The following is a 56882-nucleotide window of genomic DNA, read 5'->3' on the forward strand; positions in this document are numbered from 1 at the left end:
GCGACAGGCGGGTAGATGCCCGGGCGGGCCAGCACTCCGTCGATCATCGACACCGTTGCCCGCAGGTCGCCTTGCCCGATCGAGAGCATGGCCCGCAGCAACTCGGCCTCGGAGCCGCTTCCGACCCGGTCGAGCTCCGCGAGCTGCACCATGGCGCCGTGCTCGTCCCCGATCAGCACCGCCAGCCGGAACCGCAACAGCGCCCAGTCGCGCGCCAGGAACGACGGCAGCGGACCGACCACGGCGGGATCGGCGGTCATCTCGGACAACGCCTCGTCGAGCCGGCCGTCCTCGATCAGCAGCACGCCCCGGAGCATCGCGCACAGCGCGGCGACGACCGTGTCGGACTCGGCTGCTTCCGTCACGGCGACGAGCTCGTGCCAACGCCACGCCTCGTCGCGCCGCAGCTCGCTCAGGGCCGCGAACCCCAGCACCACGTAGGCGCGCACGGCGTACTCCCGAGGGAGTTCGTCGCCGCCGGTATCGAGCGCTTCCCGGGCCGACCTGGCGGCATTCCGCACCTGCCCGCGGACGTACTGCACGACGGCGCGGTGCACGAGTCCGCCGGCGATCAGCCTGGCATGCGCCGCCATCCGTGCCGAGACAAGCGCTTCGTCCAGGTGCGCCGACGCGCTGTCGAGGTCGTCGGCCCAGGTCTCCGTCGCGGCCAGCTCGATCAGCAGCCAGGCCAGCCGCTCCGGCCCGAGTACGGCGTCGCTGCGTCGGCCACTCGCTGTCCGGTCCAACGCCAGCAAGGACCGGGTCCGATCGATCGCCGCGTGGACGTCGTGCCATCCGTACCGGGATTTCCACAACCGCAGCAGCACCGCGTCCGCGTCGAGGGCGTCGTCGTCGGGTGTCGGTGCCGCCGGATCCCGCTCGTCGGTCAACCGGTCCGCCGCGGCCGCGTCCATCATCGCGCCGGCCACGTCTCCGGACACGCGACGCAGCAGGCCGCGGACACCGGTCAGATGCGGGTGGGTCTCGAGGTAGTCGGCGGGAAGTGCCGCGAAGGCGGCGGCGACCAGATCCAGTTCGCCGGCCGCGAGCAGCTCCGGGCCGCGGCCCAGCACGATCCGCGCCACGAGTGCTGGATCCTCCGCGCCCAGAGCGCCGCGGAGCGCGGCGGCGCTGTCGCCACGGCTCTCGTAGTGCAGCGCGGACCGGCGTTGAGCGGCCGCGACGATCCTCGCGCATTCGGCGCTCCCGACGACCCTGCGCCGCAAGAGCTCGACGAGCAGCGGGTGGTAGCGGTACACCGGCTCGCTGCCCGCGCCGTCGACGTACGCGGTGACCAGCAGCCCGTTTCGGGCCAGGTCCCCGAGCACCGCGGGCGCATCCGAGTCGTCGCTCAGAATCGCGGCCAGCTCGCCGGTGACCGATGGGACTCCGAACGTGCTCAGCAGCATGGTCTGGACGCGCTCGTCCAGGGTGCTGAACGTTTCGCCGAGGAACAGGTCGAGAACAGGACCTTGGTTGACCAAGGACCACGCGACTTCGCCGGACGCCGCGAAGGCCCGGGCCGCGAGGACCAACGCGGCCGCCCAGCCCGCCGTGTTGGCCTGGAACAAGCGAATGTCCTCGGCGGTCGCCTCGCCCGCGTGAGCCTTCACCAGTTCGGTCGCCTCGGCGTCGGTGAAGCGCAGGTCCCGCGAGCGCAGCGTCAGCGCCAGGCCCCGCGACTCGAGCTCCGGCACCGGTAGCGGCAGGTCGTACCGGCTGGCGAGCACGATGCGCAGCGAGTGCGGCGACTTCCGCAGTACCAGCGCCAGATCCGCGAGAATGGTTGCCGACAGCAAATGACCGTCGTCGACGACGACCAGGCCCGGAGCCGCTACGTCACCGGCCATCGCGTCCTCGAGAATGGGTCCCAACGAGCTCGCCGCGTGCCCACCGATCCACGTCACCGGCGTACCGGGCGCTCTCCAGCGAGTCACCCAGTCCGACAACAGGACCGTCTTGCCGGTGCCGGCCGGTGCGACCAGCATCGTGAGCGGCGACCGTACGCCGAGGTCGAGCGCGGCATGCAGGCGCTCCCGAACGACCAACGTCGACGGCGGACGCGGGACGGCCCCCACCCCCTGCGGGTCACCTGCCTGGTGCTGCCGGTCGATCGAGGTCACCCTCGTCGCCCTCCCCTGGCCGACGTACTGTCCTTCTTGACCGATGTGACCTGGTCTTGAACTCTGTCGTTGCCCCAGCGCTCCGAAATATCGAGACTAGCTGGACTCGACCGATTCCGGCAGTGGCCTTCGACGATCGCGAAGAAGCTGGCGGATCGGCGTACGGCTCGATGACGGGCGGGCGCATCGCTCAGAGCTACGACCCGGACCGGCCCAAACGGCTCCTGCACGCCGCCGCGGCGCCCGGATCCTAGATTTCTGCCGAACTCGCGTCATGGATCGGTGGGCCGAGCGTCTCAGGGCGTACGAGTCGCCCGCCGGCCAGGTGGGCGACCACGAGCGGTAGTCAAACGGGGACCTGCCATGTTGATCGACAAGCTGCGCAAACAGCTGCCCACCACGACCGTGCCCGAGGCTTTCCTCGAGGCGGAACTGGATCCACCGGCACGAGGACGGCACCGGCTGCGCGGGCCGAGTCACGAAACCGTGTTCCGGCCGTTGCTCCAGGCGCTGGCCGGCGGTTCGGATCCGATTCCGCACGCGGCCGCGGCGGGACGTCGGCTGGCAGAGCGGGAGGTCCCGCTGACGGCGGCCCTCGACGTACTGCGGAAAACGTATTCGGCCGTTGCCGAGGAGCCGTCGTTCGAGGCGATCCGGGCGTTGTGCCAGAGCTGGACCGAGTGCACGCTCACGTACCTGCACGCCTCCTCGTGCGAGGACGCCGGCACCGGACTCGCCACCACCCCGCACCTGCGGACCCGACTGACCGAGCTCTACCGGATCGCCGAGCGTCAGGGTCGGTACCTCCCCGACACCCACACCCTGGTGATCACCGAACCGGTGGACGCGCAGCCCTGCGACTCCCAGCTGGCGAACCTCGGCGACGCGATCGAAACCGTGTTTCGCGAGCCGGAGGTCATCGCCCGCCTGGGCGCCGCCCGGGTCGCCACGATCGTCCGCCTGGACGCCCACTTCACCGAGCACGTCGGCACGCTGCGCTCGATGGTCGGCTACTGGCCGGACAACGGCGAGGCCGGTACTGCGGGAACGCCGCGGACCAAGATCTGGTCCGAACGACTGCCGACCTTGTCGGACTGGTCGGACAGCTTCGTCAACGACCTCGCCCTCAGCTGAGCTACCGTTGGCAACTCACCGTGACGAAGGAGTGACTGATGGCTGACGGAGAGGCGTGGACCGGGGTTGTCGTCAAGAAGTCCCGGGCCATGTACGACGGCGCGAACCTGTACCGCAAGCTCGAAGTGGAGCTCGACGGCGGCGAGGTCCGCGACGTCAAGGTGAAGCGCGACCTCTGGAAGCAACTCGAGGTCGGCGACCGTCTGACGAAGGAAGCCGGGGCAGATCCCACCCGAGCCTGACGCGGTTCGGTTCAGCTAGCGAAGCGCCGGTAGTAGCTCGCGACCCCCAGGAACACGCAGAAAGACCTGCTCCGCGGGAGAGTGCATGTCAGGACCCTACGGATCAGTTGGCGGCAGCCTCGCGGATCAGGCGTACGGCGTCCGGTGCGCCGCCGTCCCACGCCGGTCCGTGGCCGGGCAGCACCCAGGTGGCGTTCACGTCTCCCAGCCTGTCGAGCGACGCGACCGCCTGGTCCGGCTCGAGCGTGAACGGCGCCGGCTTCGGGCCGGTCGCGCCGGTCAGCACGTTCCTCGTCGTGAACGTGTCGCCGAGGAACACCGCGTCGACAGCCGGTACATGTACGGCGACACTGCCCGGTGTGTGCCCAGGCGTGTGGATGATCCGTGGCGCGCCGGGAACGTCGAGCACCTCGTCGTCGGCGACCGTCTGGAGACCGGTCGCGGGCGGGATCCGGAGTCCGCCGTGCCGCGCGGAGTACCACAGGAAACTCGCGAGCGGCCCCACCTTGACCGGACCCCATCCGGAGTTCGGCTTCTTCACCTCCAGCCGCGCGCGCGGCGCGTCGGCCTCATGGAGGTACGCCGCGATGCCCTTCTCGGCGTACAACTTGGCGGCGAAGCCGATGTGGTCGGTGTCGCCGTGCGTCAGGATCAGCGCCCGCACGTCGTCGAGCGACAGTCCCAGCTCCGCCAACTCGGCCTGCAGCAACTTCCAGTAGCCCGGCAGACCCGCGTCGATCACGGTGACCCCGTCGCCGGTGACGACAAGATAGCTGTTGACGACATCCGAACCGATCCGGTGCAACCCCTCGGCGATCCTCACGACCTGCGGCTCCTTCGTGCTCATCCCACGCCGACGCGCGGTGATGGCTACACTATGTAGCCTTGGTGCGGATGACAAGAGAAATCCCCACGGAATGCCGGAGGTGGTCGCGACGCCCGCCCCGGCAGTGACGTCCGAAGCCGCGATCGTGGCGGCCGCTCGCCGGCTGCTCGAGGAGCGCGGCGCGGCCGCCCTGACCATGCGCGCCATCGCGGCCGAGGTCGGCGTCAAGAGTCCCTCGCTCTACAAGCGGGTCCGAGACCGCTACCACGTCATCGGGCTCGTGCTCGACCAGGTGGCCGACGAGCTGACCGACCTCCTCGACGCCGCGGCCTCGACCGGCAGCCCGATGACCGACCTGCGGGCGATGACGTCTGCCTACCGCCGGTTCGCGCTCGCGAACCCGGCGACGTACGGCCTGATGTTCACCTCCGACCCGCTCATCGGCGGCGCGGAGGCACGGTCACGACGCTCGAGCACGACCCTGCTGGACCGGATGGAGGCGCTGGCGGGAGCGGCGGACACGCTGCCGTCAGCACGCATGCTCGTCGCCTGGGCACACGGCTTCATCACCATGGAACTCGCCGGCGCCTTCCGCCTCGGCGGCAACGTCAACACCGCTTGGGACTTCGGACTCTCGCGCGTACTGTCCGCCCTCGCCACCGACGGCCATGAACCGCTGCGGTGACAGTCACGGACCCCCCACGGAGGACGGTACGTCGTTCCTCGTGGCGCGGGAGCCTTCTGGGCACTCGACCAGGTCCAGCTGCACGGGAGCTGATACAACGAGCTGTCATGGAGACTGTTGAGTTGGCCAGAGCAGGGATGGTCGTGTCGCGGGTCGTGCTGGGGCTGATGCGGATCAGCAAGCTCAGTGACAGCGAGATCCGGGAGTTGGTCGGCACGGCGCGCGATGCCGGCGTGACGATGTTCGACCATGCCGACATCTACGGCGGCTCACACGGCTGCGAGCAGCGGTACGGCGACGCGCAGGCGGTTCCGGCGTCCGAGCGGGACCAGATCAGGATCCAGTCCAAGGTCGGCATCCGGTCCGGCTTCTTCGACTCCTCCCGCGAACACATTCTGGAGAGCGTGGACCAGTCGCTGGCCGCGCTGCGGACGGAGTACCTGGACCTGTTGCTGATCCACCGGCCCGACACGCTGGTCGAGCCCGACGAGGTCGCGGCCGCGTTCGACCAGCTCCACACCAGCGGCAAGGTCCTGGCCTTCGGCGTCTCCAACCACACGCCCGGCCAGATCGAACTGCTGGCCAAGTCCGTCCGGCAGCCGCTCGTCGTCAACCAGATGCAGTTCAGCCTCGCCAACGCCGCCCTCGTCGCCCAGGGCCTGGCCGCCAACATCACCGGCCTCGACCAGTCCGCCGACCGCGACCTCGGCGTACTCGACTACTCCCGCCTGAACGACATCACCATCCAGACCTGGGGCTCCGTCCAGAAACCACCCCCAGGCGGAGTCTTCCTCGGCGACCAAGACAACTACGGCCCACTGAACGACGCCCTGGACGACCTGGGCACCAAGTACGAAACCACCCCCGACGCAATAGCCATCGCCTGGATCGCCCGCCACCCCGCCAACATGCAGGTGGTCATAGGCACCACCAACCCAACCCGAGTCCAGGACGCCGCCACGGGTGCGACTATCCGCCTAACCCGCGAAGAGTGGTACCACCTCTACACCACAGCAGGCCACGTCCTCCCGTAACGCTCGGTTGATGGCGGCCTCGGTGAACCTGGGCTGACTGTTCAACGCGTAGCCCCCACCGTGGCGTTGCAGGCCAGGTTGCAGGTGCACGTCGGTGGAGGTTTCGTAGATACCGCCGTAGCCAACGTCGTCTCGCGCACAGGCCAAGAGCGGATATCCGGCGCCCCGGTCAGGTGTGTGGGCGTCGGTGGCGGCATCCGGAGACTCGCGACAGGCCGTGGAGACCTGGAACCCGACATTCCCTGTCTCCGCCCACCAGCTCCTGTCTCCAGTCCCCACCGCACCACACCACCGCTTGCCCGCACCGCACGCACCGCACCGCATGCACCGCGCCACCGCGCGCACCTCACCGCATGCACCGCACCACTGCATGCGCCGCCCGGTCCATCCCGCCGGCCGGCCCCGAGATCGGGCGCGACAAGAGCCCTCGCAGACGAGGGGATATCCGATGGTGTTGTGGCTTCTCTGTTGGTGTTAGAGGGGAGAACCCACAACGCCAGGGGATATCCGTTCTTGTGCTGGATGGGTGGCTGGGTGATCGGGTTGGTGGCGGGACGGCTGCTCGCGGCCGGGGTGATGTGCACGCTCGACAGGTAGTGCACCGGCGAGACGGTGTACGCACAGGCGCGTTCACGCTCAGGTGCACTACCCGGCCACTGGACATGTCCTGTCGAGCGTGCACATCACACCAAGCCCGGCACCACCCTGGAACCCGTCGACCACCCACACATGCGTCACAAGAGCCGGATATTCCAGGCGTACCAGCTCACACGCGCTTGAGCGCTGCGACAGCATGGCCGCCATCGTCCACGCGGCCGAACTGACGGACACCAACCGTTCGTACGTAGACGACCACCAAGCACTCACCCGCGGCGCCAGCCGCACACCGCGAGCGGCAGCTCGCAGCACCAGCGGCAGTCGAAAGGATGCTCGGGCGCCGGCCGGGGGTGGGAGCGGCGCGGGGCTGTTACCCCAAGCCCTTCAGGAGTTGGCGGGCCATGACTATGCGTTGGACCTGGTTGGTGCCTTCGTAGATTTGGGTAATTTTGGCGTCGCGCATCATGCGTTCGACTGGGTAGTCGTGGGTGTAGCCGTAGCCGCCGAGGAGTTGGACGGCGTCGGTGGTGACGGCCATCGCTACGTCGGAGGCGAAGCATTTCGCGGCGGCGCCGAAGTAGGTCAGGTCGGAGTCACCGCGTTCCGAGCGGGCGGCCGCGGCGTACGTGAGCTGACGGGCCGCCTCGATCTTCATGCCCATGTCGGCGAGCATGAACTGCAGGCCCTGGAACTCGGCGATCGCCTTGCCGAACTGCTTGCGCTCCTTGACGTACCCGAGCGCATAGTCGAGCGCCCCCTGCGCGATCCCGAGCGCCTGCGCCGCGATCGTCACCCGGGTGTGGTCCAGCGTCGCCATCGCGGTCGCGAACCCGGTCCCCTCAGAACCGATCAGTCGCGAGGCCGGGATCCGGACGTTGTCGAAGTACACCTCGCGGGTCGGCGAACCCTTGATGCCGAGCTTCTTCTCCGGCGCACCGAAGGACACGCCGTCGTCGGCCTTCTCCACCACGAAGGCCGAAATCCCCTTCGACCGGGCCGAAGGGTCCGTCACCGCGAAGACCGTGTAGAAATCGCTGACACCGGCGTTGGTGATCCACCGCTTGACGCCGTTCAGCACGTAATCCGAGCCGTCGGCCACTGCCCGCGTCTTCATCGAGACGGCGTCCGAACCCGCTTCCGGCTCGGACAGGCAGTACGAGAACATCGAGTCACCCGCGGCGACCGGCGGCAGGTAGCGCTGCTTGACCTCGTCCGAGGCGGACAGCAGCAGCGGCAGTGAGCCGAGCTTGTTGACGGCCGGGATCAGCGAGGTCGAGGCGCACGCGCGGGCGACCTCCTCGATCACGATCACCGTGGCCAGGGCGTCCGCGCCGGCACCGCCGTACTGCTCCGGGATGTGCGGCGCGTGGAAGTCCGAGGCCTTCAGCGCGTCGTACGACGCCTTCGGGAACTCGGCCAGCTCGTCCACGTCCCCGGCGTGCGGGGCGACCTTGGCGTCGCAGACGTCGCGAACGGCCTCGCGGATCGCCTGGTGCTCCTCGGACAGCGCGTACAGCTCGAATGAGTTACTCACGAGTCACACAGTACGACGAACATCTCGCCGACGGAGGACGTCGTACGCCGAAAGTGAGCAAGAGCGCACCCAGAGGGCGCAGAGTTCCAAGACACCCTCTTTCCAGACATGAGCCGATAACCGGCTGATAACCACGATGGGTAGAGTCCCGGACATGAGTGAAGCGACCTCCCGCCCCCTGCGGATCGCCGTGATCGGCACCAACTACCTCGGCGCGAACACCGCCGCCGGGATGGCCGAGTTCGGCTTCGACGTGATCGGGGTCGAGATCGACGAGCACCGGCTGAAGCTGCTGAACGACGGCAAGGCCCCGCTGTACGAACCCGGGCTGGACCCGCTGCTGAAGAAGCATGTGGACTCCGGCCGGTTGCGGTTCACGAAGGACTACCGCGAGATCGCGGACTGGGCCGACGTGCACTTCGTCTGCGTCGGTACACCGCAACTCGAGGGCAGCGAGGCCGCCGACCTGGCCCAGGTGCACTCGGTCGTCACCATGCTCGCGCCGCTGCTCACCAAGCCGGTGCTGGTGGTCGGCCGCTCCACGGTCCCGGTCGGTACGTCGACGATCGTCGAGCAGCGTTTCCACGCCGAGGCCCCGGCCGGGTCGGCGGTCGAGATCGCCTGGCAGCCGGAGTTCCTCCGCGAGGCGCACGGCGTGGAGGACACGCTGCACCCGGACCGCCTGGTGTTCGGCGTCCAGTCCGCCGCCGCGGAGGCTCGGCTGCGCGAGGTGTTCGCCACGCCGATCGGTGAGGGTACGCCGGTCGTCGTCTGCAACCTGCCGACCGCGGAGCTGGTGAAGGGCGGCGCGAACGCGTTCCTGGCCACGAAGATCTCGTTCATCAACGCGCTCGCGGAGATGGCCGACGCGACCGGCGCGGACGTCACGCAGCTGGCCGAGGCGCTCGGGTACGACAAGCGGATCGGCCGCGGCGCGCTGAACGCCGGGCCCGGGTACGGCGGCGGCTGCCTGCCGAAGGACCTGCGCGCGTTCATGCACCGGGCCGGCGAGCTCGGCGTCGAAGAGGTCATCACGCTGCTGCGTGAGGTCGACGACATCAACCAGCACCGCCGCGCCCGGATCGTTGACCTGACCCACGAGCTCCTCGGAGGCGAGTGGATCGGCAAGAACGTCACGGTGCTCGGCGCCGCGTTCAAGGCCGGTACGGACGACGTTCGCGACTCGCCCGCGCTGGACGTGGCCGGGCGGATCCAGCTGCACGGCGCCAACGTCACGGTGTACGACCCGGAGGCGATGGAGAATGCCCGCAAGGTCCGTCCGACCCTGCGCTACGCCCCCACCGCGGTCGAGGCGTGCCGCGAGGCGCACGCCGTACTGCACCTGACCGAATGGCCGGAGTTCCGCGAGATCGACCCGGCCGCGCTCAAAGAGGTCGTCACCACCCCGGTCGTCATCGACGCCCGGCTCAACCTCGACGCCGCCACGTGGCGGGCCGCGGACTGGACCTACCGGGCGCCGGGCCGGCCTTAAGAAACTGTTGCGGACCGCAGGACCGGGCGAGTCAGTACGACGAGCCCGGTGATGGCGGCTGCGCCCGAGATACCCAGGCAGACACCGGTGATGCCGATGCCGGTCACATCGGCCAGGCCGCCCAGCAGCGGGTTCGCCACCATGATCGCGAGGCTCTGGCAGAGCACGACGATGGACTGCAGGCGCGACTGGAACTCACGGTCCACCGAGTTCATCAGCAGCGGCAGCACGTGGCCGGTGAATGTGCCGACGCCGATCCCGCTCAGCACACCGGCGGCGAACGTCAGCGGCAGTGGCTCGAGCACCGAGAGGCCGAGCAGTCCGGCGGCCGCCACCAGGAGTCCGAGCGCGGCGAAGATGCCCGGCCGCGGAAACGCGCCCCGCATCAGGATGCGCAGGGCGATCACCCCCACGCCCAGGCTCCGGCTGGCGACCAGCAGGCCGGCGGTCGCGGCGTTCCACCCGTGGTCGCGGGCGAGCAGCGGGAACAGCAGTGCGTCGAGCGGCATCAGCAAACCTGCCGCAACCGTCATCGTGATCAGCAGCGCCCGGGTGAGTGGCCGGCCGAAGGCGACCCGGATCCCGGCGCCGATCGAGCGGAGCATGCCGGCGGGCGTTCGGCCGGGAGGCGCGATGGTCTTCCGCAGCAGGATCAGGACGACGATCATCACGCCGAACGTCAGGGCGTCGAAACCGCCGGCCGCGGTGAGTCCGGACCAGCTCACCAGCACGCCGCCGACCGCGGTACCGGTGACGGCGAAGATCACCCCGGTCACCTGGAAGCTCGCGAGCGCCTGGGGGACCTGCTCCGGCGGCACCAGCAGGCGCGGCATCGAGCGTGACGACGGCAGGAAGAACGCGTCGATCGTTCCGACCACGAGGGCCAGGATCACCAGCAACCACACGGGTTCGCCGGCCGCCAGCGTGGCCGGGACGAGGGCCGCGGTGACCAGGAACATCGCCGTACAGCTGGCCAGCAGCACCCGCGGGGCGCCGTACTTGTCGCCGATCGCGCCACCGACCAGCAGCAGAACGGCCCGCGGGGCGGCGGCGAGCAACAGGATCAGGCCGGCGACGCTGCCGCCGTGACGCGTGGCGGACCAGCCGATGGCGAACCGCATCGTCAGATCACCGAGGAGGGACACGGCGGCGCCGAACAGCCAGATCCAATAGCGGACCGGAATGCGCTGCGTGTCCGAGTCAGTGGGCGGAGTCACGATCGACGACCTTAGACGACTTCCAATGGGAACTCATGACTACCCGCCCCGTCCTGTGGAAAACCAGTGACTGCCTCAGCCTTTACGCAGCTCTGCCGCCCCGTCACGCACCGTAGCGCCCTTGGCCCGCGCCGCCCCCGCGAGGTTTTCCTGGAACGCCAGCATCCGGTCCCGCAACTTCTCGTCGGACGCGGCCAGGATCCGGACCGCGAGCAGCCCCGCATTACGAGCGTTCCCGATCGAGACGGTCGCAACCGGCACGCCGGCCGGCATCTGCACGATCGACAGCAGCGAGTCCATCCCGTCGAGGTATTTCAGCGGCACCGGTACGCCGATCACCGGCAGCGGGGTCACCGACGCGAGCATCCCGGGCAGGTGTGCGGCCCCGCCGGCGCCGGCGATCAGCACCTTCAGGCCCCGTTCGTGCGCTGACCGTCCGTAGTCGATCATCTCGGTCGGCATCCGGTGCGCCGACACCACATCTGCCTCAAAGGGCACGTCGAACTCGGCACACACCTCGGCCGCGGCCTTCATCGTCGGCCAGTCGCTGTCCGACCCCATCACGATGCCAATCATTCTTTGTCCCTACTCGTCGATGGTGCCGGTCAGGTACGCGGCGGCGTGGCGCGCGCGTTCGCGGGTCTCCTCGAGGTCGTCGCCGTACGCCGTGACATGGCCGACCTTGCGCCCGGGCTTCACCGACTTCCCGTAGAAGTGGACCTTCAGGCCCGGGTCGCGCGCCATGCAGTGCAGCAGGCCGCGGTGCATGTCCTCGACGTCCCCGCCGAGCACGTTGACCATGACGGTGTACGGCGCTCGCGCGGCCGGCGATCCGAGCGGCAGATCCAGCACGGCCCGCAAGTGGTTCTCGAACTGGGACGTGACCGCCCCGTCGATCGTCCAGTGCCCGGTGTTGTGCGGGCGCATCGCCAGCTCGTTGACCAGCAGCCGCCCGCCCCGCGCCTCGAACATCTCGACCGCGAGGACGCCGACCACGCCGAGCTCACCGGCGATCCGCAGCGCGGTCTGCTGCGCCTGGGCGGCCCGTTCCGGCGCCAGACCGGGCGCGGGCGCGGTGACCTCGACGCAGATGCCGTCCTTCTGCACCGACTCCACGATCGGGTACGCGACCGCCTGCCCGTGCGGTGAACGCGCCACGATCGCGGACAGCTCGCGCACGAAGTCGACCTTCTCCTCGGCCAGGATCGGTACGCCGCTGCCGAACGCGGTCGCGATCTGCGGGTCCTCGGGCCCGTCGACGAACCACACGCCCTTGCCGTCGTACCCGCCGCGGGTGGTCTTCAGGATGATCGGGAAACCGCCGACCCGCTTGGCGAAGTCGGCGACGTCGGCGGGGGTCTCGACCACCTGATGCGCCGGCGCTGGGGCGTCGAACGTGTCCAGGCGCGCACGCATCACGGCCTTGTCCTGCGCGTGCACCAGCGCGTCCGGGCCGGGATAGACCTTCAGACCGTCCGCTTCGAGTGAGTGCAGCAGGTCCGTCGGGACGTGCTCGTGGTCGAACGTCACCACGTCGCACTCCGCGGCGAACCGCCGTACCGTCTCCGGGTCCTTGTAGTCGCCGACGGGCGCGTCCGCGACCGCCTGCGCGGCCGACACCGTCTCGCCTTCGGCGAGCACGCGGAGCTGGATGCCGAGCGCGACGGCCGTTTCCTGGGTCATCCGGGCCAGCTGCCCGCCGCCGACCATGCCGACCACCGGGGTACCGACAGGGAGATCCTTGCGATCGAACTTCACAGTCCGGAGCCTAATGTCCATACATCATCGGCCGTACGGCGGCCGTCGCGGCACGCTGGCGATTTCGGGGTCGGACCGGTCGCCGGGTACCGTGGGAAGCTGCCCTCCCCGTCGCGGTGTGATCACAGAAGGTTCCGAAGCCCGTTGAAGCTCGTCACCACGCTGTACCGCCAGTTCCAGCACCTGGTGCACGAAGTGGCCAAGTTCGGACTGGTCGGTCTGCTCGGTCTGGTCGTCGACCTGCCGATCTACAACTGGCTGGTCTTCAACAACCCGCTGGTGCTCGCCGACTCCGGCGAGGGAATGCTGCACCACAAGCCGCTGACCGCGAAGCTGATCTCGACCACGGTCGCCACGATCGTGACGTACTTCGGCAACCGCTACTGGACGTGGCGGCACCGGGAGCGTTCCGGCCTGCACCGTGAGTACGTGCTGTTCTTCGTGCTGAACGGCATCGGCCTGCTCATCGCGGCCGGCTGCCTCGCGTTCTCGCGGTACGTCCTGGACCTGCACAGCTGGCTGTCCGACAACATCGCCGCGAACTTCATCGGCCTCGGCCTCGGCACCCTGTTCCGCTTCTGGTCCTACCGCAAGTTCGTCTTCAAGGAAGAACTCGCCCTGGACGACGCCGAACACACCCCGGCCCCGGACTCCCCGGCGGAGCTCGACGGGGAGTCCACGGGCGACCTGCCCGTCGTACGCTGAGTCACTCGCCGTTCAAGGGCGCGCCCGGGTCCTTCAGCCGGGCGTAGACGTTGTCGGCAAAGGTTGCGGGGACCTTGCCCAGCGACTGGATCACCGTGCTGGTCCCGGTGAAGCGCCCGACGGCATACAGGTAGGCCGAGTCGGTGTCCTTGTCGATGCCGAGCAGGATGGTGCCGTAGACACCGCATTTCTGTGCGACCAAGGTTTCGAAGCCCTGCCAGGTGCGGCTGCGGACCTGCTTCACCACCGGCTTCATCGGTGAGCCGGTCGGAATGTGGATCGTGTAGAGCGCACCGCCACGGGTGTTCGCGACAAAGGTGTCGTAGGTCGCCGACTTGCTGACCAGGGCCATCGACTTCACCGAGCTGAAGCCAGGCGTGGACCCGGTACTGCGCCAGACGCCCTTGCTGCTGACGCTCCACCGGAAGAGCACGCCGTCACTGCGCAGGCCGTAGACGTTCCAGCGCGAGACACCCCCCTCGGTCGGACCTTGGTACTCGGCCTCCTCCACCGTCGTGAAGTTCCCCCAGCCGCCACCGATCCGCCGTAAGATCGCCGGAGGGTTGTCGACGATCCCGTCGCCGTGCGCGTCGTACACCGCCTGGTAGAGCGCGTCGCCGATGACGACGTAGCCGTACACGGAGTATTGAGAGCCGTCAGGGCCCTGGTCGATGAGGACCGACATCGAGGCCATCACCTTCACCCGGCCCGCCGCGAACGCTCCACGCCCGAGGGCTTGGCCGGTCGCCGTGGGCGGCCTGGTGGACAGGATGCCGATGTTGTTGTGGTCACCTGCCGCGGTGACCGACGAAGCCGACGTGCCGCAGTTGTCCGCTGATGTGGCGGACGCTGTACCAGCGGGAACCAGGACTGCGGCGGCGAGTAGGGCCGCCGCCGTTGTTGCGAGTGGTTTGATCATTGGTCCACCCCCTTCTATCTACCTTGATGGTCCTAAACGGGCGGCGGTTGTCGGTGGGGCGTGTGAAGATGCGGGGATGAGCGAGATCCAGGTGCGGGCGGCGCAGGCGGGCGAGTACGGCGCGGTGCAGGCGGTGTTCGGTGGGGCGATGATGTTCGACCCGAAGCCGGACGAGCTCTGGGAGCAGCTGTTCGAGCCGGAGCGGGCGTTGGTGGCGACCGACGGTGGACAGGTCATCGGAACGACCAGGGCGTTGACGAGGGAGTTGTCGGTGCCTGGTGCCGTGGTGGACGCTGCGCATGTGACCGGCGTCGGCGTGCAGCCTACGCATCGCCGGCGCGGGGTGATGTCCCAGCTGATCGGGCGGCAGTTGCGCGAGGTGCCGGAGGCGATCGCCGTCCTGTGGGCGAGCGAGCCGGCGATCTACGGGCGGTTCGGGTACGCCCCGGCCGCGTGGGGCCTGGAGTACACCGTCGACCTGCACCGTGTTGGTCCACCAAACGACCGGATCCGTCCGGGTGAGCTCGGTCTACTGACCGCGGACGAGGCACTCAAGGAGCTGCCGGCGATCCTGCACAGGCTGCAGACGCAACGACCCGGGGTGTCCGGGCGGTCCGACCTGCGGTGGCAGGCCCGCCTGCAGGACAAGCCGGACAATCGGGGCGGGCGGACCGAGCGCCGGATTCTGGTTCACCGCGACGAGACCGGAAGCATCGACGGGTACGCGCTCTGGTGGGGCAAGCTGAGCTGGGGCCCGACCGGCCCGGCGAACGAGGTGTCCGTCGAAGAGCTGGTCGCACTGGAACTCCCGGCGTACAAGGCACTCTGGCAGCACCTGCTGACAATGGACCTGAGCGCGAAGCTCACCTACGAGTACGCCGCCTTGGACGAGCCGCTCCAGCAACTCGTCACGTACCCGACCGCCCTGGAGCGCCGCCTCGGCGAATCGCTGTGGCTGCGCGTGACCGACGTACCGCGAGCACTCCAGCAGCGGCAGTACGCCGTACCGGTCGACGTCGTCCTCGACGTGACCGACGACCTGATCGAGGCGAACACCGGCCGCTTCCACCTGACCGCCGACGAGTCGTCGGTCAACTGCGAACGCACCGACGCCCCCGCCGACCTCACCCTCTCGATCGCCGCGCTAGGCGCGACCTACCTCGGCGGCCGCCCCCTCACCGAGTTCGCACCGACAGGCCGAGTCACCGAGCACACGCCCGGCGCACTCAACCGCGCGACAGCCGCCTTCAACTGGCCGATCGCACCGGTCAGCCTGGAGGTCTTCTAGCGGTCGTCTGAGCTGAAGATCGTGCCGCCGTCGTCGCTCGGAGGCTGCTGCTGGGGGCGGCGGCGCATGTGTTCGGGGGGTTGTTCGTTTTCGAGGATTCCGTCGCCGGGTTTGCCTTCGGGGCCGCCGAAGAGGAGGTCGGACATCTGCAGGTGGACGTGTTCGACGTGCGGTACGTCGGGGAGTACGACCTGACCGCGTTCGCCGGCGGACTCGATGTGCAGGGTGCCGCAGCCGAGGATGCGGTCCACCAGGCCGTGCTCGTAGGACACGTCGTTGATCCGCATCAGCGGGATGTCCCGGCCGGTCCGGGTGAGGATGCCGTGCCGGGTGATCAGCCGCCGGTTGGTGATCGTGTACGTCGAGAAGAACCAGTTCAGGAACGGTTTCAGCGCGAAGGTCGCGACGACCACCACGCCGACCGCGAGGATCGCGATCCGAGCGGGGGTCTGCAGCGACCCGGACGGCACGATCGCGGCCAGGAAGCCGCCCAGGGCCGCCACCACCAGCAGGAGGAAGACCGGCCCGATCAGCGCCTTCCAGTGCGTCCGGGTGCTGACGACGACGTACTCGTCCTCACCCAACAACTTCGCCGAGATCGCCATGGCCCCAGTCTCACAGGTACCGGGTTCCCTTGTCCCCTCCCGACACGACCGAGCCCCTCGTCGGTTCGTACCCGATCGGGCGACCGCCACTCCCGATGGGGAAGGGAAGAGGTTTAACACTCACAAAATGCATACAGTGAGCCAGGATGCGCGAGGGGTTATCAGCTGGGGGATGAGAGGGAGCCGTGATGGCAGTCTTGTCGATTCTCGACCGGGAGCACACCGTCGCACCGCCGGGCTACAGCCGCTGGCTGATCCCGCCGGCTGCACTCGCCGTTCACCTGTGCATCGGCCAGGCGTACGCGACCAGCGTCTACAAGACGTCGATGGTGAAGCACTTCGGCAGTAGCCTGACCGCGGTCGGTGTGGTGTTCAGCATCGCGATCGTGATGCTCGGCCTGTCGGCCGCCGTCGGCGGCACCTGGGTCGAACGCAACGGCCCGCGGAAGGCGATGTTCGTCGCCGCCTGTTTCTGGGCGACCGGGTTCCTGGTCGGCGCCCTCGGCATCGGCACCGGGCAGCTCTGGCTGCTCTATCTCGGGTACGGCGTGATCGGCGGTATCGGTCTCGGGATCGGCTACATCTCGCCGGTGTCCACGCTGATCAAGTGGTTCCCGGACCGCCCGGGGCTCGCGACCGGCCTGGCGATCATGGGATTCGGCGGCGGCGCACTGGTCGCCAGCCCGCTGTCCCGCCAACTGCTCGGGCTGTACGACTCCAAGTACGACCCGAACGTCAGTACGTCGGTAGCGGGCGGCGGCGCCCTCGTCGGGCTGTTCGTCACCCTGGGCGTCGGCTACTTCATCATCATGATGTTCGGCGTGTTCAACATCCGCGTCCCCGCCGACGGCTGGACGCCGGAGGGTTTCGACCCCAAGACCGTGCAGCAGAAGGCGCTCGTCACCACCGCGAACGTCTCCGCGGCGAACGCGATCAAGACGCCGCAGTTCTGGTTCCTGTGGGTCGTGCTGTTCTGCAACGTGACCGCGGGCATCGGCATCCTCGAGCAGGCCAGTCCGATGATCCAGGACTTCTTCCGCGGCGACGGCGGTAAATCGAGCGTCGCGGTCGCCGCGGCGGCCGGGTTCGTCGGTCTGCTGTCGATCTTCAACATGGCCGGCCGGTTCGGCTGGTCCTCGACGTCCGACGTGATCGGGCGGAAGCCGATCTACGCGATGTACCTCGGCGTCGGGATCGTCGCGTACGCGCTGCTGGCGACCGTCGGGCACACCAGCACAGTGGTCTTCGTGCTGCTGGCCGCGGTCATCATCTCGTTCTACGGCGGCGGGTTCGCGACCGTTCCGGCGTACCTGCGGGATCTGTTCGGCACCTATCAGGTCGGCGCGATCCACGGCCGGCTGCTGACCGCGTGGTCGGCGGCCGGGATCGCCGGGCCGCTGATCATCAACGGGTTCCTGGACCGCGAGGGCAAACCGGGCACGCTGACCGCGTCGGCGTACCGGCCGGCGCTGTTCACGATGGTCGGCGTGCTGGCCGTCGGGTTCGTCGCGAACCTGCTGATCCGCTCGGTCTCCGAGCGATTCCACGAGAAGTCCGAGTCCACGGTGGAGGCCGCACAATGAACCAGACCCCGCGCCTGGTGATCTCCTGGCTACTGGTCGCCGTACTCCTCGGATACGGGATCGTCCAGACCCTGATCACCGCAGCCAAGCTCTTTACGCACTAGTTCGCAGGTGGGTGACGTCCCCGGCGGCGAGCGGTCGTACGCCGTCGGGGGTGTCTACGATCAGGCGACCGTCGTCGGCGAGGTCACGCGCTGTGCCTTCGAGGAAGGTGCCGTCGGGGAGCTCCACACGCACTGCCTGACCCAGGGTCGCCGACAGTTCGCGGTACTCCGGGAGAACCACCTCCGCGTCGCCGTTGGCGTTCACCCAGGACTGGTAGCGAGAGGCGAGCTCACGCAGTACTGCCGCCATGACGGTGGCTCGGTCAGTCGTGGCCGCCTTCTCCAGCGCTAGCGACGTTGCGGCCTCGTGCGGCTTCTCATCCGAGCGCAGCGTCACGTTCAGGCCGATGCCGATGACGGCGGCGGGGCCCTCGACGCGCTCCAGCAGGATGCCGGCGAGCTTGCGGTTCTCGACCAGTACGTCGTTCGGCCACTTCACCTGCGCCGGAATCTCACCGACCTGCCGCACGGCCGCGGCCACTGCCAGCGGGACCAGCAACCCCAGCCAGGGCCACCGCGACGCCTCTACCGTGGTCGGCCGTAGCAGGGCCGACATCAGCAGGGCAGAGCGCGGCGGTGTGGTCCACGTACGTCCCAGGCGCCCGCGACCGGACGACTGGTACTCCGCAGCAACAACAAGCCCCTCTGGCTGACCAGCTGCAGCCGCAGCTGCCACAACAGCGTTCGTCGACGGTGTCTCCGTGAGTACGTCGATCTGCGTCCACAGCGCACCGGGACGCACCAGCCGCCCCCGCAGGAACTGCTCATCCAGCGGGGGCCGCTCCAGGTCGTTGAAGCTCATCCGGTGTTCTGCAGACCGGCAGCGACGCCCGAAACGGTCAGCAACAGCAGCCGTCGAGTGCGGACGATCTGAGCCTCGTCAAGTGAGTCATCGGTGCGCAGCGTCCGCAGTGCCCGCAGCTGCAGGTAGCTGAGCGCGTCGACGTACGGGTTGCGTAGCTCGACCGCACGGCCCAGCACTCGGCGTCCTTGCAGCAGGCGCTCCTGGTCGAGCACCTTGAGCACCCACTCGGTGGTGAGCGCATGCTCGTCCAGCATCTGCTGCGTCAGCTCCGGCCGGTCGCCCAGCTCCAGGTAGCGGCCGAGGATGCGCCGGTCCGTCTTGGCCAGCGACATCTCCGCGTTCTCCAGCATCACCTGGAACAGCGGCCAGTTATGGTTCGCGTCCCGCAGCAGGTCGACGTCCCCGACCGCAGCGAGCGCCGTACCGAGGCCGTACCAACCAGGGGCGTTCACACGGGCCTGCGACCACGCGAACACCCACGGGATCGCCCGCAGGTCCTCCAGCGACGACACCGCGACACCACGCCGAGCAGGTCGCGAGCCGAGGGGCAACTGGCCCAGCTCCTCCAGCGGCGTCACGGTGCTGAACCACTCCGCGAAGCCGTCCGCCTTCACCAGCCGGTGGTACGCCGTACGCGCTGCCTCATCGAGCGTCTTCTCGACGACAGCGAACCGCTCAGCTGCGACCAGTGCCCGCTCCTCCACCGCCGGTGTCGACGCCAGCAGTGTTGCCGCAGTCACCTGCTCGATGTGCCGCTGAGCGATCGCCGAGTTCCCGTACCGGGCCGGAATCGCCTCGCCCTGCTCGGTCAGCTTGAACCGCCCACCCACCGATCCAGGAGCCTGCGCCAGTACGGCGCGGTTCGCCGGACCACCGCCACGCCCCAGCGCGCCACCGCGGCCGTGGAACAGTGTCAGCCGGATCGCGTTGCGCTGCGCCCACGCGGTGATCCGCGCCTGCGCGTCGTACAACGCCAGTGTCGCCGACACCGGTCCGACGTCCTTCGCGGAGTCGGAGTACCCGAGCATGACCTCGAAGCGCCGGTCGTTCGCAGTGAGCCGGTGCCGGACCCTGGTGAGCTGGATCGCGTTGTCCAGCACCTCCACGGAGTTCTGCAGGTCCTCACCGGTCTCGAACAGCGGTACGACGTCCAGCTCGATCGGACGCCCGTCGAGCGCCGCGTCGGCCAGCTCGTACACAGCGGCCAGGTCGCCGGCGTTGCGGGTGAACGAGACGACGTACCGGCGGCAGGCCTCGGGACCGAAGCGCTGCTGGATCTGACCGATCACCCGGAGTGTGGCGAGTACCTCCTCCGTCTGGTCGGACAGGTCGCCATCGCTGAGCACTTCCTCCAGCGCCTTGGCGTGCACAGAGGAGTGCTGGCGGACCTCCAGCTCGGCCAGGTGGAAGCCGAACGAGTTCACCTGCCAGATGAGCTCCTGCAGCGAGCCGTACGCCTGGCGTGGTGCACCAGCGGTCACCAGCGAGTCCTGCAGGACCTTGAGCTCGTGCAGGAAGTCAGCGGCCCGCGGGTACCCGAAGTCGGCGTCGCGGGCGCGGGTCGCGGCCAGCCGGCGCGCAGCGAGCAGCAGCAGCTGCCGGTGCGGCTCGGCCGGCGAGCGGGTCTCGAGGTCGGTGATCAGGTCCGGGTTGACCGCGCGGGCGTCTTCGAGGAGCCGGCGTACGGGTGCCGACGGCGGTGTGGTCGCTGCGTCCAGAGTCAGCGCGCGGCCGAGCGTCTCGGTGGCCTGCTCGAGCGCCCGGAGGACGTGGTCGGCCTGGATCTGCATTGCCTCCCGGGTGATCGCCGCGGTCACGTTCGGGTTGCCGTCGCGGTCGCCGCCGATCCACGAGCCCAGGTGGACGAACGGCGCCACCACAGGCGTCCGCGTCCCGGCCTCGTCACCGGCCAGCGCGTCGTCCAGCCGCCGGTACACGTTGGGGACGACGTCGAACAGGGTCTCCTCGAACACCGCCATCGCCGAGCGCACCTCGTCCAGCGGCGAGGGGCGGCTGGTGCGGAGTTGCGACGTACGCCAGAGGATGTCGACCTGCTCGACCAGGCGGCGACGGTTCTCCGCCAGGTCGCTGTCACCGGCGCGCGGGTCGTGGCGCTCGTCCAGCAGCGAGGTGATCCGCCGGATCGTGGCCAGTACGGCGCGACGCCGGGCCTCCGTCGGGTGTGCGGTCAGCACGGGCCGGAACTCCAGGCCGTTCAGCAGTGCGCGGGCCTGCTGCTCGCCGGTGTCGCGGGTGATCTGCTCCACCGCCTGGGCCAACTCGGACACCACGGCCTCGCTGCCGGCGCGGTCGCGCTCCCGCAGGACCCGGGCCCGGTGCAGCTCTTCGCTCAGGTTCGTCAGGTGGAAGTAGCAGGCGAACGCACGGGCGACGTCCTCGGCGCGCTCGTGCGGCCAGGACGCGACCAACTGCTCGGCCCCGGCGCCGTCACCGGCGATGGTCAGCTCGCGCAGCTGCTCGACGTCGTCGAGCAGCGGCTGACCGGCGTACTCGACCAGAACCTTGCCAAGGATCTCGCCGAGCAGGCGGACGTCGGCCCTGAGTTCCTCAGGCACCTCGAACCGCGCGCGGGTACGGGTCTCACTTCCGGTCTCGCTCACGTTCGCCCACCCTATCGGCGGACGCCCATCCACGCTGCAGAGTCCAACCACTGGAAGCCGATCGTGACCGCCAATTGTTACTACGCAGTCAGCTACTTCACAGTATTTTCACTCCGCCCGGCCGCCGCGTTCCGGCTGGGTCTTGGCGGGCTGGTACTGACGGATGTCCTCGCTGGTGATCAGCGTCACCGACTGGCCCGACGCAGCGGCGGACTCGGCCACCCGCGCCCAGTCCTGGGCGGTAGCCCGTTCGGCCTGATGCTGGACCACCTGCCAGTCGATCGGCTGCCCGGCCCACGCATCCGCCTCCTGCCGTACGCCGTCCGAGATCCGGCCACCCATCCGCTGCTCATGCGCCCAACGGATCGCATTCGGGGTCCGGGCCTGTTCGTACAGCGCATCGAGCTGCGGAGCCAGTTCTGGGCGGTGCTCCTTGGCTCCCTCGACGACCCGCCGGGTCAGCTCCGGGTGCGTCGCCTCGGCGATCTCGCCGTACCGCTCGTCGTGGACCCGCCGGGTGAAGGCGCCCTCGGCCGATACCACGGTCTCCTGCTCGTACCGGCCGTAGCCGTACTCCGGCACGGTGTCGTCCCGGACAGAAAGCTGGACGGCCTGATCTGCATCCATCGACACCCGCGGGGCTTCGTTGCGATCGATGGTCCGCTCGTAGCCGGCTGCCAGCGCGCGCAGCTCGTCGTCGGCGACGCCCGCCGTACTGAGGTCTTCCAACGCCTTGCCCAGGTGCTGCGGATACATCAGGAGGCCGAGGTCGTACTCCGTTTCGACCGACCGGAAGTCTCCGTCGGCGGACAACGGGTACACGCCGCCTTCCGCGGAGATTCCGGCCGGGATCTCCGCCTGCCATCCGTCCGGACCGAGCCGGGCCTGCTGACCGGACGGCTCCGCCGCGGCGGTCTCGATCACCGGAAGCTCGCGCGCTGCCGCGAACTCCGTGAGCCACTCCGCGTCCCAGGCGCTCACCGGGCCGGCGCCGTCCGCGCGCTGCGGAACGACCACGCCGGCGATCTGCACGCCGGCGCCGAAGGTGGTGTTGAGCGGCACCGGTGAACCCGTACGATGCCCTTCCGCCAGCAGCTGGTCACCGGTGACGGGACCTTCGGACGTCCACGACAGGTGGATGCGCTCCGGCGGCATCGCGATGATCAGCCCGCCGTGCACCGGCGGATGACTCTCGTCGATCAGCACCGGCTTGTGCGACAGGTGCCGATCGCGGTCGGCATCCCACGGCTCTCGTACGCCGACCCGGTCGGGGTTCACCACGAACGGGTCCGGCGGCACCGCTTGAGCGATCCGGGTGTCCGAGCCGACCAGCGCGCCGAGCTTCGTCCCACGGGCAGTCAACGGCACGACGACGTACCGCCATCCAGGTCCGTGCTCGCGCGGATCGGTGTCGCCGAGCAGTTCGTGAGATGCCGAAGGCATGGCCCTCCTCGTCGCAGCGGCCGTCGGATCCGGCCATCGTCCGGGGAACCTATCGTGGCGACGGCTCAGATGTTGCCGAAGCCGCCGCCGACGACCTGGGAGACGGTTTTCGCCAGCTCGGCCGGGCTCCTGTCGGTGCCGTCGGCCACCAGCATGCGGGCGCAGGCCTCGATCATCGAGGCGAGCAGCTCGGCCAGGACCGGCAGGTTCGCGTCCGGGTCGGTGACGCCGGGCAGGGACTGCACCAGCGTCAGGCGCAGGCTCTCGACCAGGAACGCGCGGGCGGCGAGGACGCGCTCGGCGACGACGGGCGCAGCGCCGTACTGCGCGCCGAAGACGATCCGCCACGACTGCGGCTGCTTGGCGACGGCGGTGAGGAACGCGGTCGCACCCTCGAGGACGTGCTCCTCCGGGGTGCCGACGCTCGGGTCCGCGGGCAGCGCGGCGACGATCGAGACGACCAGGTGCTGCTCCTCGCGGGCGAGCAGGGCCAGCAGCAGCTCGTCGCGGTTCGCGAAGCAGTCGTAGACGACCGGTTTGGTCACCCCGGCTGCGTCCGCGACCGACTGCATCGTCGTACCGGCGTACCCCTTCGCGGAGAACACCTCGAGCGCGGCGTCCAGAACGAGCGGACGGCGGCGCTCCGGACCGAGGTGCGGCGCGCGCCGGCGTCTCTCAGCGTGCTCGACCACTTGACAAAGCTATCGCATCGTAGGAAATTCCTACGGTCCGGTAGGAACTGCCGCGGGGGTGGTCGATGGCCGCGCGAGGCAGTGCCGGGTGGCTCGAGTCCGACGGCCTCACCGCCCTGGACGCCAGTGAGCTCGCCCGACTGGTCGACCGGACGTCGGAGCGGGAGCTCCGGCATCGACTCATCGGGGGTGTACGAGAGATCGCGTTGCGCGAGATCTTTCGCCGGATGCCGGAGCACCTCCGACCCTCTGTAGATGCCTAGCGGTCGCGGGCTGGGCTCGAGTTGCCTTGGATGGTCTTCGCGGTCGTCGTGGGCGTGCTCGCCGTAGTAGCGGTGTTCGGGCGGGTCAACGCGGTGTCGACGGCGAACCGGGCGGGCGAGTCGGGAGCGAGCGTGTGGGCGTACGCCTTGCGCCCGAGTTCGTGGCCGTGCATCAGCGCCTGGCTCGCGGTGGCGGTGGGTGGCAGGTCCGCGAAGCCGCGGTCGACCGTCTCGGCAATCGCGCGTACGGCGTCCGGCCGCGCGGACTCCGCGAGCCCTGAATCGGCGACCAGCAACTCGCCCGCAGTGGTTCCGAAGTCGGCGCTGCCCGCCATCCGGCGCAGGGACTCGCTCGGCTCGGCGTCCAGGCCCTTCACGTTGTCGACAGCGTTCGCAAAGCCACGTACGACCTGGCCGTCCCTGGTATCGGCATGCGGCGGCTCGGGCGTCATCACCTGGGCAGCCAGCTCCGGCGGCAACGTCCGTACGACGACCTCGTTGAAGTTCTGCGCCGCGAACTCGGCACTGACCGCCCGCTCGGCCGGCGTGAACTCCTTCTCGGTCATCCTGGCGAGCAGGCCCTCCTCCCGAGTCTGCCCGGCCATCAGCGCGTACTCCGCTGCCACCTCCAGGAGCGCCTCACGCGCACCACGGACCTGCTCGGGCGTCAGCTCGCTCGCCCCGTGCCTCGTCAGTTGGTGCAGCTCGCTCCGAGCGTCTTGGCTGAGGAAGAGCGTCCCGTCGAGCGACTGGGTGGTCCGGGTCGTCATGTCCGGCCACGGGGCATTTTCACCGTTCCACGGCGACACCTGCGTGCCGGTCAGCTCGCCGACCGTCCCGTGAACGCGCTGCAGCAGGTCGTCCCGCGACTGCGGACGCTCGGCCGGCAGGCCCGGCAGTCGCGACTCCGCGGGCTGCTCCCAGTAGCCGATCTTCTGCAGGTCTGCTTCCAGCTTGGCCACCTCGTCGCGCGCGATCCCGCCCGCCGCGTCGATCGGGTCGACGCCTCCGGCGATATCCCTGGTCCGGTACTCCACCACCTGGGTCAGTTCCCGCTCCGCGGCGCGCTCCAGGTTCCGGTCACCGAACCCTGCCTCGATGGTTCTGGTCAGCTGCCGATGAATCCTCGCCTGCTGCCCCTCCGGCAGTCGCGCATAGTCGATGCGCACCTCCAGCAGCATCGCGGCCGCCTCGTGCGCCGCCCCACCGTGGCCCGCGGCAACGAGTCGCTTCAGCACCGCGTCTTCGCCGGTGGCGGTCCGCGCCCCGATCGCGACGGCCATCGCCCGCGCGGCCGCGATGTCCCCCTCGAGCTGCGGCGGTGCGAACCGCCCGAGGTCGTCCTGCTGCCCGTTGTCGAACAGGTCCGCGACCAGTCGGGGTGTCGCGTTGGCGGCGTACGCCCGGGTGACACCTCTCGCCAACCGGTCCCGGGCCGCGGTGTCGGTAGCCGGCGGCAACGACGGGTCCGGTTCGAGTGCGGCCGCACACAGCGCGACCAGTTCGGTCAGCCCGGCGCGGGCGTCCTCCCGCCGGTCGTACCATCGCCCTTGGGTGCCGGAGATCGAATGGAGCGAGGTCGCGAGCCGTCCCGGGAGGTCCAGGTTGTCGGCGAGCGGTTGGATCATCTCCTCATGCCCCTTGCTCAGCTTGAGCGTCTGCCCGCGCCGGAGCGAGGACACGCCCTCGACACTGTCCAGCACGACGAGCTGGTTGACCTTCTGGACGAGCTTGTCGACATTCGCGTCAGCCACGTGCGGAACCTACCGCCGGACCGGTTCAGTTCGCCGCTTGCGAGCGACGTCACAGGCGGTACGGCGTACTGGCGCGTAGGCTGCCCGTTCATGGGAGAGACCGTGAACATCCACACCACCGCCGGGAAGATCGCGGACCTCGAGCAGCGGCTCGACGACGCCGTCCACGCCGGGTCGGAGCGTGCGGTGGAGAAGCAGCACGCCCGCGGTAAGAAGACCGCGCGTGAGCGGATCACGCTGCTGCTGGACGAGGGCTCCTTCTCCGAGCTGGACGAGTTCGCGCGGCACCGCTCGACGAGCTTCGGGCTGGACGCGAACCGCCCGTACGGCGACGGCGTGGTGACCGGGTTCGGCACCATCGACGGCCGTCAGGTGTGCGTGTTCGCGCAGGACTTCACGGTCTTCGGCGGTTCGCTCGGTGAGGTCTTCGGCGAGAAGATCGTCAAGGTGATGGACCTGGCGATGAAGATCGGCTGCCCGCTGATCGGCATCAACGACTCCGGCGGCGCCCGGATCCAGGAAGGCGTGGTGAGTCTCGGCCTGTACGGCGAGATCTTCCGGCGCAACGTCCGCGCGTCCGGGGTGATCCCGCAGATCTCGCTGATCATGGGCCCGTGTGCCGGCGGCGCGGTGTACTCGCCCGCGGTCACCGACTTCACCGTGATGGTCGACGAGTCGTCGTACATGTTCATCACCGGCCCGGACGTGATCAAGACCGTCACCGGCGAGGACGTCTCGCAGGAGGAGCTCGGCGGCGCCCGGACGCACAACACCAAGTCCGGCAACGCGCACTACCTCGGGTCCGACGAGGAGGACGCGATCGAGTGGGTGAAGGCCCTGGTCGGTCACCTCCCGCAGAACAACCTCGAGGACCCGCCGGTGTACGACGCCCCGGCCGATCTCGAGCCCACCGAGACGGACCTCGCGCTCGACACGCTCGTACCCGACTCGCCGAACCAGCCGTACGACATGCACACCGCGATCGAGGCGGTCGTCGACGACGGCGACTTCCTCGAGGTGCAGACGCTGTTCGCGCCGAACATCGTCGTCGGCTTCGGCCGGGTCGAGGGCCGCCCGGTCGGCGTGGTCGCGAACCAGCCGATGCAGTTCGCCGGCACCCTCGACATCGACGCCTCCGAGAAGGCGGCCCGGTTCGTCCGGACCTGCGACGCGTTCAACGTGCCGATCCTGACGTTCGTCGACGTACCGGGTTTCCTGCCCGGCACCGACCAGGAGTGGAACGGCATCATCCGCCGCGGCGCCAAGCTGATCTACGCGTACGCCGAGGCGACCGTCCCGATGATCACCGTGATCACCCGGAAGGCGTACGGCGGCGCGTACGACGTGATGGGCTCCAAGCACCTCGGCGCCGACATGAACATCGCCTGGCCGACCGCGCAGATCGCGGTGATGGGTGCTCAGGGCGCGGTCAACATCCTGCACCGCCGCGAACTCGCCGCGGCCGAGGACGTCGAGTCCCGCCGCCAGGAGCTGATCACCGAGTACGAGGACCACCTGGCGAACCCGTACATCGCGGCCGAACGCGGCTATATCGACGCCGTCATCAAACCGAGCGAGACCCGCGCCGAGATCATCCGCGCCCTCCGCCTGCTCCGCACCAAACGCGACACCCTGCCCCCGAAGAAGCACGGGAACATTCCACTGTGACCACCATCAAGATTGCTAAGGGCAACCCGACGCCCGAAGAGCTCGCCGCGCTGGTCGCGGTGGTCGCCGCGCGCGCCGCCGTACCCGCTCCGGCCCCCGACCCGGACCGAGCCGGAAACTGGGCCACCTACTGGCGCAATGCCCGCACCCCGTTGCGCCCCGGCCCCGGCCAGTGGCGCGCCTCAGCCCATCCCTAGTCGTCGCTGACGAGCTTCGACTCGTCGAACCAGAGCTCGGCCGGGACGCGGCTGGTCAGTTCCTCGAGGACCGCGGTGGCGCCGCGGAACATGTCGGGGTCGACGGGGATCGTGCAGCCGTTGGCGCCGAACACCAAGGTGATGCCGTCAGGGCTGCGCATGACGCCGGCGACCTCGTCCCACCGGATCTGGTGGATGCCGTCGTAGTCGCGCAGGACGATCGCGTCGTCGGTGCGGACCCACAACATCGAGCGGGCCTCCTTGACGAACGCCCGCGCGGTCAGCGGCGGCTTGAAGGTGCGCCCGGCCGGCAGTTCGGCGATCACCGGGCACGCGGACGCGAGCGTGAACCCGGCCGCCTGCCACACCTCCAGGGCGTGCTCGTCGCCGTACCCGATCGCGCCTGACAACGCGGTCTTGAGTACGGCGGCGATATCCGACGACTGCACCGCCGCGAGCCGCGTCGCGTCCACCAGCGGCAACTCGGGCTCGCCGATGATCCGGCTCATCGCGTTGCTGAAGGCTCGCCGTACGTCGGGATCGTCGGCGGCCAGGTTCTCCTCGGCGCGCGCGATCTGGTGCGCCAGCTCGGCCGGCGTCGGCCCGTTCTCCGCGAGGTCGGTCAGGGCCTCGACGACCGCGCGGGACACCGCGTCCTCGCTGCCTTCGCGCGCCTCGGCGTACACGATCCAGTCGCTCCACCCGTCCGGCCCGGCGACGAGGTCGACACCGATCTCGTAGCTGTGTCCGCCGACGAAACGGCACTTCTCCTCGATCCGCTGCCGCAGCGTCATGATCGTGAGCGTCGACAGGCGTACGTCGTCGTCCGGCGGCAGGGTCAGCAGTACGCCGGACGCGGGAATGCCGTGCCCGACCACGACCGGCCCGTCGAAGGACCGCGCAGCCGGCAGCACCCGAGCCGGAGCCGGACCGCTCGGCAACGCGAGCTCGAGACCCTCGGGGAGCGTGCCGGTCACCTGCAGCACCGCGTTCGCCGGGACGAACCACTCGTTCGCGAACGAGAGCACGTGCTCCGGCGTCAGCCCGTCGTACCCGGGCCCTTCCAGCCAAGCGAGTCCGGGACCGCGAGCGCCGTACCGGACGTACAGGAGCAAGGCCACGACCGGATGCACGACATTGCCCTCCTCCGCGGTCAGCACGCGCGCTTCCAGGTCGAGCCGGTCGACCGGCGGCGCGGCGAGCGCGCGACACAGGCGATCCAGGAACTCACCCACGCGCGCCGATGACCCCGACGCCACGAAGGTCGTCGTCAGCAGGTCGACCTCTGCGTTCATCTCGATCGGCAGGTCACGGACGGCGTACATCACCAGATGCTCGAGGGCGTGCGCGACCCCGATGGTGCGCAGCGTCTCGTCGCGGCTCCCGACGGCAAAGGTCAAGGTGACATCGGTATGCCGCTGCGCCTCAGGGTGCCGCACGACCCGAACCCCGTTGATGTACTCATCCACGCAGCGAACCCTAGCCCTCGGATCCCGCGTCACCGTCCGCCTCGCCCGCCGGGGCCGTCCTTACCGTTCCCGAGGCCAGGTCCGCCCGACCCGCTGCCCGGCTTCTCCTGATCCGGCGTCGGCCTGGAACCGACCGCTCCCGCTGCGGGCGCGATCCCCTGGTCGAACGTGAGACCGCCGAAGTCCGCCATCTGGGTGTAGAACTGCTCGCCGGTGCAGACCTTCTCGATCGCGCGGGCCGCGATCCGTTCGCCGCGCTGCATCCCGGCCGTCCGGGCCGTCGGTACGTCGGAAAGTCCCGCGAAGCCCGCACCGATGGCGCCGGCGAGCTCGTTGCGGAAGGCGGCCGCACGCTCCGGATCCTTCAACAGCTCAGGCAGCCGGGTCCGGCTGATCATCAACCCGGCCAGCGCATCCGCCCGGCGGGAGGCCGATTCGCGCGCGCCGGTCCGCAGTACGTCGATGGCGCGCAGTCCCTCGAACTCGGCCGACAGCTCGGCGGCGAACGTGCCGGCCGCGATCGTCCACCCGGGATAGGACGGCAACACCGGCTCGGGGGCGGCGGCGATCGCGCGCGCCAGCGGCACGGCCAGCTCGGGCGGCAGAACCCGCTCGATGATTCCGGGCAGCTCCTGCTGCGTGAGCGCCTCGATGAAGCCCTCCTCGGCGGGATCCTGCTCGTCGCGGTCCAGGTCGCTGATCCGGTCCGCCATCGTCCAGCCGGCCGGGGCGGTCAGGTGCCCGAGCTCGTGTACGGCGGTCTTGATCGCGCGCCGGCACTCCTGCGCGAACTTCGGGTCGGACAGTGCGGCCGGGCCTTCGGCGTACAGGCGTCGCAGTGGTTCCACCACCAGTGGACGGCTGAGCAGCAGCCGTCCGTCCTCGGTCGCCCGGCCCCGGACGTCCAGCTCGTACTCGGACGGCACGTAGTCGATCCGGCCGTTCCAGAGTGTCGCTTCGGCCTGGTGGCTGCGCATCACCTCGGCCGCGAGGCGATCCCACAGGCCGTCGAAGCCCGGAACCTCACTGGCCGGGTCGCGGCGCATCATTGCCGCTCGATCCGCTCCAGCACTCCCAGCAGAGTCGCGTTCAGGTCGAGCGCGGCAGCTCGCTCGGCGTCGGTCGGCGCGGCGGCCGCGATCCTGGCGACCTCGTGGATCCCGGCCTCGACGTGGGCGCGCTGCTCGGCCGGTGTACCGGCGGGGAGGCGCCTCGCGCGCAGCATCGCCTCGAACGCGAGGTCGACCGTCTCGCTGTGCGGCGCGGTCACCTCCAGCAGCATGCGCTCGGTGGCCTCCAGGTACCGCTGGGCTTTCGCCGGATCGTCCTGCACCGTCGCAGCCAAGCCGCGCAACCGCTCGACGCCGGCCTTGAAAGCCACTACGTCCTCAGCATCACTCACGACCTCGGATCGCACCACGTAGAACTCCTCGAACCGCATGCACGCGATCATGACACAGCGACCCGCTGCCAGCTCTGTCATCACCACCTTGTGCACCACGTCCGTACGCCGCGGCGACCAACGCACGGATCTGGTGCACAAAGTGCGCGGCGGACAGGGCCGGGGGCGGCGCGGTCAGCTACGGCGGAAGCGGATCAGGGGGTACGTCGGCGCTTCGCCGGTGGTGCGGATCGGGCCGGGGAACGTCGTCGCGCCGTCGAGTACCAGGCCGTGCCGGGACGCGACCGCGACCAGGTGGGCGAGGGCGTCCTGGGAGCGGGTCTCGTTGGGGGCGCGGCCGTCGGCGTAGCGGCTGGCGTCGGTCTTCTCGGTGGTGGTGACGAAGACGCCGTCGGTACGCAGGACCCGCGCGACCTCGGCGATCACCGGTTCGCTGTCGTCGAGCAGGTGCAGCAGCCAAACCGCCACGACCGCGTCGCACCGGCGATCGGCTACCGGCAATCGCGCCGCGTCCGCCGCCGCGACGTGCCCCGGCAGCCGGAAGCGTGCACGTTGCAGCATCGCCGCGGATAGATCGAACCCGTGCACCAGGTTGCCGAGGGCAACCAGCTCCGCACCCACGATGCCGGTACCGACCGCTAGCTCGAGCACTCGTCCGTCCTTTGGGAGCAGCGAGTCGACAGCACGCGCGGCCGCTTCGGCGCGGGCCGGTCCGCCGCGCGTCTCGTCGTACGTCGAGGCGACGGATTCGTCGTACGTGAAGGGTTTCTGGGACCGCCACAGCTCGGGCCAGGTGATGTCGACCTCGATCAGCATCCGGCGCAGCAACGGCAGCGAGAGCCCGACGACGTTGTGATAGTCGCCCTCGATCGCCGTGACGAACGGGCCGCCGAGTCCGTCGACGGTGAACGATCCGGCCACCACGAGCGGCTCGCCCGTCTCGACGTACGCGTCGATCTCCTCGTCCGTGAGGTCGGCGAACTGGACCACCGTCGACGCCAACTCCCGCAGCTCCTGCTTGGAGGACGTGTCGAACAGGCAATGACCGGTGTGCAGTACGCCGGTACGCCCGCGCATCATCCGCCAGCGCTCGCGGGCGACCTCGGGCGTGCCAGGCTTGCCGTACGCGACCCCGTCGACCTCCAGAACCGAGTCGCACCCGAGGACCGTCGCGTGATCGGTCAGGTTCGCGACCACGGCGCGTGCCTTCAACGTGGCAAGCAGACGGGCGAGCTCGCCAGGGTTCTCCGCGGTGACGTTGTCCTCGTCGACGCCGGAGACGATCACCTCCGGCTCGATCCCCGCGGCACGCAACGTCTTCAGCCGCGCCGGGGACGCCGACGCGAGGACGAACCGGGTACTCACAGCTTCGCCAGCGCCCGGCGCAACGGGTCGAGGCCGATCGACCCGAGGTTCAGCGCGTCGGAGTGGAACGTCCGCAGGTCGAACGCGGATCCCTTGCGCTGCTTGGCCTCTTCCCGCGCCTGCAGCCAGATCCGTTCCCCGACCTTGTACGCCGGCGCCTGGCCGGGCCACCCGAGATAGCGGTTCAGCTCCGCCTGCAGGAACTCGGTCTCCATCCGGCAGTGCGCCCGGAGGAACTCGAACCCGAGGTCGGCGTTCCACCGCTCCCCCGGCCGCCAGCCGAACGGGTTGTCCCGCGGCACCTCCAACTCCAGATGCATACCGATGTCCACGATCACCCGCGCGGCGCGGAAACCTTGCGCGTCCAGCATGCCGAACCGCGCACCCGCGTCCTCGAGGTAGCCGAGCTCCTCCATCAACCGTTCGGCGTACAGCGCCCAGCCTTCGCCGTGACCCGAGACCCAGCAAGCGATCCGCTGCCAGCGGTTCAGCAGGTCGGTGCGCAGCATCGTCTGGGCGACCTGGAGGTGATGCCCGGGCACGCCCTCGTGGTAGACCGTGGTGACCTCGCGCCAGGTGGCGAAGTTCTCGACGCCGTTCGGGACCGCCCACCACATCCGGCCGGGCCGGGTGGTCAGGTCCTCGCTCGGCTGCGTGTAGTAGATGGAGCCGTCCGAGGTCGGCGCGATCATGCACTCCAGCGTGCGGATCTCGTCGGCGATGTCGAAGTGCGTGCCGCCCAGCTCGGTGACGGCCGCGTCGGACAGCTGCTGCATCCAGTCCCGGAAGGCGTCCTTGCCGCGGATCGTCCGCGCCGGGTCGTTGTCCAGCAGCGCGGCGGTCGCCTCGATCCCGCGGTCGCCGCCGTTCAGCCCGGCCGCGATGTCCTGCATCGCCGACTCGATCCGGGCGAGCTCCGCCCAGCCCCAGGCGTACGTCTCCTCGAGATCGATCGCGGCGCCGAGGAAGCTGCGCGAGGCCAACTCGTACACCTCCCGGCCGCACGCGTCCCGCTCCGGCGCCCGCGGCGCGAGGTCGGCCGTCAGCCACGATCCGAACTGGTCGAACGCCTTTCGCGCCGCGGCGGCGGCCGCCTCGACAGTCGGCTTCACCGCGCTGTCGGGCGCCTGCGCTGCGAGCCCGGCGAAGAAGTCGTCGCCCTCGGCACCGGTCCAGCTGGCGATCCGCCCGGCCAACCCGGTCACCTGGCGCACCGCCGAGATCCGGCCCTGATCGGCCTGCTCGAGCAGCGTCTCGCGGTACCCGTCGAGCGCCGTACCGATCTGGTTCAGCCGGATGGCGACGATCTCCCAGTCCTGCTCGGAGCCGGTCGGCATCAGGTCGAACACCTGCCGCAACGCCGCCGGCACCGAGGAGATCGCGTTCAGCTGGTGCTGCGGTACGCCGGCCTCGTAGCGCTCGGCTTCCAGGCCGAGCCGCTCCACGAAGGCGTCCTTGGCGACCTCCTCACGCGGGCTCGCCGGCGCGATCGCACCGGCCTCGGCGAGCGACTTCCGGGTCAGCGCGATCCGCGCCTCGAACCCGGCCGGCGTGAAGTCCGGCAGCTCGTGGTCGTGGCCGGCGACACCCAGTTCGGTGGCCAGGATCGGGTCGAGCGCGATCTCCTGCTCGAGGTGCCGCTCGGCGAGCTGGTCGATCGGGCTGTTCGGGGTAGTGGCAGCAGTCACCTGATCGACCCTACCTGTCGAGGGTCGCCGAGGCTGACCTGTTCGTTGCCGATACTGTGGCGGTCGCTGAATGCCAGCACGAGGGACGAGAGGAACGGCGTTGAGCCAGCCACCCTATGGGCCGCCCGGCCAGAACCCGCCGTACCAGCAGGGCCCTCCGCCGGGTCAGTACGGTCCCCCTGCGCAGTACGGCGGTCCTCCCCAGGGTCAGTACGGCGGTCCTCCGCAGTACGGCGGCCCGCCGCCGCAGGGTCCCGGTTTCGGCTGGGGCCCGAGCTTCGGCCCAGGCGGTCCGGGTGGCCCCGGCGGTCCCGGCGGTCCCGGTCTGGGCTGGCAGCCGCAGCAGCCGCGGAAGAAGTCGAAGGCGCCGCTGATCGCGATCCTGTCGATCGTCGTGGTGGCCGTCGTCGGCGGCGCGATCATCGGCCTGGCCCGGAAAGCCGCCAACGACGTGACGACTCCGCCGGTGACGCCGAGCCGGTACACGCCTTCACCGACCAGCTCCCCGACGGAAGAGCCGACCGAGTCGCCGACCGAAGAGCCGACGACCACGGAGCCCACGACCACAGAGCCGACAACCACGGAGACGTCGAGTACGCCGAACAAGCCGGCGGACACCACCGTCGTGGCCAAGAACGCGCTCTACAAGGTCGGACAGATGGCCACGGTCAACTGCAAGGAGCCCAAGGCACGGCCGACGAACGCGAGTGGCGCGGCCAAGTACTGGGCCGCGATCGAGCCCTGCCTGGACAGGTCGTGGGCGCCGCTGGTGGCGAAGGCCGGCTACAAGTTCACCGCGCCGAAGATGATCTTCTGGGCCGGTTCCTCGGTGTCGAACCCGTGCGGCGGCGGCGTCATCAACGTCCCGTTCTACTGCTCGGCGAATCACATGATGTACATGAAGGTCGACGTCTTCGTGAAGGCTTACACCGAGTACCCGGGTGATCCGATCGGCCAGGCGTACGCGCGGATGTGGTACAGCCGTTCCATCGCCCACGAGTACGGGCACAGCGTGCAGTTCATGACCGGCATCCTGCAGTCCGCCAGCAACCTGCGGTACGAACAGCCGGACTACGAGGGCCGGACCCGGATGACGCGCCGGATGGAGCTGCAGGCGAACTGCTTCGCCGGTGTGTTCCTGGCCGCGAACAAGCGCAGCTACCCGATCAACGGCAACCTGCTGTACGTCTGGAAGAAGTACGTCGTCACCGCGGGCGACAAGCCCGAAGAAGGCGACCACGGCAGCGTGGCCAGTCAGGCGCGCTTCATGGGGAAGTCGTTCAACACGGCCAACCCGGCCAGTTGCAACACCTTCTCGGCGTCACCGGCCAACGTCAGCTGACAGCTCCGGCGGCGCAACCTGCCGCCAGGAGTCGACGAGGATGTCGTGCAGTTCGTCGGCGTCCTCCAATGCGTCGAGGCGGGCTCGAACCCAGTTCGAGCCCGCCTCGTGTTTCGGCACCCAGAACTTCTCCGGCTCCGCGGCGATCAGCTCCTCGCGCTCCAGCCGCGGACACCGCACCGCGAACGACGTCTGATCGTCCGGCACGGTCACAAACATCCGCCCCGCCACATCAAACGTCGGGTGCCCCCACCTCTGCTTCTCCACCGTCCCCGGCAAACCCAGCGCAATCCGTCGCACGTCCTCCGAATCCACCACCCCCACACCCTAGAACGCCCCCACCCCAGCCGCCGCCCGCCACCTGAGCCAGAGGTTGGGGAGGATTCTCTACCCGATCCGGGACGAAACCCTCCCCGACCTGCGGTCGTGGGTGGATGGGGGCGGCCGGGGAGGAGGAGGGCTGCCAATGCACCTGGCAACTCCCAGCACTCTGATGCGCCCGCACACCCACCCGAGCCAAGCGCCACCTGCGCCTCCCAAGCGTCAGACCGGCCCTTGGCGCAGCGGCGACATCCAGCGGGGTCTGGGAACCTGTGACTGATGCGCGGGTCGGTTGGGTTGAGCTGAGAGTCACCGGGTGGTTTGGCGTCTGTGCACGGGACTGGATATCCCCTCGTGTTGGGGGTTCTCTGCTCGTACACCAGGGGAGAACCCCCAACACAAGGGGATATCCGGTCTTGTGTTGGATGTGTGGGTCGGTATGGCCGAGGGTGGCCAGATCCCAAGTCCAGGCCCCCGTCCAGGGACTGGGATTGGGACTGGGGACTGCGACCCACCTGAAATGACCAGCCACCGTCCCCAGTCACCCCGGTCGCCTCGGCTGGCCCTCGTTGCCCGGGGCCCCGGGCGTGGGTGCTGCGGATGTTGTCAGGTCGACAGTACGTATACGTCCACCGACCCGGCGATCCAGCCTGCCGCCGGCGCGCGGCGGCAGGTGGTGGACGTATACGTCCTGTCGAGATGCCGTTTCGGCCGACTGCGTCCGCACGGTGAGCACAGGCGGCCGGTTGCCGAGGGGACAGACACCTTCTGGGGGCTGCGGACAGGGAATACCGGGTCCCAGCCCACCAGAACCTGTCTCACCGGCCCGACGGCTGCCTGAACAGCCGCGGTTGTCTCTCCGTCACGTCCTCGGCGAAGCGGCTGGCTGGTTGCGGCCCGGTAGGAGGAGGGCTGCGAGGGTGCCGGCGGCGACTATGGCGGCTCCGGTCCAGACGGCGGGGACCAGGCCGGCGGCGTACTGGGTTGGGGACTCGTAGGAGCCGGCTGAGGCGAAGACGGAGGCCAGTACGGCGACGCCCATCGCGACTCCGACTTCGCGGATCGTGTTGTTCGTGCCGGATGCGACGCCGCGGTCCGCGTCGGAGGCGCTCGCCATCACGACGCTCGCGGACGGCGCGAAGGTCAGCCCCATGCCGATACCGGCAAGGACGAACGGTGCGACGAAATCGCCGTACTGCGTGGTCGCCGTGGTGATCAGCGCCATCCAGCCGAGCGCGGTGGCGAGGAACAGTTGGCCGAGCACGATCAGGATCCGGGGGCCGACGCGGTCGACGATCAGGCCGGCGATCGGTGCGACCACGAGTGGCGCCGCGGTCCACGGCAGCGTGCGGACACCGGACTGGAACGGCGTGTACCCCTGCACGACCTGGAAGAACTGTGCCAGCAGGAACACCGCTCCGAAGACGCCGACCGCGAAGGTGAACGCGACCACGTTCACCACGCTGAACGAACGAACCGAGAACAACCGCAGCGGCAACATCGGCGCGACGGTACGCCGCTCCCACCCGAGGAACGCGGCCAGCAGCACGACACCCGCGATCAGCGAACCGAGCACTCCGACGGACGTCCAGCCGTCATCGGCGCCGTGCACAACACCCCAGACGACGGACAGTACGCCGGACGTCGCCAGCACCAGTCCGAGCAGGTCGAGCTGCTTCGCCGTACCCCGGGACTCGGTCAGAACCCGCGTGGCGAGCACGACGGCGACGACGCCGACCGGAACGTTCAGCCAGAAGATCCACTGCCAGTTCAGCCCGTCGACGACGGCGCCGCCGACGACCGGACCGACCGCGATTCCGAGGCCGGAGATGCCGCCCCAGATACCGATCGCGGCGCTCCGCATCTTCTCCGGTACGGCGCCTGCGAGCAATGTCAGCGACAACGGCATCACGGCTGCCGCGCCGATGCCCTGGATCGCGCGGGATCCGATCAGCATCCACGGCTCGGTCGCCAGCGCGCAGGCCGCCGAGGCCAGCGTGAACAGCGTGATCCCGGCCAGGAACACCCGCCGCCTGCCGAGGCGATCGCCGATCGCGGCCGCGGTCAGCAGCAGCGCGGCGAAGGCGAGCGTGTAGGCGTTCACGAACCATTGCAGGTCCGACAGGGACGCACCCAGCTCGGACTTGATCACCGGCAGCGCGTTCGTCACCACCAAGTTGTCCAGCGTGACCATGAACACCGGAATCCCCACGGCGGCCAGGATCAGCCCGAGTCCACGGCTCCGGGGAGCCGTCAGTTCCCTCTCGTCGAGAGCGGTCGATGTCATCTCGTACCCCTAGTTGTAATTGACTGATAACAAGCTTGATGACGAGAGTATGCATCCACTGATAACATGTCAAGGGAGTGGAAGGAGCACGGATGGTGACGAAGGTTCGGCTGACCGCCAAGGAGCGCGGCGACGAGGTACTTGCGGCCGCGGTGCAGGCGTTCGCAGCGTCCGGGTACGAGGGCACCAAGACCGACGAGATCGCCCGCCTGGCCGGGGTGTCACAGCCCTATGTGATCCGGCTGTTCGGGACCAAGCAGCAACTGTTCCTCGCCGCGGTCGAGAGCGTCTGCGGGCGGATCGAGCAGATCTTCCGCGAGGCCGCGGCCGAGACTCCCGAGCTGAGGACGCTCGGCCAGAACTACAAGCTGCTCCTGGCCGAACCCGAGGTGCTGCTGGTCCTGCTGCACGGCTTCTCGGCCAGCGGCGAGCCGATGATCGGCGACTGCGTCCGGAAACGCTTCGGCAGCATCTACAACCTCGTCCGCGAGTTGACCGGCGCCTCCCCGCAGGAGGCCCGCGAGTTCCTCTCGGCCGGCATGCTCCTGACCGTCATGTCCGCCATGCAGGTCCTGGGCCCGAACGCGATCCCGATGCCGTGGGCCGAGGAGATCCAGAAGACGTTCGGCGAAGACTAGTCCCGGCCGAGTTTCTGGCCGGCGGCGAACCAGATGGTCGCGGCGGCGAGGGCGATGGCGGCGGCCGTCACGAGGAGCGAGCCTGCGACGTCAGCACCCCGGACCAGCGCGGTCGCCCCGGCGACGCCCGGCACCAGCAGTACGGCGATTGCCCCAGGCAACCACCAACGCCGCAGGGCCGCTCGATGCACCCGCGCGTACGACGGCAACTGGCCGGCGAACGCTGCCGCCAGGTGGACCACGACGAGCGCCACCGCGGTGAGGACCAGGCTCCAACTCGGCGAACCGGGTGCACGCGTCAACCACCCGAGCGTCACCACGAGCAGGAACGTCGTCGCGGCGAGCGAATCAGGCAGAACCACCGTGCACAGCAACAGCCCCGATCCGACGATCGGGACCAGATCCGCCTGATCCCACGACTGCACCGAAGGCACGACCAGCGCGACGGTCCCGGCCACCGCGATCACCAACCGAGTAAGCACCACAGCCTGCCCGGACGCCCGCAACTGCGCCAACCACAGCGTGATCTTCTCGTCCGCGGTCACGAAGCCTCCCGTTCTGGACGGAGGAAGAGGCGGGGCATGGGAGCGGTCATGAGCGGATCCTTGGGGCGGAGGACACTCTGGCGGCGTCTCGTAGTACCTCGTCCAACGTCCCAGCACCTCGCCAGGGGACGGTCGGTACGCCGAGGTCGCTGAGGCGATCGAGGTCGCGGCGGCGTTCGAGCAACCGCAGACGCCACGCAAGCGGCCACGACCGCGCGTCGTGCGCGTCGAGGTCCATGATCGACACGACGTCCGGCGGCAACGTGTCGATCGCGATCACCGTGCAGCCGGAGTGGACGAGCGTCACGATGTACCCGAGGATCGTCGGCCGCAGCAGCGGACTGAGGACGAGCACCAGGCTGTCCGACCGGACCCGGTTCCGCCGCGCCAACTGTTCCTCGTCCTGCTGCCGGCCGCGACGATCGGCATGCACCAGCGTGTCCAGGATCCGCCGCAGATGCGCGCGCCCGCTCCCCGACCGAACCCCGCGGAACAGGCTCCCGGTGTCGATCAGCCGCACCCGGTCGCCGTTGCGCAAGTAGTGTTCGGCGATCGCGGCGGCCGCCCGGACGGCGGTGTCGAGGCTCGAGGACCGCCCGTCGATTCCTTCGCTGATCCCGATCTCGCCGCCGGTGTCGACCATGATCACCACTTCGGTGTCCCGGTCCGACCAGGTCGACGTGACGTGGAGTTCCTGCGTACGCGCCGACACCGCCCAGTTGATCCGCCGCAACCGATCCCCCGTCCGGAATGGCCGTACCCCGGCCAGCTCCGTCCCTTCACCAGGCCGTCGCGACCGGTGCAACCCGACCAGCCCAGCAGGCCGCGGTACGGCGTCCACCGCCTCGAATCCCTCCCGCAACGGCAGCGTCGTGACCGCCTGCGACTCCGCCGACGTCACTTGGATCCGGTACGCCCCGACCGTCGACGTCGCCGTAACCGTTGGCCGCTCCAACGACCGCAGTCCCCAGCGCTTCGACCGTACGCCGACCTCCAGCCGCACCTCACCGTGCGAGACCGGCTCCGCGACCGCAGCCTGCGGCGGGTCGTACTGGAACCACAACGTCCGCGGCAACGCCGCCACGATCAGGTCGATGTCCGGGTCGACAGACTCCGGCACCCGCAGGCGGTACGTCGTACCTTGCCCCTCGAACAGCACGTCCGCGTCCAGCTCGGTGTGCACCTCCGGGCGCTCCCGTGGCCGGAAGTACCGTCCCCACACCGCGAGGAACGCCAGCGGCAGACCGAACACGGCCGCATCCGGGCGCCGCAGCAGCACGCCGGCGGCGAGCAGCACCGCAGCGACACAGATCGCCCGGACCTGCGCGTGCGTCGGCCGCCAACTCATGCGCGGGCGCCGACCACGGTAGGTGGTGCCGCGACCGAGCCGAGCACAGTCCGCACCACCGTCGCCCCGGTGACCTCGTGCAGCCACAACTCCGGCCGCACGGTGATTCGGTGTGCCAGCGCGGCCACCGCGACGGCCTTCACATCCTCCGGTACGACGTAATCGCGGCCCTTGATGACGGCGTACGCGCGTGCCGTCAGGAGCAGCGCCAGCGACCCACGTGGTGACGCCCCGACGAGCACCTGCGAGTCCCGACGAGTCGCGGTGGCGAGATCGACGCAGTACTGACCGACCGTGTCGTCCACGGTCACCGTCTCGACAGCCTGTTGCGCGGCGAGCAACCCAGCGGCGTCGGTCACCGCTTCGACCGACTGGTCCTCGCTGCGACGGCTCATCCGCCGCCGCAGGACCTCCCACTCCTCCGCGGGGCTCGGGTAGCCGAAACCGATCCGCAGCATGAACCGGTCGAGCTGCGCCTCCGGGAGCGGGTACGTGCCCTCGTACTCCACCGGGTTCGCGGTCGCGAGCACATGGAACGGCGTGGGCAGCATGAACGTCTGCCCCTCGACCGTCACCTGGTGCTCCTGCATGGACTCCAGCAGCGCGGCCTGCGTCTTCGGCGGCGTCCGGTTGATCTCGTCGGCCAGCAGCAGGCCGGTGAAGATCGGGCCGGGCCGGAAAACGAATTCGGAATCTTTCTGGTCGTACACGAATGCGCCGGTGACGTCCGACGGCAGCAGGTCCGGCGTGAACTGCACCCGCCGGAACTCCAGCCCGAGCGCCTGCGCGAACGACCGCGCGGCCAGCGTTTTCGCCAGCCCCGGGTAGTCCTCGAGCAGTACGTGCCCGCCGGCCAGCACGCCCGCCAGCACCAGCTCGAGCGCCTCGGCCTTCCCGACCACGGCCTGGCTGACCCTGTCCAGCACCTGCCGGCTCAGGTCAGAAACCTCACCGAGCGTCAGCTCGCCATCAGTCACAGGTATCCCTCACAGGTTCTCGATGGTGTGGATCGCGTACTCGATCTCGTCGAGGGACGCGGTGCGTTTGCTGTCGCCGGCGATCAGCTGCCAGAGCCGGTCGCCGGTGATCGCGCGGGCCCGGTCCGGCTCCCGCTCGGGGTCGACGCCGTGCCGGTGCACCAGGCGGTCGGTGGCCAGCTCGAGCAGCAGCGGGCGGACCCGGCGGGCGAAGGTCTGCGATCCTTCACCGGCTCGCCGTTCGCGGCCCGACTCCTGCAGCCAGGTGGCGATGAACTGCGTGCGGTTGTCGTTGGTCCGGGCCCGCAGCGCGGCCAGCCCGTCGTCCTGCCGACCGGGCCAGCTCGTCTCCATGGTCTGCGGCACCACCAGCCGGATCGCCAGCGACACCACACCGACGGCGAGCGCCGCCGCTACGAACCACAAGGGTCGCGGCGCCATGCCGGCAGCCCCGAACACGGCCACGAGCAGCAAGCTCGCCAGCACGGCCACGCCAAGGTGCTGCACAAGCAGTTTGCTCGGCCAAAGGGACCGTTTGGCCTTCGGCGGCGGCGGTCCCTTCTCTTCCAAGGGCGTCCAGCGGTACGACGTCATAGGGCCTCCGCCTCGACCGGATGGGCTGCGGCGAGCTCCTCCCGCAGTCGCAGCAGCGCGGCCCGCGCCTCCGTCCGCGCCTGCTCGCTGGACCCGTGCGTCGAGTACCGCGCCTCGCGGTACAGCTCACCGAGCCGGATCAGCTGCGGTTCTGAGATCCCGCCGATCCCGAGCACGCGCACAGTGAATTCGGCCGGAGTCTCGGACGGATCTCGCGGTACGCCGGCCGACGCCGCCGCCTCCTCCAACGCGACCCAGCACGCGACGACCGCGTCCGTCGCCGTACCGCTGTCGATGCGAGCCAGGCCCGTGTCGACCGCCTCGGCCAGTCGCTCCGCCTTGATCCGCTCCCAGTCGGGCTCACCGGCCTCCACCTGCGGAAGCCGGACCCGGCGCAAGATCCGAACGATGACCAGCAGGATGAACCCCACGATCGCGGCGATGATCAGGTAGACCACGGCCTGCCACATCGACAGCACCCACGCCGGTGTCTCGTGCTGCGGAAGGATGCGCGGCGTCGGCTGTGACTGCTGCTGCGGGGTCTCGGTCACCGCGATGGTCGGCAGCGGCCGCGGGCTCGCGCTCAGCGTGCTGTCGTTGACCGGGCGCACCGGACCGCTCGCGGAGGCGAGCACGACGAAGCCGGCCACCACGAGCCCCACGAGCAGCACGGCAACCCCCGCGAGCGCACCCCGACGCTGCGTCTGCATCTGGGCAGGCTACCTCCTCAAAAGGCTGTATCGAGGAACGGCAGCCGAGATGCGGAAAACGCTTCCGCGGTTGCGGCCAGGGCCCCTGGGGTGTGTTCGGTGACGAGACCTGCCCGGGCGAGCCTCGTGAGCGACGGGCGGCCGAGGTAGACGGCGCCCAGATCGCGGACATCGAGCGCGAGGTCGGCGTCTCGCGACACGGATTCACACGAAGCGCCGTCCGGTCCGCCGCTCAGGTGCCAGCGGCCCGCGTTCCACGGGAGGAAGTCGTCGACCACGTCCAGCACAACGTCGAGGTCGCGCGCGTACGTCCGCTCCGCGAGCGCACGCCGTACGTCGACCGGCCGGATCCACAGACCGTCCCGCGTGATCGGCCCCGGCGCCCGCGGGTCGAGCAGCAGGTCCAGCAGCGGGTCGTCCGACGCGAGCATCGCGCACCGCGTCTCGCTGAGCAGGTCGGGTTCGAGCAGGTACCGCCACAGGGCCGCATGCGACGCGATGTCCATCGCATGCACCCGCTGTACGTCGACGTACCCCTTCTCCGCGCGCTTCGTCCGGTAGTGCGCGAACCCGGTCAGCTCGCCGTCCCGCTCGGCGACGACGCAGCGCACCTTGGACGCGTTCGCGACGTTGCTCGTGACGGTCGGGCTGACCGCGTACTCCTGCCACCGCTCGTCGTGCCGGCACACACCAGGCTGCTCCAGCGCCAGCGTGTTCCGCAGCTCGGCGCAGCGGGCGAGATTCTCGTGTACGCCGACGTACCGGATCCGGATGTCGTCGATGCCGGCCACCGGGCGCAGCGTGCGGGACGCCTTGGGTACGACGATCGCCTGGTGGTCGGACGCTAGCCCGTACCCGAACCGCGGGTAGATCACCGGCTCGCTCGCGGTCAGCGCCGCCAACGGTTCGCGGCCGGCCTCGTGGATGTCGGTCAACTGCGTGCGCATCAGATCCCGCAGGATGCCGCGCCGCCGATGCGTCGCCCGGACGCCGACCATCGTCACGCCCGCGACCGGCAACTGCCCGCCGGGCACCGTCATCAGGTGCGAGAACGTGCCGGTGTGCCCGACGAGCTGTCCGTCCTCGCTCGCGACGATGCTGCGCTCACGCTCCCAGACCCGCCGCTCGGACTCGTACTGCTCGTCGGTCCACGGCGCCGAGAACGCCATGTCCAGCAGCTCCAGAAGCTCGTCCCACTCACCCGCGAACCGCCCGATCTCGATCGTCATGCCCTTTACCTACCAGATGCGCGGGCCTCTGGACTGATGAAAACCGTTTTCATATACTGATGCCATGACCGCCCAAGCGAAAACTCCGTTGTCCTTGTTGGTGGGGCTTTCCACGACGTTGCGGGAGCCCGTGCTGGAAGCGATGACCGACGCCACCACCGTGGTCGTCGTGATCGAGCAGGACGACCTACCCGGTCGGGGCGTGCTGTCCTGGCGGGTCCAGGACGCGTCGGGGCCGATCGACGCGGGCGAATTCACGGTCGGGGACGACTGCGGCGCATGCCAGCTGATCGAGTCGCTCGTACCGTTACTGGAGACGCTGGTCGCACGCGGGCACTGGGACCACCTCGTCCTCGCGGCACCACCGGCGATGGAGGCGCGGCCGCTGGTCACCACGTTGACGTCCGTCCTACCGGAGCTCGTCGTCGACACGGTCACCTGCGTCGTCGACGCCGTACTGCTGGTTGCGCAACTGTCCGGCGACGAGCTGCTCGCCGAGCGCGGCCTCGCGCTCGGCCTGCCGGATCGGCGGAATGTTGCGGAGCTGACCGCACGCCAGGTCGAGTACGCCGACGTGTGCGTGCTGGCCAACGCGCATCGCAGTACGGCGGTCGAGCGGCTCGAAAACCTGCTGCTGCACCTGAACCCGCGGACGTCGGTGGTGATGGCGGACGCTGCCGGCGTACCGAACGGGCCGGTCGCGCGGACCGGGCGATTCGACTTCGAGGCGGCCGAGTCGTGGGCCGGCGAACTCGCGGCGTCGGATCGCGTGCAGCCGAGCGGCGACGGCGTGACGACCGTGCTGTGGCGGTCGACGCGGCCGTTGCATCCCACGCGGCTGAACGATGCGCTCGAGGACATCGTGGACGGGGTGGTTCGCAGTCGCGGCGTGGTTTGGCTGGCGAACCGTCCGACCCAGCGCGTGCGGTGGGAGTCCGCCGGGTACAGCGCGTCGCTCGGGATGCTCGGCGAATGGTCGGAGACCGAGCACCTGGCCGAATGCACCGTGGTCGCGACCGGCATGGGTCTCGACCCCGCTCGCCTCCAGTCGGTCCTCGACGCCTGCCTCCTCACCGAGTCCGAACTGGCGAGCCTCGACTGGACTGACCTGGAAGACCCGTTCGCCGGGGTCTTCTAGAGCAGGGGCAGGCGGCTCGCGTACGGCCCGAGCATCGCCAGGTCGTCCTCGTCGAGCGGTACCCGACCCGTTGCCTTCAGGACGTACGTCGTGGTGTCCCACGCGATCACGTCCCACGCCTGCGGGCCGAACAGCCCGTCCAACGTGCGCGCCGTGACCTGCAGGCCTTCGGGATCGGGCTCCGGCGCGTCCGGCAACCCGACGATCAGGTCGAGATGATGGACCGTTGCCTCAAGCACCAAGGTGGCGACGAAGTCGACCGCCCGCAGGACGTGACCCTGCGTCTCGACCCGATGCCCTTTGGTCGCCAGCCCGGCCGCGCTCGCCCGGACGGCCGCCTCGGACACCTCACGCCAGTGCTGCACGAGCAGACCCGGTTTGCGGTACGCCGCCGCGACGCTCCGCACGAAACTCGTGTCGCCGTCGGGCTGCGGAGGGAAGTCGTGCCAGTACGTGACGAAATCCCGATCCGGTTCGACTGCGGCCGGGCTCGCGAACGCGATCAGGGCGCGCTGAGCGTCGTACAGCAGATGCACGAGCAACGGGCCGACGGGCATGCCGGCACACCGGGTCTCGCGCTGGAAGTCCGCGTCGCTGAGCCCCTGCACCGTCTCGGTCAACCGCCCGTACGTCCGCCCCAACGTCGCCGCCAGCCCCAGCGGCAACGCACCACGCTCGGGTGCCTTCATCCCCAGCCTCCTCGGGTGTCCTCTGAAGAACTTAACCCGCGAAGGCGTCGGGGTGTTCCGGACGGCCCCCACTCACCAACCCGTGCCGACGGCCCGTGTCGGCCGCCAGCTGAGCGTGAACCGCCCGGAGCCGGAGCGGTTGGTGAGTGGCGGAGGTCCGCCCTACGAACGAGCCGCGTCGAGATGTGCCGCGGCGATCGCCTCGAGGTGGCTGAGGTCGGAGGCGACGGTGGCGAAGGTGTAGCCCTGGTCCAGGCGCTTCTTCGCGGACTCGCCGTCGAAGGTGTGGATGCCCGCGGCGATCCCGGCGTCCCGCGCGGTGCGGGCGATCAGCTCGACCGCCTCCTCGAACGGACCCTCGACGTCCGGGTCACCCGGGAAGCGGGCGCCGAGCGCGAGGCTGAGGTCCGACGGGCCGACGTACACGCCGTCGAGACCGGGCGTCGCGCAGATCTCGGCGACGTTCTGCAGGCCGAGGGCCGTTTCGATCATCGCGAGTACGACGGTAGCGTCGTTGCTGTCCGCCGGCACCGGACCGATCCGCAACGAAGCCCGTATCGGCCCGAACGAGCGCACACCCACCGGCGGGTACTTCGCCGCCCGCACCGCCCGAGCCACGTCGTCCGCGCTGTCGATCAGCGGCACGATCACGCCGGTCGCCCCGGCGTCGAGCGCGCGCCCGATCGGCGTCGGATTGTTCGCCTCGACCCGCACCAGCCCGACCGACGGGCGCGGCCCGATCGCGGACCCGGCGTCGATCGCGAGCAGCCCGGTCAGCAGCCCCTGGTACCCGATCAGCCCGTGCTGCCCGTCGAGCACCACGTAGTCGTATCCCAGCCTGGCGATCCGCTCGGCGACCGGCGGCACGTCCAGCGTGATCCAGTACCCGACCAGCTTCTCCCGTGATCGGACCTGCTGCGCGAAGTTCATGGTCCGACCCTAACTACACCGGTGGCACGCCATGTCTGCGGTGCGAGAAGGTCCGGTCCTTGGACTGGGCCGCGGCGAGTCGGGCGATCAGGTCGGCGCGGAGGTTCTCCGGCTCGATGATCGCGTCGATGACCAGGTCCGCGGCCAGCCGGAGGATGTCGATATCGGTCTCGTACTCCTCGCGCAACTTGGACACGTACTCGACCCGCTCGCCCTCGTCGGCGATCTCCTGGATCTTGTTGTAGTACACGGCGTTGATCGCCGCCTCCGGCCCCATCACGGCGATCTTCGCGGTCGGCAACGCGACACACGCGTCCGGCGAGAACCCGGGTCCGCACATCGCGTACAGCCCGGCGCCGTACGCCTTCCGGACGATCACGGACACCGTCGGCACGGTCGCCTCCGACACCGCGGTGATCATCTTCGCGCCGTGCCGGATGATGCCGGCCCGCTCGACCTCGCTGCCGATCATGAACCCCGGTACGTCGCACAGGTACACGAGCGGCACGTTGAACGCGTCGCACAGCCAGATGAACCGCGCCGCCTTGTCCGCCGAGTCGACGAACAGTACGCCGCCCTTCACCGCCGGCTGGTTCGCGACGATCCCGACCACCTGCCCCGCGAGCAGCCCGAACCCGACCACGAGCTCCGGCGCGTACGCCGGCTTGATCTCGAAGAACGTGTCCGCGTCGACAAGTGCGTCGATCACATCGTGGATATCGAAGCCGATACTCTCCTCGGCCGGCACCAGGTCGCGCGTGAAGTCGCGACCAGCGTCCGAGGCGTCGTACGACGGGGGACGCGAGCGCCACGAACCGGGCAGGTAGGAGAAGTACTGCTTCGCCAGCTCGATCGCCTCGGTGTCGTCGGAGGCGAGCAGATCGCCGCAGCCGGAGACACTGGTGTGCATCCGGGCGCCGCCCATCTCCTCCAGCGTGACCTTCTCGCCGACGACCATCTCGGCCATCCGGGGCGAGCCCAGGTACATCGAGGCGTTGCCGTCGACCATGATCACGATGTCGCAGAACGCCGGGATGTACGCGCCGCCCGCCGCGGACGGGCCGAACAGGCAGCAGATCTGCGGGACCTTGCCGGACAGCGCGACCTGGTTGTGGAAGATCCGCCCCGCGCCGCGACGGCCCGGGAACAGGTCGACCTGGTCGGTGATCCGGGCGCCGGCGGAGTCGATCAGCCAGAAGACCGGCAGCTCGTCGCGGATCGCGACCTCGGTGATCCGGACGATCTTCTCGACCGTCCGCGCGCCCCACGAACCGGCCTTCACGGTCGGGTCGTTGGCGACGATCAGCGCCGGCCGGCCGTCGACGAGCGCGCGCCCGGTGACGACGCCGTCGGCGGGCAGGCCCGCGTTCAGCGCGTTCGCCAGCTGCGCGTCCTCGACGAAGCTGCCCTCGTCGACCAGCAGCGCGATCCGGTCGCGGACGTACAGCTTGTTCTGGCTCTTGAGTTTCGCCGCCGCCTTCTCGGGCGGGGCGAGGGTCGCCTCGCGGGCGACCTTGACCTCGGTCCAGTGGTCGTGGGTCATGCCTGCATCATTCCACCGGTAGCCCGAGCGACCGGGCGATGAGCATCCGCTGGACCTCCGACGTACCCTCGCCGATCTCGAGGATCTTGGCGTCACGGTAGAACCGGGTGACCGGGTACTCCTCCATGAAGCCGTAGCCGCCGAAGACCTGCGTGGCGATCCGGGTCGCGGTGACCGCGGACTCGGTCGCGTACAGCTTGGCGACCGACGCGGCCTGCTTGAACTCCTGCATCGGTGCTTGAGAATCCTTCAAGGCGGCAGCACGGTAGACGAGCAGTTCGGCCGCGTCCGCCATCACCTTCAGGTCGGCGATCTGGAACGCCACGCCCTGCTTGCGACCGATCGGTCCGCCGAACGTCTGGCGCTCCCCGGCGTACTGCACGGACATCTCCAGACAGGCGCGGATACAGCCGAGCGCGACCGCCGCGATCGCGACCCGGCCGTCGTCGAGCGTCGCGAGGAACTGCGCGAAACCCTTACCGCGTCGGCCGAGCAGGTTGGCCTCCGGAACCCGGCAGTTGACGAACGACAGCGGGTGCGTGTCGCTGGCATGCCAGCCGAGCTTGTCGTACGCCGCTTCCGCGGTGAATCCCGGCGTACCGCTCGGCACGATGATCGTGGAGATCTCGGGCTTCCCGTCCGCGCGCTCGCCGGTCCGCGCGGTCACGGTCACGCAGCTCGTGATGCTCGAGCCCGAGTTGGTGATGAACTGCTTCGAGCCGTCGATCACCCACTCGCCGTTGTCGACGACCGCGCGGGTCTTGGTGGCGCCGGCGTCCGACCCGGACTCCGGCTCGGTCAGCCCGAACCCGGCCAGCTGGTTGCCCGCGACCAGGTCGGGCAGCCAGGCGGCCTTCTGCTCGTCGGTGCCGAACGTCAGGATCGGGTTGATGCCGAGCCCGACCGCCGCCTCGAGCGTGATCCCCATCGACTGGTCGACCCGGGAGATCTCCTCGATCGCCACGCACAGGCTGGTGAAGTCACCGCCCGCACCGCCGTACTCCTCCGGCGCCGTCAGCCCGAACAGCCCGAGCCGCCCCATCTTCTGCACGACCTCCACCGGGAAGTAGTGCTTGCGGTCCCACTCGGCCGCGTGCGGCCCGATCTCGGCCTCCGCGAAGTCACGAACACTACGACGGAACTCCTGATGCTCCGCGGACAACTCGAACATGCGGCACTCCTTGTACTTGACGCTTACGTAAACGTAAAGCACGCTGAGCAGCATGCACAATAGCCAGGTGTCCGCTGAGACCTGGTCGATCGCCGAACTGGCCGCCGAGTACGACGTCACGCTGCGAACGATCCGGTTCTACGAGGACCGCGGCCTGCTCACCCCCGAACGCCGCGGCACCACCCGCGTCTACCACCCCCGCGACCGCGTCCGCCTCGCCCTCATCCTGCGCGGCAAACGCCTCGGCTTCTCCCTCGACGAGATCGCCCGGATCGTCGACATGTACGACGCCGAACCCGGCGAGGAAGGCCAGCTCGTCTACCTCCTCGACCAGATCACCCACCGCCGCACCGAACTGGAACAACGCCGCCGCGACATCGAGGAAACCCTCCAGGACCTCGCCGAGGTGGAGAACCGCTGCCGCACCGACCTGGCCGCGCTCAGATCGCCTCTTCGTAAGCCCTGAGCGTCCTCACGAACAGCTCCCGCTCCGCGTCAGTCAGGGGTTCGAGCGCGGCGCGCCAGGCTCGGGCGCCGCGGGCGAGCCAGGCGTCGATGGCCGGGCGGTGGTGGTCGGAGAGGGTGATGATGGCGCGACGGCGGTCGGTGGGGTCCTCCTGACGTTCGAGGATGCCTTTGCGGGTCAGCTCGGTGACCATCAGGCTGACCGTGGCGGGGGTGACTTCGAGGCGCTCGGCCAGTTCGTTGACGCCCAGCGGGCCGTCGAACAGCAGGTAGGCGAACAGGCTGAGGTGCCGCGGCGCCAGATTCAGGCCGGCCAGCTCCTCGGGCACCTTGAGCCGCTTCGTCCGCCCCACCATCCGCGGCATCAGCAGCAGGAGCGTGCGGATGCTGTCATCGACGCTTGACATACCTTTGTCCTCAAAACTACTTTGCTTGCAAAGCTAAATCAGTTTCCGAGTCAAAGGTTAGGCGCATGCTCCTCGAGCTCACCACCACCGGCGCGCGGTCGGGGACCGCACGGACCGTCACCATCGCGTACGCCGAGGACAACGGCCGGCTCCTCGTGTTCGCCAGCAACGCCGGCCGCCCGCAATCCCCCGCCTGGCTGCACAACACCCGCGCCAACCCACTCGTCACCGTCGAGGTCGATGGCATCCGGTACGACGCGATCGCCGCCGAGATCACCGGCGCGGAACGAGACCGGTTGTACGGCGTACAGGCGGAGCGGGATCCCGCGTTCGCGACGTACCAGCAGAACACCGACCGCGTGATCGCCGTCGTCGCGCTGACCCCCGCCCGCGTAGGCGCGGCGACCGCGCAACTGAAGGAAATCCACAACGGCCTCCGCGAGCAACTGTCCACGACCCTCACGGCGGTCGACGCGTACCTCGCCGGCTCAGGCCCCGCCCCCACCCTCACCAAGACCCTCCACCAACACTGCCTCACGTTCTGCGAGTCGCTCCACGCCCACCACTCACGCGAAGACAGCGTCTTCCCCCGCCTAGCCGCAGACTTCCCCGACCTCAAACCAGCCCTGGATCGCCTAACCCAAGAACACGCAACCGTTGCCGAGCTCAACAAACAGCTAACCGCCGCAGTCGAGAACCTGACCACCGCAACCCCAGCACAAGCCCAGCGCCTCCGAGCCGACCTCACACACCTGGCCGAAACCCTGGAGGCGCACTACGCCTACGAAGAAGCCCACCTCGGCCCCGCACTCGACACACCCTAGGCCTAGCTCTCCAGAACGAGAGCTTGAACCTCACGCGCAAGCAACGGCCGACCGCTCGACAGTACGTATATGCCCATTGGCGCCGGATCCGAGCGGCGGTCAGGCGGGGTTCTCCGGCAGTAGTCGTATACGTACTGTCGAGCTGCAGATCCTAGGCTCACGCGCACGACAGCAGGGCGGTGCGGCGGGCTTGGTTGTAGCGGGTCAGGGCGAGGGTGGCCAGGCGGGGGTCGGGGGCCAAGGGGGCCGTGACGGGGTGGGGGTGGGCTTGGCGGCGGATGAGGTTGTGGAAGGTACCGGGGGCAAGGAGGTACGTCGCCACGGCCAAGCGGCCCGGGGTGCGGGACACGACGTCGGGGAGGCGGGTGCCGGCGCCTGATACGTAGGCCACCTGGACCGGTCGGTCGACGCGTGCGGACAGGAGTCTGGCGGTTGTTTCGCAGTCGGCCAGGGCGCGCGGGTCGGAGGAGCCGGCGGCGGCCAGTACGACGGTGTCCACGTGGGACAGGTCCCCCAGCCGGTCCGCGAGGATCTCGACCAGCACGGGATCCGGACCCAGCGCAGCGGCCGCGTGAACCTGCCCGGGGTAGCGCAGCGCTTCGGCGGCGACGTCGACGTACACGTGGTAGCCGGAGCTCAGCAGGAGCGGTACGACGACAGCGTCCTCAGCACCCGTAGCGATGCGGCGAACGAGAGACGGGAGCGCCGGCGTGAGCAGATCGACGAATCCCAACGAAATAGGAAGGTCCGGCCGTTGACGAGCCATCTCCCGGACGACCTCGTGCACCACCCGGATACCGCGCGGATCCGCCGTACCGTGGGCCACCGCCACAAGATCGGTCATGTCGGAACGCCCGCCGGTTCGACAGCGAGCCGATAACCACGCCGTACGACGGTGCGCACCAACTCGGGACGACCAACCGCAGTACGCAGCCGATTCACCGTCACCTCGACCGCGTGCACGTCCTCCGCACCGGGCAGGACAGCCAGCAACTCAGGACGCGACACGACATCGCCCCCGGCCGCAACCAGCGCCGCCAGGACAGCGCGCGGCCCGGGACCCAGCGGCATTACGACGCCGTCCAGCACGGCCGCCCCACCACGGATCACCAACTGCCCGAACGCCGTTTCGATCGACCGCGCGTTGTCGTCGGTGAGCCGATCGGTCACGATCCGGATCAGCGCACCCAGCCGGTACCGGTCCGGCACCAGCGGCTCCAGCCCCAACGCCCTGAAGGGTCCCGCAGTCACAGGACCGACGCAGGCGTTCAGCGCCCGCCCGGTCCGCAACGCCGACGTGAGGTCGTCGTACTGCCCGTTCAACGCCGCCGCGTCGAGCATCGCCTGCGCACCTGGTGCCGACGTGTGTACGACGGCGTCGACGGTCCCCGCGCAGACCTGCGAGATCATCCGCTCGACAGCGACCGGATCGGGCGACGGCCCCCACCGGTACACCTCCAGCCCACGCACCGACCCACCGGCCGCCCGCAAGGCATCCTGCAACGCGGGATCCGACAAACCGTGCAACTGTACGACGATCTTCCGCCCGACGACGCCCTGCGCGCGCAACCATTCGACCACCTCGGCCGTCGTCTCCGACCGCGCCGACCAGTGCTCGACCAGCCCGGCCGCGCGGATCGCGCCGCGTGCCTTCGGACCGCGGGCGAGAAGCCGCGACCGCTCCAACGTCCCCAGCAGATCGGCGGCAAGCCCTGCGGTATCGGCCGCCTCGACCCACCCGCGGAACCCGACCGCGGTGGTGACCACGACGTCGTCCGGCGGGTTCGCGATCACCCGCCGGGTCGCCTCGATCAGCGTGTGGTCGTCGGCGACCGGCACGATCTGCAGGGTCGGCGCGTGCAGCACCTTCGCGCCGCGCCGCTCGAACGACGCGATCAGGTCCTCCGCACGCCGATGCGCCGTGATGGCGATCGCGCAGCCGCTGAGCGGCCCCGGCCTAGTGGTCACCTGGACCCACCACGACCTGTCCGTCGACGACCTCGACCGGGTACACCGGCAGCGCCACCTCCGGCTCGTCCAGGCACACCCCGGTGCGCAGATCGAAGACCTGCTTGAACATCGGCGACGCCACCGTCGGTACGTCGCCGCGGCTGCCGACGATGCCCCGCGACATCACGTTCGCCCCGCTGAACGGATCCTGGTTGCCGATGGCAAACACCTCGTCGTCGTGCGTCCGGAACAACGCGATCTGCGTGTCCCCCAGCAGCGCCGCGACACCGCGCTCCGGCAGCAGTTCCTCCAGAGCACAGATCACCGTCGCTCCAACAGCCGCGATCGTCATCGGCGTACCTCCAATCGAGGGCCGGCCAGCAGCACCGGCTCCAGCTGCCCGCGTTCGGCCGAGGTGGCCGGGCGCGGCTGGTTGCGCTCGACCACGTACCGCAGGTCGGCGTCGGGCTGGTCCGGCGCGTTCACGAACGACACGAACCGGGCCAGCTTGCCGGGATCGTTCAGCGTCGCCTGCCACTCGTCGACGTACGAGTCGACGTGCTTGGCCATCGCGGCGTCCAGGTCGGCCGCGATCCCAAGGCTGTCGTCGAGTACGACGTCCCGCACCTGATCCAGACCGATCTCGCGCATCCACACCGATGTCCGCTGCAGGCGATCACCGGTGCGGACGTAGTACATGAGGAACCGATCGATCGCCTGGAACAGCTGCTCGTCCGTCAGGTCCGAGGCGAGCAACTCGGCGTGCCGGGGCGTCATGCCGCCGTTGCCGCCGACGTACAGGTTCCAGCCCTTCTCGGTCGCGATCACGCCGACGTCCTTGCTGCGCGCCTCCGCGCACTCCCGCGCACAGCCGGAGACGCCGAGCTTGAGCTTGTGCGGCGACCGCAGCCCGCGGTACCGCAGTTCCAGCGCGATCGCCATCCCGACCGAGTCCTGTACGCCGTACCGGCACCAGGTCGACCCGACGCACGACTTCACGGTCCTGAGCGCCTTGCCGTACGCATGTCCCGACTCGAACCCCGCGTCCACCAGTCGTTTCCAGATCGCCGGCAGCTGCTCGATGCGCGCCCCGAACAGGTCGACCCGCTGGCCGCCGGTGATCTTCGTGTACAGCCCGAAGTCACGCGCCACCTCGCCGATCGTGATCAGCCCCTCCGGCGTGATCTCACCACCGGGAATCCGCGGTACGACGGAGTACGTGCCGTCCTTCTGCATGTTGGCCATCACATGGTCGTTGGTGTCCTGCAGCGTCGCGCGCTCGCCCTCGAGCACGTGACCGGCCGGGTCCAGACTCGCCAGAATGGACGCGACCACGGGCTTGCAGATGTCGCACCCGCGACCGCTGCCGTGCCGCTCGACGATCTCGCTGAACGTCCGCAGCTCGGTGATCCGGACGACGTCGAACAGCTCGGCCCTGCTGAGTGCGAAGTGTTCACAGAGCGCCTTGCTGACCTCGACCCCGGCCTTGGTGAGCTCGGTGTCGAGCAGGTTCTTCACGATCGGCAGGCAGGAACCACAGCTCGTGCCTGCCTTGGTCTTCGCACACACCGACTTGATGTCGGTGCAGCCCTCGTCCCGCACGGAGCACCGGATCGTCCCCGCAGACACGTTGTTGCACGAGCACACCGGCGCGTCGTCCGGCAGTTCGAGCTGTACCGGACCGGAGCCCTCGGGCAGCAGGAACGCGGCTGGGTCCGCCCCGAGCTCCCGGCCGACCATCGGCCGGAGTCCGGAGTACGCCGACGCGTCGCCTACGAGGATGCCGCCGAGCAGGGTACGGGCGTCGTCGGACAACACGAGCTTCTTGTAGACACCGGCCACCGGGTCGGCGTACACGATGTCCAGCGCGCCCTCGGTGGCGCCGAACGCGTCACCGAAGCTCGCGACATCGACACCGAGCAGCTTCAGCTTCGTCGACGTGTCCGCGCCCGGGAACGTCGCTTCGCCGCCGAGCAAGCGGTCGGCGACGATCTCGGCCATCGTGTAGCCGGGGGCGATCAGGCCCCACACGCGCCCCTCGATACAAGCCACTTCGCCGATCGCCCAGACACCAGGAACGGACGTACGGCAGGCTTCGTCGACCACGACACCGCCGCGCTCGCCGATCTGCAGCCCGGCTTCGCGGCCGAGCTCGTCACGCGGCCGCACGCCGGCCGCGAAGACCACCACGTCGGCCGGCAGATCGGGGCCGTCGGCAACAGCCATCGCGCGGGCCGCACCCTGCGGGGTGAGTTTCACGCGCTGACACTGCGTCCCGGTCAGTACGTCGACGTCGAGGCCCTCGATCAGCCGGGCCAGCGCGGAACCGCCGCCCTCGTCGACCTGCACCGGCATCAGCCGGGGCGCGAACTCGACGACCTTGGTCGCTGCCCCTAAAGCTGTTAGTGCACCGGCGGCTTCGAGGCCGAGCAGACCACCGCCGACGACGACACCGTTGACCTGCTTGCCTTCGCTCTTCAGGCGTTCGACGTACACGCGGAGTGCGGCGACGTCGTCGACGGTCCGGTAGACGAAGCAGCCTTGCGCGTCGTTGTTCTTCACCGGCGGGACGAACGCCGCGGAGCCGGTCGCCAGGACGAGTTCGTCGTACCCGACCTCCTCGCCGCGCGCTGTGGTGACGGTCTTCGCCGTCGTGTCGATCGAGGTGACCTGTACGCCCTTGCGCAGGTTGACCGCCGGGTCGTCCCAGAGGTCCGGGTCGCCGAGCGACAGGTCCTGCGGGTCGCGGCCGGAGAAGTAGCTGGTCAGCGCGACCCGGTCGTACGGCAGCCGCGGCTCTTCGCCGAAGACCGTGATCCGGTAGGTGACGTCGGTGTCGCGTTGCCGCAACGCCTCCACCAGGCGGTGTGCGACCATGCCTCCGCCGACCACCACCACGTGCTTGGCCTGGTTCAGCTCTGCCATCGTCGCCCTCCTGCTCGGGACTGGTTCGGTCTCGCCGCGCCGGAAGCGGTCGAGCAGTTCGCCGACGGCGCCGGTGCAGCTTCCGCACCCGGTCGTCGCCCGCGTCGTGGCGGCGATGCCGGCGACACTGTCGGCACCTTCACGCCAGGCCGCTTCGATCGCGACCCTGGTGACGCCGTTGCACCTGCAGACGGTCGCCACTTTCTTGTTCTGTACGGCGTTGTTCTGTACGGCGTTTTCCGCGAACAAACCGTCCGCGACCACCGGCGTACCTCTGTCGGCCAGCAGCACCAGCTCCGCGGCGACCTCGGGGGCACCAACTGCCACGGCCGACCGCACCACACCGTCCCGCAGGACGGCCCGCACGTACCGCGACCCGTCCTCGAGCCGGACCACTTCCCCGGCTTCGTCCTTGTCGCCGAGAACAAGCAGGTCGAGGCCGCCGGCCGTCACGCGCACGACCTCGTAGCCGGGTAGCTGCGTGGTCTCGTTCATCAGGTGCTTCGCCAGTGCCTCGGCGTGTGTCCACGCAGCGTCGACGGTGCCGGTGACGCGGCCGTCGATCTCGGCGCAGTCGCCGATCGCGTGCACCCGTGGGTCGTCCGGGCTCGTCAGTGTGTCGTCCACGACGATTCCGTCGCGCACCGTCAGGCCGGTCGCTAGGTCGGTGGCCAGGTCGGTGCGGGCCCGGACACCGCACGCGACGACCAGCAGATCGCCGAACACCTGGCGGCCGTTCCGCAGCCTGAGGGCGCGGAAATCGCCGTTCCTTGTTTCCGTTCCGTCAGTTTCCGTGTTGAGGAGCACCTCGATGCCGAGCTTCCGGACCGCGCGCGTCACGCGACGTCCGGCGGACGCGCGAATCGTCTTGTCCAGCAGGGTTTCACCGTCGTGCACCAGCGTGACCGCGACTCCACGTTCACGCAGCGCACAGGCAGTCTCAACCCCGAGCACCCCGCCCCCGAGAACAACGGCACGCCGGGCCGCCCCGGCCGCCGCAACCACCACCCGTGCGTCGTCCATCGACCTCAGCAGCTGCCCGCCCTCGATGCCCTCCGGAACCACCGGCACGGCGCCGGTTGCGAACACCAACCGGTCGTACTGGTACTCCCGGCCGCGATCGTCGGTTACAACCCGCCGTACCCGATCTACCGCCACCGCAGTCCGGAGCAGCTCGTTGCCAACAGCAACCTCCGCGCGGCCAGCGACGTACTCGGTCAACCGGCCCCGGTTGTACGACGGCTCGTCGCCGAGGACCGTTACGTCGTACTCCACTAGCTGGGCCAGCCGCCGCCCGGCCATCCCACCGCCGATGATCACTACTCTCATGCCGACACCCCTGTTGCTGGCAGGGCAGCGGCGGTGACTTCGACGGCACACGCCTTGAACTCGGGCATCCCCGATACCGGGTCGAGGGCGTCGTTGGTCAGCTCGTTGACCGCCTCGGCGCCACCGAAGTGGAACGGCACGAAAACGGTGTCCGGCCGGACGTCGGCCGTCACCCGGGCCGGCAGCATCATCGATCCGCGCGCGGTCCGCAACCGCAGTGGACGCCCGTCGCCGATCCCTAACTGCGCGGCGACCCGCGGATGAATCTCGGCGTACACCTCCGGCTCGGCCTCCGCCAGCTCCGGAA

Annotated in this window: 53 protein-coding genes (2 of these 53 running past the window's edge); 17 read left to right on the plus strand and 36 right to left on the minus strand. The window is 69.4% G+C overall.

The window, feature by feature from the left end; genetic code table 11:
- Positions 1-2123: the 5' portion of a LuxR C-terminal-related transcriptional regulator gene (locus ACWF0M_RS07585; protein WP_452234802.1), read on the minus strand. 583 nt of this gene lie to the left of the window's left edge; the window shows 2123 of its 2706 coding nt (coding positions 1-2123); its start codon is at positions 2121-2123; its stop codon lies beyond the left edge, outside the window.
- Positions 2124-2245: 122 nt separating this feature from the next.
- Between ACWF0M_RS07585 and ACWF0M_RS07590 the strand changes: the two genes are divergently transcribed.
- The 3 genes from ACWF0M_RS07590 (at position 2246) to ACWF0M_RS07600 (ending at position 3499) form a co-directional block, all read left to right on the plus strand.
- Positions 2246-2377, plus strand: a complete 132-nt coding sequence (locus tag ACWF0M_RS07590; RefSeq protein ID WP_452234803.1) for a hypothetical protein — start codon at positions 2246-2248, stop codon at positions 2375-2377.
- 109 nt (positions 2378-2486) lie between these two features.
- Positions 2487-3257 (plus strand): hypothetical protein, encoded by a 771-nt coding sequence (locus tag ACWF0M_RS07595; protein ID WP_452234804.1) that lies wholly within the window; start codon positions 2487-2489, stop codon positions 3255-3257.
- 38 nt (positions 3258-3295) lie between these two features.
- The gene (locus ACWF0M_RS07600; protein WP_452234805.1) at positions 3296-3499 is read left to right on the plus strand and encodes a DUF7489 domain-containing protein; all 204 of its coding nucleotides are present in this window, start codon (positions 3296-3298) and stop codon (positions 3497-3499) included.
- Positions 3500-3602: 103 nt separating this feature from the next.
- Here ACWF0M_RS07600 and ACWF0M_RS07605 read toward each other — a convergent pair whose 3' ends face one another.
- Positions 3603-4322 carry an MBL fold metallo-hydrolase gene (locus ACWF0M_RS07605; protein WP_452234806.1) on the minus strand — a complete coding sequence of 240 codons (720 nt, stop codon included), beginning with the start codon at positions 4320-4322 and terminating at the stop codon, positions 3603-3605.
- A gap of 94 nt (positions 4323-4416) precedes the next feature.
- Here ACWF0M_RS07605 and ACWF0M_RS07610 point away from each other — a divergent pair, with 94 nt between their 5' ends.
- Positions 4417-5010: a TetR/AcrR family transcriptional regulator gene (locus tag ACWF0M_RS07610; protein WP_452234807.1), complete on the plus strand. Its 594-nt coding sequence runs from the start codon at positions 4417-4419 to the stop codon at positions 5008-5010.
- A gap of 107 nt (positions 5011-5117) precedes the next feature.
- A complete protein-coding gene (locus ACWF0M_RS07615; protein ID WP_452234808.1) occupies positions 5118-6044 on the plus strand; it encodes an aldo/keto reductase in 927 nt (308 codons plus the stop codon).
- Positions 6045-7011: 967 nt separating this feature from the next.
- On the opposite strand, the gene ACWF0M_RS07620 is transcribed toward ACWF0M_RS07615, so the two are convergent.
- Positions 7012-8175, minus strand: a complete 1164-nt coding sequence (locus ACWF0M_RS07620; RefSeq protein WP_452234809.1) for an acyl-CoA dehydrogenase family protein — start codon at positions 8173-8175, stop codon at positions 7012-7014.
- Between the two features lie 154 nt (positions 8176-8329).
- On the opposite strand from ACWF0M_RS07620, the gene ACWF0M_RS07625 reads away from it, so the two are divergent.
- The gene (locus ACWF0M_RS07625) at positions 8330-9667 is read left to right on the plus strand and encodes a UDP-glucose dehydrogenase family protein (protein ID WP_452234810.1); all 1338 of its coding nucleotides are present in this window, start codon (positions 8330-8332) and stop codon (positions 9665-9667) included.
- On the opposite strand, the gene ACWF0M_RS07630 is transcribed toward ACWF0M_RS07625, so the two are convergent.
- The 3 genes from ACWF0M_RS07630 to ACWF0M_RS07640 form a co-directional block, all read right to left on the minus strand.
- Positions 9664-10884 (minus strand): MFS transporter, encoded by a 1221-nt coding sequence (locus ACWF0M_RS07630; RefSeq protein WP_452234811.1) that lies wholly within the window; start codon positions 10882-10884, stop codon positions 9664-9666. The genes ACWF0M_RS07625 and ACWF0M_RS07630 overlap by 4 nt on opposite strands.
- Before the next feature lie 75 nt (positions 10885-10959).
- On the minus strand, positions 10960-11460 hold the full coding sequence (gene purE / locus ACWF0M_RS07635) for a 5-(carboxyamino)imidazole ribonucleotide mutase (protein ID WP_452234812.1): 501 nt from the start codon (positions 11458-11460) through the stop codon (positions 10960-10962).
- Between the two features lie 9 nt (positions 11461-11469).
- Positions 11470-12642, minus strand: coding sequence for a 5-(carboxyamino)imidazole ribonucleotide synthase (locus tag ACWF0M_RS07640; RefSeq protein WP_452234813.1), 1173 nt, complete (start codon positions 12640-12642; stop codon positions 11470-11472).
- A gap of 144 nt (positions 12643-12786) precedes the next feature.
- On the opposite strand from ACWF0M_RS07640, the gene ACWF0M_RS07645 reads away from it, so the two are divergent.
- The gene (locus ACWF0M_RS07645; protein WP_452234814.1) at positions 12787-13347 is read left to right on the plus strand and encodes a GtrA family protein; all 561 of its coding nucleotides are present in this window, start codon (positions 12787-12789) and stop codon (positions 13345-13347) included.
- Between the two features lies 1 nt (position 13348).
- On the opposite strand, the gene ACWF0M_RS07650 is transcribed toward ACWF0M_RS07645, so the two are convergent.
- Complete coding sequence (locus tag ACWF0M_RS07650) at positions 13349-14266, minus strand: hypothetical protein (protein WP_452234815.1); 918 nt, start codon at positions 14264-14266, stop codon at positions 13349-13351.
- Positions 14267-14342: 76 nt separating this feature from the next.
- Between ACWF0M_RS07650 and ACWF0M_RS07655 the strand changes: the two genes are divergently transcribed.
- Positions 14343-15554: a GNAT family N-acetyltransferase gene (locus tag ACWF0M_RS07655; protein WP_452234816.1), complete on the plus strand. Its 1212-nt coding sequence runs from the start codon at positions 14343-14345 to the stop codon at positions 15552-15554.
- On the opposite strand, the gene ACWF0M_RS07660 is transcribed toward ACWF0M_RS07655, so the two are convergent.
- Positions 15551-16159 carry a PH domain-containing protein gene (locus ACWF0M_RS07660; RefSeq protein ID WP_452234817.1) on the minus strand — a complete coding sequence of 203 codons (609 nt, stop codon included), beginning with the start codon at positions 16157-16159 and terminating at the stop codon, positions 15551-15553. The two genes, ACWF0M_RS07655 and ACWF0M_RS07660, sit on opposite strands and share 4 nt — an antisense overlap.
- A 188-nt stretch (positions 16160-16347) precedes the next feature.
- Between ACWF0M_RS07660 and ACWF0M_RS07665 the strand changes: the two genes are divergently transcribed.
- Both ACWF0M_RS07665 and ACWF0M_RS07670 read left to right on the plus strand, forming a co-directional pair.
- Complete coding sequence (locus ACWF0M_RS07665; protein WP_452234818.1) at positions 16348-17742, plus strand: OFA family MFS transporter; 1395 nt, start codon at positions 16348-16350, stop codon at positions 17740-17742.
- On the plus strand, positions 17739-17846 hold the full coding sequence (locus tag ACWF0M_RS07670; RefSeq protein ID WP_452234819.1) for an MFS transporter small subunit: 108 nt from the start codon (positions 17739-17741) through the stop codon (positions 17844-17846). Before ACWF0M_RS07665 ends, ACWF0M_RS07670 begins: the two co-directional genes overlap by 4 nt.
- Here the strand turns inward: ACWF0M_RS07670 and ACWF0M_RS07675 are convergent.
- The 5 genes from ACWF0M_RS07675 to ACWF0M_RS07695 all read right to left on the minus strand — a co-directional run bounded on the left by ACWF0M_RS07675 (position 17836) and on the right by ACWF0M_RS07695 (position 25424).
- Complete coding sequence (locus tag ACWF0M_RS07675; RefSeq protein WP_452234820.1) at positions 17836-18648, minus strand: biotin--[acetyl-CoA-carboxylase] ligase; 813 nt, start codon at positions 18646-18648, stop codon at positions 17836-17838. The genes ACWF0M_RS07670 and ACWF0M_RS07675 overlap by 11 nt on opposite strands.
- Positions 18645-21272, minus strand: a complete 2628-nt coding sequence (locus ACWF0M_RS07680) for a phosphoenolpyruvate carboxylase (RefSeq protein ID WP_452234821.1) — start codon at positions 21270-21272, stop codon at positions 18645-18647. Before ACWF0M_RS07680 ends, ACWF0M_RS07675 begins: the two co-directional genes overlap by 4 nt.
- Before the next feature lie 108 nt (positions 21273-21380).
- Positions 21381-22715: a hypothetical protein gene (locus tag ACWF0M_RS07685; RefSeq protein ID WP_452234822.1), complete on the minus strand. Its 1335-nt coding sequence runs from the start codon at positions 22713-22715 to the stop codon at positions 21381-21383.
- 65 nt (positions 22716-22780) lie between these two features.
- A complete protein-coding gene (locus tag ACWF0M_RS07690) occupies positions 22781-23407 on the minus strand; it encodes a TetR/AcrR family transcriptional regulator (RefSeq protein WP_452234823.1) in 627 nt (208 codons plus the stop codon).
- A gap of 259 nt (positions 23408-23666) precedes the next feature.
- Complete coding sequence (locus tag ACWF0M_RS07695) at positions 23667-25424, minus strand: hypothetical protein (protein WP_452234824.1); 1758 nt, start codon at positions 25422-25424, stop codon at positions 23667-23669.
- 90 nt (positions 25425-25514) lie between these two features.
- On the opposite strand from ACWF0M_RS07695, the gene ACWF0M_RS07700 reads away from it, so the two are divergent.
- Positions 25515-27092 (plus strand): acyl-CoA carboxylase subunit beta, encoded by a 1578-nt coding sequence (locus tag ACWF0M_RS07700; RefSeq protein WP_452234825.1) that lies wholly within the window; start codon positions 25515-25517, stop codon positions 27090-27092.
- Positions 27089-27289, plus strand: coding sequence for an acyl-CoA carboxylase epsilon subunit (locus ACWF0M_RS07705; RefSeq protein WP_452234826.1), 201 nt, complete (start codon positions 27089-27091; stop codon positions 27287-27289). The genes ACWF0M_RS07700 and ACWF0M_RS07705 overlap by 4 nt, the downstream gene beginning before the upstream one ends.
- On the opposite strand, the gene ACWF0M_RS07710 is transcribed toward ACWF0M_RS07705, so the two are convergent.
- From ACWF0M_RS07710 to ACWF0M_RS07730, 5 genes are all read right to left on the minus strand, one after another.
- Positions 27286-28758, minus strand: a complete 1473-nt coding sequence (locus tag ACWF0M_RS07710; protein WP_452234827.1) for a M16 family metallopeptidase — start codon at positions 28756-28758, stop codon at positions 27286-27288. The two genes, ACWF0M_RS07705 and ACWF0M_RS07710, sit on opposite strands and share 4 nt — an antisense overlap.
- A gap of 29 nt (positions 28759-28787) precedes the next feature.
- A complete protein-coding gene (locus ACWF0M_RS07715) occupies positions 28788-29807 on the minus strand; it encodes a hypothetical protein (RefSeq protein ID WP_452234828.1) in 1020 nt (339 codons plus the stop codon).
- Positions 29804-30199, minus strand: a complete 396-nt coding sequence (locus ACWF0M_RS07720; RefSeq protein WP_452234829.1) for a hypothetical protein — start codon at positions 30197-30199, stop codon at positions 29804-29806. Before ACWF0M_RS07720 ends, ACWF0M_RS07715 begins: the two co-directional genes overlap by 4 nt.
- 135 nt (positions 30200-30334) lie before the next feature.
- Entirely contained in the window at positions 30335-31525 is a 1191-nt protein-coding gene (locus tag ACWF0M_RS07725; protein WP_452234830.1) for a Maf family nucleotide pyrophosphatase, read from the minus strand.
- Positions 31522-33213: a DUF885 domain-containing protein gene (locus tag ACWF0M_RS07730; protein WP_452234831.1), complete on the minus strand. Its 1692-nt coding sequence runs from the start codon at positions 33211-33213 to the stop codon at positions 31522-31524. Before ACWF0M_RS07730 ends, ACWF0M_RS07725 begins: the two co-directional genes overlap by 4 nt.
- Positions 33214-33313: 100 nt before the next feature.
- Between ACWF0M_RS07730 and ACWF0M_RS07735 the strand changes: the two genes are divergently transcribed.
- A complete protein-coding gene (locus ACWF0M_RS07735) occupies positions 33314-34555 on the plus strand; it encodes a neutral zinc metallopeptidase (RefSeq protein WP_452234832.1) in 1242 nt (413 codons plus the stop codon).
- Here the strand turns inward: ACWF0M_RS07735 and ACWF0M_RS07740 are convergent.
- Positions 34535-34879, minus strand: a complete 345-nt coding sequence (locus tag ACWF0M_RS07740; protein WP_452234833.1) for an MmcQ/YjbR family DNA-binding protein — start codon at positions 34877-34879, stop codon at positions 34535-34537. The genes ACWF0M_RS07735 and ACWF0M_RS07740 overlap by 21 nt on opposite strands.
- Before the next feature lie 859 nt (positions 34880-35738).
- Positions 35739-37163, minus strand: coding sequence for an MFS transporter (locus ACWF0M_RS07745; protein ID WP_452234834.1), 1425 nt, complete (start codon positions 37161-37163; stop codon positions 35739-35741).
- Positions 37164-37255: 92 nt separating this feature from the next.
- On the opposite strand from ACWF0M_RS07745, the gene ACWF0M_RS07750 reads away from it, so the two are divergent.
- Positions 37256-37801: a TetR/AcrR family transcriptional regulator gene (locus tag ACWF0M_RS07750; protein WP_452234835.1), complete on the plus strand. Its 546-nt coding sequence runs from the start codon at positions 37256-37258 to the stop codon at positions 37799-37801.
- Here ACWF0M_RS07750 and ACWF0M_RS07755 read toward each other — a convergent pair.
- Genes ACWF0M_RS07755 through ACWF0M_RS07780 form a run of 6 tightly spaced genes read right to left on the minus strand, consistent with a single transcriptional unit; the run spans position 37798 to position 43204 of the window.
- Entirely contained in the window at positions 37798-38346 is a 549-nt protein-coding gene (locus tag ACWF0M_RS07755) for a hypothetical protein (RefSeq protein WP_452234836.1), read from the minus strand. The genes ACWF0M_RS07750 and ACWF0M_RS07755 overlap by 4 nt on opposite strands.
- A 46-nt stretch (positions 38347-38392) precedes the next feature.
- On the minus strand, positions 38393-39694 hold the full coding sequence (locus tag ACWF0M_RS07760) for a DUF58 domain-containing protein (protein ID WP_452234837.1): 1302 nt from the start codon (positions 39692-39694) through the stop codon (positions 38393-38395).
- The gene (locus ACWF0M_RS07765; RefSeq protein ID WP_452234838.1) at positions 39691-40671 is read right to left on the minus strand and encodes an AAA family ATPase; all 981 of its coding nucleotides are present in this window, start codon (positions 40669-40671) and stop codon (positions 39691-39693) included. The genes ACWF0M_RS07760 and ACWF0M_RS07765 overlap by 4 nt, the downstream gene beginning before the upstream one ends.
- A gap of 9 nt (positions 40672-40680) precedes the next feature.
- Positions 40681-41265 (minus strand): hypothetical protein, encoded by a 585-nt coding sequence (locus tag ACWF0M_RS07770; RefSeq protein WP_452234839.1) that lies wholly within the window; start codon positions 41263-41265, stop codon positions 40681-40683.
- On the minus strand, positions 41262-41975 hold the full coding sequence (locus tag ACWF0M_RS07775; RefSeq protein ID WP_452234840.1) for a DUF4129 domain-containing protein: 714 nt from the start codon (positions 41973-41975) through the stop codon (positions 41262-41264). Before ACWF0M_RS07775 ends, ACWF0M_RS07770 begins: the two co-directional genes overlap by 4 nt.
- Positions 41976-41992: 17 nt before the next feature.
- Positions 41993-43204, minus strand: a complete 1212-nt coding sequence (locus ACWF0M_RS07780; protein ID WP_452234841.1) for a GNAT family N-acetyltransferase — start codon at positions 43202-43204, stop codon at positions 41993-41995.
- Positions 43205-43268: 64 nt separating this feature from the next.
- Here ACWF0M_RS07780 and ACWF0M_RS07785 point away from each other — a divergent pair, with 64 nt between their 5' ends.
- Positions 43269-44342 (plus strand): CobW family GTP-binding protein, encoded by a 1074-nt coding sequence (locus ACWF0M_RS07785; protein WP_452234842.1) that lies wholly within the window; start codon positions 43269-43271, stop codon positions 44340-44342.
- On the opposite strand, the gene ACWF0M_RS07790 is transcribed toward ACWF0M_RS07785, so the two are convergent.
- From ACWF0M_RS07790 to ACWF0M_RS07805, 4 genes are all read right to left on the minus strand, one after another.
- Positions 44339-45031 (minus strand): maleylpyruvate isomerase N-terminal domain-containing protein, encoded by a 693-nt coding sequence (locus ACWF0M_RS07790; RefSeq protein WP_452234843.1) that lies wholly within the window; start codon positions 45029-45031, stop codon positions 44339-44341. The genes ACWF0M_RS07785 and ACWF0M_RS07790 overlap by 4 nt on opposite strands.
- A gap of 162 nt (positions 45032-45193) precedes the next feature.
- Positions 45194-45961 (minus strand): HpcH/HpaI aldolase family protein, encoded by a 768-nt coding sequence (locus ACWF0M_RS07795; protein WP_452234844.1) that lies wholly within the window; start codon positions 45959-45961, stop codon positions 45194-45196.
- 13 nt (positions 45962-45974) lie between these two features.
- Positions 45975-47504 carry an acyl-CoA carboxylase subunit beta gene (locus ACWF0M_RS07800; RefSeq protein ID WP_452234845.1) on the minus strand — a complete coding sequence of 510 codons (1530 nt, stop codon included), beginning with the start codon at positions 47502-47504 and terminating at the stop codon, positions 45975-45977.
- Between the two features lie 7 nt (positions 47505-47511).
- Positions 47512-48675: an acyl-CoA dehydrogenase family protein gene (locus ACWF0M_RS07805; protein WP_452234846.1), complete on the minus strand. Its 1164-nt coding sequence runs from the start codon at positions 48673-48675 to the stop codon at positions 47512-47514.
- A 67-nt stretch (positions 48676-48742) separates the two neighbouring features.
- Between ACWF0M_RS07805 and ACWF0M_RS07810 the strand changes: the two genes are divergently transcribed.
- On the plus strand, positions 48743-49141 hold the full coding sequence (locus tag ACWF0M_RS07810; RefSeq protein WP_452234847.1) for a MerR family transcriptional regulator: 399 nt from the start codon (positions 48743-48745) through the stop codon (positions 49139-49141).
- Here the strand turns inward: ACWF0M_RS07810 and ACWF0M_RS07815 are convergent.
- Positions 49116-49547: a MarR family winged helix-turn-helix transcriptional regulator gene (locus tag ACWF0M_RS07815; RefSeq protein ID WP_452234848.1), complete on the minus strand. Its 432-nt coding sequence runs from the start codon at positions 49545-49547 to the stop codon at positions 49116-49118. The two genes, ACWF0M_RS07810 and ACWF0M_RS07815, sit on opposite strands and share 26 nt — an antisense overlap.
- Before the next feature lie 65 nt (positions 49548-49612).
- On the opposite strand from ACWF0M_RS07815, the gene ACWF0M_RS07820 reads away from it, so the two are divergent.
- Positions 49613-50371 carry a nitroreductase/quinone reductase family protein gene (locus ACWF0M_RS07820; RefSeq protein ID WP_452234849.1) on the plus strand — a complete coding sequence of 253 codons (759 nt, stop codon included), beginning with the start codon at positions 49613-49615 and terminating at the stop codon, positions 50369-50371.
- 157 nt (positions 50372-50528) lie between these two features.
- On the opposite strand, the gene ACWF0M_RS07825 is transcribed toward ACWF0M_RS07820, so the two are convergent.
- The 5 genes in view from ACWF0M_RS07825 to ACWF0M_RS07845 are tightly spaced (each overlapping or abutting the next) and all read right to left on the minus strand, a layout consistent with a single transcriptional unit that may run on beyond the window.
- Positions 50529-51215 (minus strand): sirohydrochlorin chelatase, encoded by a 687-nt coding sequence (locus ACWF0M_RS07825; protein WP_452234850.1) that lies wholly within the window; start codon positions 51213-51215, stop codon positions 50529-50531.
- Positions 51212-52339, minus strand: coding sequence for a uroporphyrinogen-III synthase (locus tag ACWF0M_RS07830; protein ID WP_452234851.1), 1128 nt, complete (start codon positions 52337-52339; stop codon positions 51212-51214). Before ACWF0M_RS07830 ends, ACWF0M_RS07825 begins: the two co-directional genes overlap by 4 nt.
- Positions 52329-52673, minus strand: coding sequence for a nitrite reductase small subunit NirD (gene nirD / locus ACWF0M_RS07835; protein WP_452234852.1), 345 nt, complete (start codon positions 52671-52673; stop codon positions 52329-52331). The genes ACWF0M_RS07830 and nirD overlap by 11 nt, the downstream gene beginning before the upstream one ends.
- Positions 52670-56575, minus strand: a complete 3906-nt coding sequence (nirB, locus tag ACWF0M_RS07840; protein WP_452234853.1) for a nitrite reductase large subunit NirB — start codon at positions 56573-56575, stop codon at positions 52670-52672. Before nirB ends, nirD begins: the two co-directional genes overlap by 4 nt.
- Positions 56572-56882, minus strand: the final stretch of a protein-coding gene (locus ACWF0M_RS07845) for a molybdopterin oxidoreductase family protein (protein WP_452234854.1). Its footprint extends 1822 nt past the window's final position; 311 of the gene's 2133 nt are visible here — the last part of the coding sequence; its start codon lies off the right edge, out of view; its stop codon occupies positions 56572-56574. Before ACWF0M_RS07845 ends, nirB begins: the two co-directional genes overlap by 4 nt.

It is taken from the genome of Kribbella sp. NPDC055110 (assembly GCF_053607525.1).

What these genes read in the sequence shown, in the direction of transcription:
- ACWF0M_RS07595 (WP_452234804.1), top strand. Translation starts at nt 2,487, where the DNA reads ATGTTGATCGACAAGCTGCGCAAACAGCTGCCCACCACGACCGTGCCC.
- ACWF0M_RS07600 (WP_452234805.1), top strand. Translation starts at nt 3,296, where the DNA reads ATGGCTGACGGAGAGGCGTGGACCGGGGTTGTCGTCAAGAAGTCCCGG.
- ACWF0M_RS07610 (WP_452234807.1), top strand. Translation starts at nt 4,417, where the DNA reads ATGCCGGAGGTGGTCGCGACGCCCGCCCCGGCAGTGACGTCCGAAGCC.
- ACWF0M_RS07615 (WP_452234808.1), top strand. Translation starts at nt 5,118, where the DNA reads ATGGAGACTGTTGAGTTGGCCAGAGCAGGGATGGTCGTGTCGCGGGTC.
- ACWF0M_RS07625 (WP_452234810.1), top strand. Translation starts at nt 8,330, where the DNA reads ATGAGTGAAGCGACCTCCCGCCCCCTGCGGATCGCCGTGATCGGCACC.
- purE (WP_452234812.1), bottom strand. Translation starts at nt 11,460, where the DNA reads ATGATTGGCATCGTGATGGGGTCGGACAGCGACTGGCCGACGATGAAG.
- ACWF0M_RS07650 (WP_452234815.1), bottom strand. Translation starts at nt 14,266, where the DNA reads ATGATCAAACCACTCGCAACAACGGCGGCGGCCCTACTCGCCGCCGCA.
- ACWF0M_RS07655 (WP_452234816.1), top strand. Translation starts at nt 14,343, where the DNA reads ATGAGCGAGATCCAGGTGCGGGCGGCGCAGGCGGGCGAGTACGGCGCG.
- ACWF0M_RS07660 (WP_452234817.1), bottom strand. Translation starts at nt 16,159, where the DNA reads ATGGCGATCTCGGCGAAGTTGTTGGGTGAGGACGAGTACGTCGTCGTC.
- ACWF0M_RS07665 (WP_452234818.1), top strand. Translation starts at nt 16,348, where the DNA reads ATGGCAGTCTTGTCGATTCTCGACCGGGAGCACACCGTCGCACCGCCG.
- ACWF0M_RS07670 (WP_452234819.1), top strand. Translation starts at nt 17,739, where the DNA reads ATGAACCAGACCCCGCGCCTGGTGATCTCCTGGCTACTGGTCGCCGTA.
- ACWF0M_RS07675 (WP_452234820.1), bottom strand. Translation starts at nt 18,648, where the DNA reads ATGAGCTTCAACGACCTGGAGCGGCCCCCGCTGGATGAGCAGTTCCTG.
- ACWF0M_RS07685 (WP_452234822.1), bottom strand. Translation starts at nt 22,715, where the DNA reads ATGCCTTCGGCATCTCACGAACTGCTCGGCGACACCGATCCGCGCGAG.
- ACWF0M_RS07700 (WP_452234825.1), top strand. Translation starts at nt 25,515, where the DNA reads ATGGGAGAGACCGTGAACATCCACACCACCGCCGGGAAGATCGCGGAC.
- ACWF0M_RS07715 (WP_452234828.1), bottom strand. Translation starts at nt 29,807, where the DNA reads ATGATGCGCCGCGACCCGGCCAGTGAGGTTCCGGGCTTCGACGGCCTG.
- ACWF0M_RS07720 (WP_452234829.1), bottom strand. Translation starts at nt 30,199, where the DNA reads ATGCGGTTCGAGGAGTTCTACGTGGTGCGATCCGAGGTCGTGAGTGAT.
- ACWF0M_RS07745 (WP_452234834.1), bottom strand. Translation starts at nt 37,163, where the DNA reads ATGACATCGACCGCTCTCGACGAGAGGGAACTGACGGCTCCCCGGAGC.
- ACWF0M_RS07750 (WP_452234835.1), top strand. Translation starts at nt 37,256, where the DNA reads ATGGTGACGAAGGTTCGGCTGACCGCCAAGGAGCGCGGCGACGAGGTA.
- ACWF0M_RS07760 (WP_452234837.1), bottom strand. Translation starts at nt 39,694, where the DNA reads ATGAGTTGGCGGCCGACGCACGCGCAGGTCCGGGCGATCTGTGTCGCT.
- ACWF0M_RS07770 (WP_452234839.1), bottom strand. Translation starts at nt 41,265, where the DNA reads ATGACGTCGTACCGCTGGACGCCCTTGGAAGAGAAGGGACCGCCGCCG.
- ACWF0M_RS07775 (WP_452234840.1), bottom strand. Translation starts at nt 41,975, where the DNA reads ATGCAGACGCAGCGTCGGGGTGCGCTCGCGGGGGTTGCCGTGCTGCTC.
- ACWF0M_RS07780 (WP_452234841.1), bottom strand. Translation starts at nt 43,204, where the DNA reads ATGACGATCGAGATCGGGCGGTTCGCGGGTGAGTGGGACGAGCTTCTG.
- ACWF0M_RS07785 (WP_452234842.1), top strand. Translation starts at nt 43,269, where the DNA reads ATGACCGCCCAAGCGAAAACTCCGTTGTCCTTGTTGGTGGGGCTTTCC.
- ACWF0M_RS07790 (WP_452234843.1), bottom strand. Translation starts at nt 45,031, where the DNA reads ATGAAGGCACCCGAGCGTGGTGCGTTGCCGCTGGGGCTGGCGGCGACG.
- ACWF0M_RS07795 (WP_452234844.1), bottom strand. Translation starts at nt 45,961, where the DNA reads ATGAACTTCGCGCAGCAGGTCCGATCACGGGAGAAGCTGGTCGGGTAC.
- ACWF0M_RS07800 (WP_452234845.1), bottom strand. Translation starts at nt 47,504, where the DNA reads ATGACCCACGACCACTGGACCGAGGTCAAGGTCGCCCGCGAGGCGACC.
- ACWF0M_RS07805 (WP_452234846.1), bottom strand. Translation starts at nt 48,675, where the DNA reads ATGTTCGAGTTGTCCGCGGAGCATCAGGAGTTCCGTCGTAGTGTTCGT.
- ACWF0M_RS07815 (WP_452234848.1), bottom strand. Translation starts at nt 49,547, where the DNA reads ATGTCAAGCGTCGATGACAGCATCCGCACGCTCCTGCTGCTGATGCCG.
- ACWF0M_RS07820 (WP_452234849.1), top strand. Translation starts at nt 49,613, where the DNA reads ATGCTCCTCGAGCTCACCACCACCGGCGCGCGGTCGGGGACCGCACGG.
- ACWF0M_RS07825 (WP_452234850.1), bottom strand. Translation starts at nt 51,215, where the DNA reads ATGACCGATCTTGTGGCGGTGGCCCACGGTACGGCGGATCCGCGCGGT.
- nirD (WP_452234852.1), bottom strand. Translation starts at nt 52,673, where the DNA reads ATGACGATCGCGGCTGTTGGAGCGACGGTGATCTGTGCTCTGGAGGAA.
- nirB (WP_452234853.1), bottom strand. Translation starts at nt 56,575, where the DNA reads ATGAGAGTAGTGATCATCGGCGGTGGGATGGCCGGGCGGCGGCTGGCC.